Consider the following 57671-nt stretch of genomic DNA (forward strand, 5'->3'; position numbering starts at 1 on the left):
GTTTATTGAGCGCGGACCCCTTGGCCACCGCCCACACCACCGGCAGCTCGCGTTCCGCGCGCACCCCACTCACCTGTTGGGCATTGAGCGCCAAATCATCGCCCAACACGCCGGCGGTTTTTTTTGCTGCCATTTTGGTCATCAGTGCGACATCGTCGAGCACCGCGGCAATGTCGTCGATTAGCACCAATAAATTTGCACTGGGCATGGGCGTTCCTTGTCTGTCAGTGAATTACAGCTGCGCCTGCAGCTCCGCCACCCGCGCCTTTTCGCGCTGGTGATCTTTTGCCACCAGCACGTACACCGAGGGCAGTACGTAGAGCGTCAGCATGGTGCCGATAGCCATGCCGAAGACTAACACCAAGCCGATGGCTATGCGCGCGCCGGCACCGGGGCCATCGGCAAAAATTAATGGCATGTGGCCCGCCACGGTGGCGATACTGGTCATCAGCACCGGGCGCAAACGCACCGAGGCAGCTTCGCGCACAGCGTCCAACTTAGACAGGCCCTCTTCCTGCAGCCGGTTAGCAAACTCCACGACCAAGATGCCGTTGCGGGCAATCAATCCCATTAGCGTTACAAGCCCCACCTGCGAATAGATATTCAAGGTGGTGGAAAAACCGTCGGTAAAAAACGGCAGCGGCATGGGCATTTTAATGAAGGTAAAAATTAACGCCCCAAATACTGCCAGCGGTACCGAGCCGGCCAGAATAACCACCGGATCGCGGAAGCTGTTGTACTGGGCTGCCAACACCAAAAAAATCATGGTTAACGCCAATAAAAAGGCCGGGAGAAAGGTATTGCCCTCGCGCTTTAACTGGCGCGACTCGCCGGTGTAGTCCACCGAATACCCCTGCGGCAATAGTTTGGCGGCCTCTTGCTCTAAAAACGCCAGCGCCTCGCCCAGGGGCAGGTGGGTATCGCCGCTCAATTTAACGGCATTGCGCTGTTGCATGCGGTGTATCGTGCGCGGCGCGGTCGAGTGCGTGAGGCTCGCGATTTGATCGAGGCGAATCAGCTGGCCCTGGGGGCCGGTGATATAAAGCGCCGACAAATCCTCTGGCGTGAGGCGCGCCTCGCGTTTTACCTGGGGTATCACCTTGTAACTTTGACCGGCCATATTAAATCGATTGACGTATCCCCCGCCCAACAGCGTGCCCAAATCCTGCGTCACTGTTTGCAAATCCAGCCCCAGATCTGCCACTTTTTCGCGGTCGATATTGAGCAGGTAATCGGGCTGGTCCACCTTCATGTCCAACATGGTGAAATTGAATTTACCACTGTTGTTAGCCACTTCCTGCAGAGCCAAGGCGTAGTCGTATATTTCCTTTGCACTGGCCGTGCCCGCCACCACAAATTCAACGGGGAAGTTGCCCCCGCCAGGCAGCGACGGCGGTGTCACCGGAAAAATGCGCACACCGGGAATCGCACCTAACTGCTGCTGCAGCTCGGGCTGGATTTCGAAAACGCTGCGCTCGCGCTCTTCCCAGGGTTTGGTGACCATGCCGGAAAAACCGCCGGTGGGAAAGGTGAGCTGAAAGGTAAAATCTGTTTCGGGCACGGCCATGAAGACTTCGTTGACAGACTTTGCGTAGAAAGACGCCTGCTCCAGTGTGGCGTTGGCGGGCGACTCCAAGATACCAAAAATAACGCCCTGATCCTCCAGTGGCGCCAGCTCTTTTGCCGATAGCAAATATAAAGGCAAACACAATAGAGCAATTCCCAGCCAAATCACGTACACCGCCGGCCGGTGGCGCAGGGTTTGCGCTAGAGTCTTGTTGTAGTACACCTGAAAGCGATCAAAAATTTTGCCCAAAGGCGCATTTAGGCTGCGATGGGGTTTGAGCATACGCGAGCCGAGCATGGGCGACAAAGTAATTGCCACAATGGCAGAGATAGTCACCGCGCCGGCTAGCGTAATGGCAAATTCGCGAAATAGAGTACCCGTTAAACCACCCTGTAAACCAATGGGTAAGTACACGGAAACCAATGTCACCGTCATAGCTAAAATAGGTCCCGCTAATTCGCGGGCCGCAATGATGGCGGCGGCAAAGGGTTTTTTGCCCTCTTGAATGTGGCGCTCGATGTTTTCAACCATGACGATGGCGTCATCCACCACCAGCCCTACGCTGAGCACAATGGACAAAAGCGTCAACAGGTTTAGCGAAAAGCCACACAACTGCATTATGAAGAGCGCGCCAATAAGCGATAGCGGGATGGCCACCACGGGGATAAACACCGAGCGACTGAAGCCCAAAAATAAGAAGATCACAACGATGATGATCAACAGGGTTTCGCTTAAGGTGGTGAGGACTTCGGTGATGGACGCGTCGATATATTTCGTGGCGTCGTAGGCCACAACGGCATTCAAGCCCGCGGGGAGCTCCGATTGTATGGCCTGCATCTCGGCATTCACATCTTTCATGACCGCCAGCGAGTTGGCGTTGGGCGCTACCCACACCCCCATAAATACGGCGGTATCACCGGAAAAGCGCACCTCCACATTGTAGTCTTCCGCGCCCAGCTCCACATCGGCCAGATCGCGCAGGCGCACTATGCCGTCGGCCGTGCGGCGCACCACAATGTTTTCAAAATCTTCAACGCTATTGAGGTCGGTATCTGCGCGCAGGTTAACCTGGGTATAACTGCCCAGTGTCTGGCCAATGGCGGCCTGCACGTTATTGCGCTGCAGCGCCTGGCGCACTTCCAGCGGCGTTACCCGCAACGCCGCCAAGCGATCGTGCTTAAGCCAGATGCGCATGGCAAAGACGCGCCCACCCAAGGTTTCGGCCTTTTGCACGCCGGCAATGGCTGTGAGCCTGGGCTGCACAGAGCGGGTTAAAAAGTCGGTAATTTGATTCTGATCCAGAATATCTGAGCTAAAGCTTAAATAGGCTGCGGCGAATTCGCTGTCGGCCGCCTCGATGGTAATGGTGGGCACCTCGGCTTCCGGCGGCAACTCGCCGCGCACCTGATTCACCTTGGCATTGATTTCCGTCATGGCCCGCAGTGGATCGTAATTCAATTGCAGGTGCGCGCGGATGGTGGAGCGATTCATGGCGCTTTCTGAATCGATATAATCGATGCCCTCGGCCGAGGCGATGGCGCGCTCAATGGGCGTGGTGATAAACCCGCGCACTAATTCGGCACTGGCGCCCACATAGACGGTATTGATGGTAATGCGTGCCACGTCGCTGCGTGGGAACTGCCGCACCGACAGCGAATTACCTGCCTGAAACCCCGCCAGTAGAATCAGCAGGCAAATCACCAGGGCAATCACCGGCCGCTGAATAAAAATATCGGTAAATTTCATAGTCTTTTTCGTTAGCGCATTAGGCCGCGTTTAGCGATCGGCCGGGGTCGGGTTTAAGCTCAAGGTGGGCGAAGGCTGATCGCTAACGGTTACCGCAGCACCGTTCATCAACTTAAATGCGCCGGCACTGACGATGGTTTGGCCGGCACTTAGGCCGCTGGTCACTGCCACAAAATCGCCGCGGGACTTGCCCAGCTTGACGAACTGCTGGCGCGCCACCGATTGTCCCTGCGCGTCGGTTTCGATTAAAAAGACAGTGTCGCCATAGGGCGCAAAGACCACCGCAGTACTGGGAATTGCCAACACTGGTTCCGGATCGGAGAGCAACACCCTCGCCTTGACCGCCATGCCCGGAATCAGCGCGCCGTCGCGATTATCGATGGACGATTGCACTGTGACATTGCGTGTCATTTCATCAATCTCTACGCCAATGGCGGTAATGATGCCGTTGAACTGCCGACCGGAACCGTCGCCGGCGGTGACTTCTACCGTCAAACCGCTGCTAAATTGCGACAACCAGAACTGTGGCACGGGAATATTGACCCGCACGCGCTGCGTGGCTTGCAGCGATACGATGGGCGTGCCCACCTGCAAATCCTGCCCTGGGTCCACCAACCGCAAGCCCAGCCGACCGGCGAAGGGCGCCCGCACTTGCTTTTTCGCCAGCGTTGCTTGCAGATTCTCTAACTCGCCCTGGGCCGACAGTAACTGCTGCTCGGCCGCGTCCAATTCACTTTGCGAGGCCGTCTTATTGGCGTGCAGTTTTTTCAGCCGATCAAAGGTGGACTGGGCCAAATTAAACCGCGCCTTGGCAGCGCTCAACTGCGCCTGTTCGTTGCTGGACTCTTGCACCAGCAGCAATTTTCCCGCCGCCACCCGCTCGCCGGATTCAAATCGAATCTGCTGCACCTTGCCTTGCACTTCGGCGGCGATAGTAATGCCTTCATCGGCCTCCACTGTGCCAATGGCTGCAAATTCATTGGGCCACTGCTGGGGGGCAACCACCGTGGCGCTAACGGATTCCGGTGGCATCGCAAAAAATTCTTCTGCCGAACCCATGGCGGCAAATTGCAATATTTTGGTGCCGCCAATCAGCAGCACAATAGCCAATAAACCGCCGAGGGCGAGGCCAATGGATTTTACTTTACTCATACAAAAGTTCGTTTTTTGGGTGAAATAGGCTTGCCCTGCCAGATCGCGGAATCTGACGCTGGGGAATGGCGATGGCCGCTGCACGATGCCACAGGGATGTTACACCTTTCGGTCGCATTTTTCGTCTACCGAGCGACATATCCCATAAATGACGCGTCAAAACGGCACAACCACAAAACGGGGGCCAGTGCCCCCGTCGACGAACCTCTCGGTAGCCCCCTTAAAGGCCTTTTGCCACCTTAGCCTTGCGCACAAGTTGCACAAACTCGGTGCGATAGCCGTAAGGGTCTGGACCTTTGTTGGCCTGTGCCAACGCCAGTGCATCGTCGTAAGACCAATTGCCGGTGTATTGACCACCTCGCAACAGCTGCGCAAAGCCCGCCACTGCGGTGGCAAATTGTGCGTCGCGCCGCAACCACTCGGGCAGTGATGCGTTTTCGGCACCGCTGTTGTGGGCGGGCACCGGTTGCGTTATCAACTTGGACACCTGTTCGCCCGGCAACTTATAGCGCAATTTCACAAAGGCGTATTCGCCCGCCTTATCGGTGCGCGGTACCGACGGCTTGTAGCGACTGTCGTCGATCAATGGCTGGGCGCCGAGGGGCGTAAATTCATAGATCGCGGTCACCGTGTGTCCCGCGCCTATGTCGCCGGCGTCCACCTTGTCGTTGTTGAAATCCTCGCGCGCAAGCGCTCGGGTTTCATAGCCAATGAGCCGATACTCCTGCACCTGTGCGGGGTTAAATTCCACCTGAATTTTCACATCTTGAGCGATGGGAAACAGGTTGCGCGTGGCCTCGGTTACCAGCACTTTCTGTGCCTCGCTCAGGGTGTCGATGTAGGCCGCCACACCGTTGCCATTTTGCGCCAGGGCTTGCATCAGTTGGTCCTGGTAGTTGCCCTGCCCAAAGCCCAACACCGACAGATAAATCCCTTTTTCGCGCTCGCGCTCCACAAAGCCCTTGAGCTCGTCGCGGTTGGTGATACCCACGTTAAAATCGCCGTCGGTCGCCAGCATGACGCGATTAACGGCGCCCTTTTCAAAATTTGCCGCGGCGAGTTCGTAGGCCAGTTTAATGCCCTGGCCCCCGGCGGTGGAGCCACCGGCGCGCAGTTGCTGTAGCGCATTGAGGATTTTTTGTTTGTCTTTTACGGCGGTCGGCTCCAGGACTGTGCCGGCTGCACCTGCATACACGGCAATGGCCACAGTGTCCTCTGGCGCCAGTTGCGACAGCAGCAATTCCATAGATTGCTTCACCAAGGGCAGTTTGTCCGGCGCGTCCATGGAGCCGGAGACGTCCAATAAAAACACCAGGTTAGTCTTGGGCTTTTCCGCAGGCGCCAGTTGGAAACCTTTGATGCCGATGTGCAACAGCTTGTTGCCCGCCGCCCAGGGCGAATCGCCGACGTATATGTGTGTACTAAAGGGCTGGCTAGCATCGGCGGGTAGCGGATAGTCGTAATCAAAGTAGTTGATCATTTCCTCTACGCGCACCGAGGCTTTTTGAGGCAGTAACCCTTGGTTCAGTTGCCGCCGCACAAAACTGTAAGAACTGGTATCGACGTCGATCGAAAAGGTAGACACCGGCTGCTCGCTGACGCGCTGCACGGGGTTGTCTTCAACCTGCTGGAAATCGTCGCGCCCCTGTACCTGATAGCCAGGCGGCGCCACTAGGTCGGCAGCCGGCAGGGTCTGCGGCGCGGCCATTGTCAGGCGTTTAACATCGGCCAGTTTGTGTGCTCGCCGCACCTCCGACTCGGCCACTGGCGCCGGCGCCGCCTGCAGTGCGTCGGCCGTGCTCTCTTTGGATGCGCTGCGCGCGGCAGTCACTACCACCTCTTCGCGCAGCGCTTCTGGGGCTGGACTGTCTTTGCCTTGGCGCGACGGTTGCGCCACCTTGAATTGCTCGACCTCGTCTGCCTCCTGCAATTCGGGTGTTATGACTGTATGGTCTAGCTGCTGCGTAACCATCAGGGTGAGTACCGCCACGCTTGCCGCCGCGACGCCGCTGTAAAGCCATTTGCGTTGAAAAAGTGCCATTGTTGTGTGTCCCAGGGTGGTGAATGTCCCCGTTAGACGCCAGCGCCGCCAAAATCCTTGGGGCGAGGGCAACTTTTCCTGTTGAATGCGATCAAATTCCACCAGCGCCGCTTGAATGGCGCGGGCTTTGGCGCCCTCGTCCACGGGCGCCTGCCGCGCTCCGGCGAGGGCCTCGGTTAAGGCCGCCTCTGAAGTCGTAGTTTTATCAGTCATGGGCTACTCCCGGAGTCCTGTTGCCACTGTGCGACGCGCTTGCGCACTTCGTGAATTCGCCAGGACACTGTGCTTTCTTTTACCTGCAATATCTCTGCGGCCTCTTTGTGGCTCAGGCCCTCGCCCAATACCAACAACACCGCCTCTTTAAACCCCTCGCCAAGCAGCGCGATCCACGCCAATACCGACTGCAAAAACAGCAGGCTTTCCGCGCGCCCACTCGTTGCCTGTTGGCCCAACGGCGACTCAGCATCCTCGCCCACCACGCGATCGCGCTGGTGGCGGCCCTGCGCTCGCTGCCAGTCCTTAGCGCAATTGATAACCAACCGATATAGCCAGGTGTGAAAGGACGATTCAAAGCGAAACTGAACCAGGCTTTGAGCGAGTTTGATGCAGGCGAGCTGGGCGATGTCCTCGGCGTCCTCGCGCACGCCGCACCAGCTCAGCGCAAAGCGGTAGATAACCGCGTACTCGCTGTCCACCAGGCGTGCGAAGGCCACCCGGTCGCCGGCCTGGGCAGCTGTGATCACTGGGTGCAAACTGTCTGTCACGCCATTTTTTCCAAGCGGTTTCCCTATTTAGACGGGGGTCGAGTCCATTTCCTTGGCGCGCGGTATTGCCAAGTAGTATTGGCGGCGAGCGGCGGGCAATTTTTCGATAGCATAGCGCAGGAGCGTGCGCGGCAGCACCGGTGTGTGGGCCGCGAGAAAATTCTCCAGAACCTGCGGCTCGCGCTTACCCGCTTCGCGCAGCATCCAACCCACGGCTTTGTGCATTAAATCTTCCGGATCTGCCAACAATTGCTGGGCCAGGCGCACTATGTCGTCCGTTTCACCGGCACGGATAAAGGCGAGACAGGCCAGCACCGCAATGCGCCTGTCCCATAAACTGGTAGAGGCCGCCAGTTCATCCAATATGCGGCGATCGCCCGCCAGTAAGTAAGTGCCCACCAGGTCTGGCGCCGACACATCCACCAGGTCCCAGTTGTTAATCCCGCGCCGATGCGCCAGGTAAAACCGGTAGAGTGCAGCCCGGTCGCAACCGCGACGCCGAGCCTGCTGCACTAAATTCACCAGCGCGAACATGCGCACTTCGTGCCAGGGGCTTTCAATCAAGTGCGTGGCCACCGCAAGCGACAGCGACCCCGCTTGCTTCGATGCAGCGCGCAGCACGGGCATGGGAATGCCAAGAAACTGGTCTCCCTCACCGTATTGCCCTGGCCCTGTTTTGAAAAACCGCTGCGCCTTGACCGCCTGTGCCGCGTCCGCCTGAGCCAATAAAGCGGCTTGCAGGCGCTCGGCGTCGAGGCGAGCGCTAGCCCCCAAAGGCAGCCTGCATGCGCTCGGCAATCTGCTCGGGGGTTAAGTCTTCCTTGTGGGTGCCCACTGTCCACACGTGGCCAAAGGGGTCTTTTAATGTACCCGACCGGTCGCCGTAGAACTGGTCTTCCAAAGGTCGCAATTGCGTGGCGCCAGCGGCCAGGGCCTGCGCAAACAGGGCGTCGCAATCGTCGGTGTACAGCATCAGGCTGACGCCTGCACCGCCCAGCGTCACCGGGCCAAGCGCGCCCTGCTCCGGCATTTCATCGGCGATCATCAGGTGCGAATTGCCTACTTTCATTTCTGCGTGGGCCACTTTGCCATCGGGCAAGGGCAATCGGAAAAGTTCCTCAGCATTAAAGGCTTGCGTGTAAAAGGCCAGTGCGTCGGCGGCGCCGTTAACCACTAGGTAGGGGGTCAGGCTGTGGTAGCCCTCGGGGATGGCGGGTACGGTCATCGTGCTCTCCTTGACAAAAAACGCCCAGCGGCCAGTCCGCCCAGCGCGGGCGCCGCGCTGGATGCGAGTGCACCAAGCCACTACAATGGCCGGCCCACGAGGCGCCCTAGAGACGATAACTGTAGCACCATGGCAAACCACCTGACGCTTCGCAATATCACACTGATCACCTTTCTGTTATTGGCCTGTGGCCTCATAGCCATCTGGTGGCTCGCCGACCTCAGCTGGGCGCGGCTGGCGCAGTTTTTTCCCGTGCTGTTTGTGGGCATCGGTGGCGCCACCATCGCCAACGCCAGCGGTGTGGGCGGCGGCGTCGTCTTTGTGCCGGTGTTTGACTACATCAACAGCGCGGATATTTTGTCGGTGAGCGCCACGCAAATCGTCGCCACCAGTTTTCTCATTCAATGCTACGGCATGACCACCGGTTCGCTCACCTGGCTCAACAAAATGCAGCGCCAAACGGCGCAGCCGGCCACCGGTATTCCACCGGCGCAATTCTGGGGTTTGATTGTCTGGGTGTTGGCGGGCTGCCTGCCGGCACTGCTGGCCACCCAGTACATTTTCGCCTTTGCGCCCGCCGATGTATTGTTTTGGTTTAAAAGCTTATCCATCTGCCTGGGTAGCGCGCTGCTACTAAGCGTGTGGCGCGACGACCCAAAGATAACACCCCGCGCGCAGCTCGCACGGCCGGATCTCTACGTGTTAGTGGGCCTTGGCGTGGTCGGCGGTTTTGCCACCGCGCTCTTCTCCGTGGGCGTAGGCGAGCTGGTGGCGCTGTATTTGTTTATTCGCAACTACCCATTGGTGACCTGCGCCGCCACCGCGGTAATTATTACCGCCGTTACCGTATTAAGCGGCATGGTGTTTCATTTGCTACACACCGATATTCCTTGGCTGCTGGCAGCATTTGCGGTGCCCGGCGCGGTAATCGGCGGCTATATTGCCCGCGGCTTTGCCTATTTTTTAGGGCCGCATCGGCTGAAGATATTGGCGGGTGTGTGGATTGTGGGCTCGAGCATCTATCTGCTCGCGGTGCATTAAGTTGAGGTCAGCGGCGCCATAACGATGCCAATTGGCGCCCCCACCCTGGCGCAGGCGGGGGCTTGTACCAACCTATGAATCGCTAGAAATTCCAGCGGCCATCTTGCACATCCAGTTCTTGAATCGCGCCGCCGTCTTTTTCAATCACGCACTTTACTTTGCGCGATACGGTGTCGCCCGCCATCACCGCGCGGTAGTTGTACATAAAGGTGAACACACCCCGGCGGTAATCGCTCATGGCGTTGCGGCGGAATTGAAAATCCGTCTGATCGGTTTGGCTGGCCGACACTTTTGCGTCGCACAGGGCGCGCGCATCCGATTGACTCAATCCGGCGGCAAAGGTGGGGGCGGCAACAAGGGCCAGAGCTGCAATGAATAAACGAGTGACCATGGGTATCTCCTGGTTCAAAATCGATGAGGTTGTTTGGGCAACTGCCAACCGTGGCATATAAGTCTTTTAACACAACGGTTGCATAACAAAACCTAAGATAGTTGCTTAAGTTGTTTTTTGCAACTAATATTCACATGCATTCAGAGGCAGAACTCAATGGTCAAAAACAACTTCTCCCACCTGTGTTGCCCGGTTGCCCGCTCCATGGATGTGGTGGGGGAAGCCTGGTCCATGTTGGTGTTGCGCAACCTGATGCTGGCCGGCGGCACCGGGCGCTTTGATCAAATGGTGGAGGAGCTGGGCATTTCCCGGAATATTCTCACCGAGCGTCTAAAGCGACTTGAACACGAGGCCATTCTGACCAAGCAACCGGTACAGGAAGGCGGGCGGCGTATGGAGTACAAGCTGACGCCCAAAGGCTGGGAGCTAATGCCTATCATGATTGGATTTGCTCAGTGGTTTGACCGCTGGCGGCCCGATCCCGAGCGCTCGCCGCTGACCTTTTTGGACCGCCGCGACCACCAGCCCATTCAACCGCTGCGAGTGCTATCGCACGATGGCCGTCCGCTTGGGCCGGCGGATATCTTACCGGTGTCCGAGGACTGACCGAGCTCGTCCAGCCAAGCCGCTGGCAGGGGCTTGCCAGCGTTAGCGCGCGCGAATCAATTCGGTAGGCTGGTGTAGTGGCTTTTTTCCAACCAGGCGCTCGAGCGGTAATCGGTGGTGTAGGCTGTCCCCACGTTGGTCCAGAATGAAGTGCGATTGAATTGAAACTGAGGCCGGTACAAGGGTAGTGCGCTGGCCAAGGGGTAACGCCGCAAACCCGACAGGCCATTTTTCTGGGTGGCCTCTAGAATGTATTCCCGATTGTCTTTTATCAGCACCACCCACGCGTGACCGCCGCCGTCGTAGGTGCCTAAAGCTACCCGCGCATCTTCACCCATATCGATTAACCAGTCGGCCAGCGCGATGGCGTGATCTTCGCAATCGCCACGGGTGTACAGGTAGGCCTGTCGGCTGGTCTGCCAGATTTCTTCGCCGCCGTGATTGAGTTTATCCAGCATGTAGCGCTTTTTACGGGCCAACACCGACAAGGGCACAAACACATTTGTAGTGACAAAGGGGCTAAATCCCTCTAGGTAGCCGTTCACAAAGTGGTGGCGCCTGTCCAAGCCCATGGCCGACCCGGTCGCCTGCTCAACGCCGTAGAACTTATAGGTAAAAAACGCCGACTTGTTTGCATCGGGCCCCAACAACTTATGCAACTGATCTTCATCGATGGTTTTCTGCGTATGCAGCAGGGTCACCCGACCGGGCTTGGGGCCATGGTGGGTTTGGCTGGTCTTTAATCGGGCCATGCCCGCCTGATAGGCCTGCTCCTCCAACTGGCGCGCGGCGTCCTGCTGTGCCTGCTCAGCGCCCTGCTCTTTGAGCTGCGATAAAAAATGCAGCGCCAGCAACAGCACCAGAGCCCAGTTGAAAAGCCGCCCCACTAACCCTTAAATCCAAAGGTCACAATAAGTGCGACAAAAATCAAAATTGACGATGCAAAGATGGCTACCGCCACATTGCCGTTCTTTAACTCCTCTTCGAAACTCACTGTTTTCATGAGCTTGTCGTCAATCAATAACAAGGCTTTTACACCCACAAATAATGCCACCAGGGTATACAGCAAGTTGACACCCAGGTTCATCAAGGTTGCCAGTAAAAAGTCCCACTCCATGCGTCATTCCTTCAAGCGATTTGAATAATTGATGTGCAGCTATCGCCGACGGGCAGGTCGGCTACAGCCGCGCAGTGTAGCCATTATCGTGGGCGCGACAACAGCAAAATTTTATGCGGCTCCGCGCGCGTGAATACACAACTGACGCCTTGACACTAGCCCGCCAGCGCCGGCATAGGCTGCAAATAGGCAAGCATCACCAGAGCAAACATTTCGGTCAGCTCCACAGCGGCGCCCACGGTATCGCCAGTGACACCGCCCAAACGCACGAGCATTAAGCGCCGTAGTAACAGCAACTGCACAGCTAAAACACCCCACAGCCACAGGCTATTGAGACCCACTAACGCCAACAGGCCGACACCCGCGGCCACTAAACACGTCGCAGCCCAGCCGCGCTGGAACCGCCCGTTGGCCGCCACCACCATCGGGCTCGCCAGCCCCTCGGCCCGAGCATAGGGGGTGGTGAAAAACAACAGCGCAGGCACGCAGCGCCCAATAACGGGCACCAACAGCAAGCTGGCCAACAACACGGCGCTCGAACTCCACAACCACAGGTGCGCTAGAGCCGTCACTTTTACCAACAACACGCAAGCCACGGTCATAACCGCCGCAGAGCCGGCCCTGGGATCTTTCATAATGGCTAGGCTGCGAGCCCGATCGCCCAGACCGCCCAACCAGGCGTCGGCGGCGTCTGCCAAGCCGTCAATATGCAAGCCGCCAGTGAGGAAAACCCAAAGCGTTATCAGCAGCGCAGCATTCAGCGCCACCGGCCCCGGCGGTAGCAACCAGGCCAGCGCGCTCAACACGCCGCCCAGCAACAAGCCAACCAGCGGGAAAAAGTACATGACCCGCCGCTGGTGTACATCGCTAACCTCTGCCAACCGAGGCGCCGGCACGCGGGTTAAAAACATGACCGCCAACCAAAAGCTAGTTTTCATCGGTCGCCCGCCCATTGTGAAAAATCAGCTGCGGCCAATCGGGTTGATCGGGCGCGTGAAAGTAGCGCACCAGCGACAGGCAACCGTGCGGTACGTGCAGGTGCGACAGCGGCCGCAGGGGCATGCCCAATAGCTCTGCTAACAGTCTGCGCAGCACGCCGCCGTGAGTCACCAACACCAACGTTTGGCCGCGATAGGCGCCCAATAGCGACTGCCAGCCCGCCCTGACCCGCGCCTGAAAATCGGGCAGGGTTTCCGCTCCTGGCGGTGGGTGTGCCACAGGGTCTCGCCAGAAGGCGCTAATTGCCGCCGGTGCCGCCTGCTCGATGTCCTTTACGGCCCGCCCCTCCCAATCGCCAAAGTCTATTTCGGCAAAGGCCGGTTGCTCGACACAGGGCAGGGATCGCGCCGCTGCAAAGGCCCGAGCCGCGGCGCTACAGCGTTGCAGAGGCGAGGTGGCCACCGCCGCCAGAGGCGGCAAACTCGCCAGGCGATCGAGCAATTGTCGATGGCCGGCTGGCGTACAGGCCGAATCGGTGCGGCCGCGAAAAATCTGGCCGCCTTCGCAGGCGCCGTGGCGAAGCAAATAGATGCTGGTGGGCGTCATTCGCCTTCGGCCACACCGGCCTCGGCAAAGGTGGCCATGTTGTTGTGCAGGTCGCAGGCCATGCGCAACAAGGGCACCGCCAGTGCGGCGCCGCTGGCTTCGCCCAGACACAGCCCCAAATCCAGTAGCGGCGCGAGCGACAGCGCATCCAGTACCGCGCTGTGGCCCGGTTCCGCCGAGCGATGAGCAGCGAGTAGCCAGGGCCGCACGCTCGGGTTAATGCGCACGGCGGTCAGCGCCGCCACGCCACAGATGTAACCATCCACTAGCACGGGGAGGCGGGCCTGAGCGCAGGCAATGTAGCAGCCCACCAGCGCGGCAATATCAAAGCCACCCAGGCAGCGCAACACTTCCAGGGGCGCTGTGACCGCGCCGTGATATGCCAGAGCCTGCTTGATCACCGCCACTTTGTGGGCCAGTCGGCTATCGTTGAGCCCAGTGCCCGGCCCTGTGAGCTGCTCCGCCGGTTGCGCCACCAATCGAGCCAACATAGCCGTGGCGGCGGTGGTATTGCCTATGCCCATTTCACCAGCTACGAACAACTCGCAACCGTCTTCCACCGCGCGCGCTACCGCTTGGCGCCCAGTTTCCAGCGCCCGTTCCAGTTGGCCGCGGCTCATGGCATCGGCACAGCGAATATTGCCCGACTGCGGCGCGATCACCTGACACTGCACCCCGCGCGATTCGTGTACCGGTGCCACAGTCCCCAGATTCACCACCTCAAAAGCGGCCCCGAGCGACTTGGCCAACACCGTGATCGCCGCGCCGCCATTGATGAAGTTATCCACCATCTGGGCAGTGACCGCCTGCGGGAAGGCGGAAACCTGCTCGGCGCAGACGCCATGGTCTGCGGCAAATACGCAGATATTTACGTGTTTCAATTCGGGGTGCTTGCGATGTTGCAGGGCGGCCAGGTGGGCAGCCAGGGTTTCTAAGCGCCCGAGCGAGCCTGCGGGCTTCGTCAGCTGGCGCTGCCAGGCGAGCGCCTTGGTGCGGTGCTTTTCGCTAGGCACCTGACCGGGGTGCAAATACCACTCTTGCATGTGCGCATCCTTTGGTTACGACATCCGTTAATTGAATACCACGACGCGGGCTAGGCCGTTGCGTCCTTCATTACCAGTGGTAAGCCGGCGGCACAAAACACCACTCGGTCACAGTGCTCCGCCAATGTTTGATGCAAAAAGCCGCTTTCATCCACAAAGCGGCGACTGAGTTCGCCCAGGGGCACAACCCCCAGACCCACTTCGTTGCCGACCAGCGTGATAGGGCCGGCATGCGCCTTGAAAGCCTCGATAAACAGCGCCCGCTCGCGCGGCCAGCATTCAGCCAGTAAACAGTTGCTCAACCACAGTGTGAGGCAATCTATCAAAACCGGCGCCCCATTTGAACGCCATTGACCAATCAGAGCCGACAAATGCAAGGGTTCTTCAAAACATTGCCAAATGCTGTCGCGATCTGCTTGGTGGCGCTGGATGCGCGCTCGCATTTCTTCGTCGGATGCCGCGAGGCTGGCTGTTGCCACATAGTGTGGCGATGCGCCCACCTGCCTCGCTTGCGCCAGCACCTGCTGCTCGGCGTAGCGACTCTTGCCCGAGCGGGCCCCTCCCAATATCAACTGCTTCACTGCGCGTTCCTGCCAGTTGGTGAAATGCCGCCATTGTACAGGTGTGGGGCGGCTCATACAGGCGCCGCCAATTCTGCACGGACTGCTAGACTTACGGAGCCGTTAGCGCAATGATTCACGCCTTTTCCGCGGCCAGCCTGCACCGGCCCTATGTCGCCCAGCACGAGTAACCTAAGGACTTTTATGACCGATTCCAGTTCACCGCTTGTACCGCTGCCCTGTGTGGGTTGGCGCGAGTGGGTTGCCCTGCCCGAATTGGGCATCAAAAACATTAAAGTGAAAGTGGATACAGGCGCGCGCACCTCGGCACTGCACACCTTTGCCATGGAATTTTTTGAACGCGATAACCAAGAGTGGGTGCGCATTGGTGTGCACCCCATTCAAAAGAGTGACCGCGAGTGGTTTACCGAAGCGCGCGTCATCGACAAACGCATCGTTCGCGACTCTGGCGGTCACGAAGAATTACGCCCCGTCATTGAAACGGCGATTTATCTGGGGCAACACCAATTCCGAGCAGAGCTCACCCTGACCAGCCGCGACAACATGAAATTTCGCATGCTGTTAGGCCGCAAAGCCCTGGAGAATCGCTTTCTAGTGGATTCACAGGGCTCTTACTTACAATCAGTCCGGCCCACGCCCGACGCCCTTTGAGGTGTAGTCATGAAAATTGCAATACTCTCGCGCAACCCCAATCTCTACTCTACGCGCCGCCTGAAAGAGGCCGCCGAAGAGCGCGGTCACGAGGTGGAAATTATCGATGCGCTGCGCTGCTACATGGCCATCAATCCCTCCGACCTGGATATGCACTACAAGGGCCGCGAGCTGCTTGGCTTTGACGCGGTCATTCCGCGTATCGGCGCCTCTGTCACTTTTTACGGCACCGCCGTACTGCGGCAATTTGAAATGATGGGCGTGTATCCGCTGAACGAATCGGTGGCTATTTCGCGCTCGCGCGACAAACTGCGCTCCATGCAACTGTTGGCGCGCAAAAATATTGGTCTGCCCACCACCGGCTTTGCCAACCAAACGCGCTACATCCCCGATCTGATCGACATGGTGGGCGGCGCGCCGCTCGTGATCAAATTGCTGGAGGGCACCCAGGGTATTGGCGTGGTACTGGCGGAAAATCGCAAGGCCGCCGAAAGTATTCTGGAGGCCTTTATGGGCCTGGGCGCCAATATCATGGTGCAGAAATTTGTGAAAGAAGCGGGTGGTGCCGATATTCGCTGCTTTGTGGTGGGCGACAAAGTGGTGGGCGCCATGAAGCGCCAGGGCAAAGAGGGCGAATTCCGCTCTAACTTGCACCGCGGCGGCACCGCATCGCTGGCCAAAATCACTCCGCAGGAACGCGAAACCGCCGTGCGAGCGGCGCGCACCATGGGCCTAAACGTCGCCGGTGTTGACCTGTTGCGCTCTTCCGCCGGACCGGTAGTAATGGAGGTCAATTCGTCGCCCGGTCTGGAGGGTGTCGAAGCCGCTACGGGTAAAGATATTGCCGGCGAAATTATCAAGTGGATGGAAAAAAACGCCAAGGTCAACGCCTCTAAAACCAAGGGTAAAGGCTGACCCTATGAGCAGCACCAAAAAATCGGCGCGCGCGCCCTTTGAACTGCTGGATGCCACTGTGGCCGCTGGCGAGCGCGCCATGCTACAAATGGATATCGGCAAACTCTACACCAACACGCCGCTGTCAATCGGTGTGGAGGTCATGCACGGAAAATACGATGGCCCTGTGTTGCTGGTCACCGCCGCCATTCACGGCGACGAGTTAAACGGCATCGAGGTATGTCGCCGCCTGTCGAAGTTACCGGCGCTCAATCGTCTGCACGGCACCCTGATTTTAGTGCCCATCGTCAACGCTTTTGGATTTATCCAACAAATTCGCTATCTGCCCGATCGACGCGATTTAAACCGCTGCTTCCCCGGCAGCGAAAAGGGCTCACTCGGCTCGCGCATCGCCTACTTGATTCGCACCAAGCTGTTGGAAAAATGCAGCCACGTGGTGGATTTACACACGGGCGCCATTCATCGTTCCAACTTGCCGCAAATTCGCGCCAACCTAGAAAGCGATGCCAACCTGGCCATGGCGCAGGCCTTTGGCGCCCCGGTGGTCATGCACTCAGGCGTACTCGACGGATCATTTCGCGACGCGGCCGACAAACTCAACAAGCCCTTCATTCTCTACGAGGCGGGCCAGGCTCTGCGTTTTGACGAAGCGTCGATCAACGGTGGCGTCAAAGGCGTGCTGGGGGTAATGAACCACTTAGGTATGTTAAAAGGTCGACGGTCGACCAAAACTGCTTTGGCACCCATTGTGGCGCGCTCCAGCCAGTGGGTGCGCGCTGCACACGACGGCATGATGGTAGCCAACATTGAGCTCGGCGAGCGCGTAAAGAAAGACGATATTTTAGCCCTAATTGTCGATCCCTATGGCGAGATGGAGCTAGAAGTGCGCGCTCCGGTCAATGGCATCATTATCGGCCGGAATAACATCCCGGTCGTAAACGAGGGCGAAGCGCTATTTCATGTAGCAAAGTTCGACACGGTCAAAGACGCAGAAAAAACCGTTGAAAAATTTCACGAGCAAATGGAAGACTTGAACGATCCGGATCTGCGCTATACAGATCCGTGGGGAGAGCGCTATGACAATTAAAGCCCTGTTGTTTAATAGTAAAGGGGAACTCGAAAAACAAGGCGGCGAAGAGCTATTACCCCTCTACCACAACAGCGACTACTTTCTCTGGCTGGATATTTGCGGGGCCGAAAGCGAGCGCGAAATGCGCGCCCTGGCAGACTTCGATATAAACCCGCTGGCGCACCGGGACGCGCAGCGACACCGGCACCCGCCAAAATACGAGGCCTTTGACGACCACGTATTTTTATTGATGCACGAACTGATGCACGCCGGCAGCCACGAAAATATGGCGCGCCACCAGCTGGCGCTGTTTGCCAATAATTCCCACTTAATCACTCGCCACGATAAGCCCAGCGCCGCGGTGGACAAACTGTGGCAACAGCTGTGCGACGAGCGGCGCCTTACAGCGGGTGGCATGGGCCAACTCTGCTATCTGATATTGCGCGGCATTGTGGACCGGTTTCTGCCCATCATGTTCGAAGTGGAACAGCGCCTGGGCGAAATTGAGGATGAAATATTTGAAACCAATACCGACGACCTTTTGGGCGAGTTGATTAACTACGGCTCTCAGTTAAAAAAGGCCAGGCGCTCCTTTGTCTACCAAAAGGAGTTGATCGACGAAATCATCAGCGGTCACAGGCACCAGCTGCTTGCCTTCGACGAACACGAATTGATTGACTTGTTTGAGCATTTCGAGCGGCTCGGCAGTCTCGCCAATTTGTATCAGGAACTGACAACCGATCTAATCAACGGCTTCATCTCCATCAGTGCCCACCGGGCCAATAATATCATGAAATTGCTAACCATTGTCACCGCAATATTTTTGCCGTTAACACTGGTAGCCGGCATTTATGGCATGAATTTTCAACACATGCCCGAACTTAGCTGGCACTACAGTTATTTCTTTGTGCTGGGCTTTATGGTGGCGTTTGTGATCTTTGGGGTAACGTTTGTGCGCCGGAAGGGGTGGCTTTAATCCATGCAAGACATACTCACCTTTGCCCTGATTGACTTTGAGGGCTATACGCTGACGGTCTTTGGCTTGATCAAAATGCTGGCCGTACTTATTGCAGGTATTATTTTATCCGCCATCGCCCAGCGTTCCATCATGCGCATTGCACAAATGAAACGCACTTTCGATGCACGCGCAGCCTACTCCTTTGGGCGTATATTGCACTACGCCATCATGACACTGGCGATCATTTTATCGTTGTCGGTGGCGGGATTTGATTTCACCAAATTGGCAATCGTCGCTGGTGCTCTGTCTGTGGGCATCGGCTTTGGTTTGCAGGGCATTGCCAACAACTTTATCTCCGGCATCATCATGTTGTTTGAACGCAACATCAATGCCGGCGATGTGGTAGAGCTGCAATCGGGCACTTTTGGCACCATTAAAGAAATCAACGTGCGCTCAACGCTCATAAATACTCCCGACAATATGGACGTATTGGTACCCAATTCCGAGTTTCTGTCGGGGCAAGTGACCAATTGGACCTTGCGCGAAGGTGTGGTGCGCTTTCGCATTCCCTTTGGCGTGGCCTATGGCACCGACAAAGATAAAATGCGCGATGTTGTGTTGAATGCCGCCAACGCCCTGCCTATGACGGTCAACGAAGAACCTAAATATGGCACCCGCGTATTTATGACCGGCTTCGGTGATTCCAGCCTGGATTTCGTCCTAGCCGTCTGGGTGTCCGACGACGCCGCCAAGCGTCCCACCACCACCAAATCAGAATATCTCTGGACCCTGGAAAGCGCCCTCAAGCGCAACGGCTTTGAGATCCCCTTCCCACAGCGAGATCTGCATGTTCGGTCGGATTTTCGCGCCGGTAAAAACGATGACCCTCAACTCACAACTTAGTGACTGTATAACACCAAGTACAGGCCAGCACCCAAGGCCAACTGCAACAACGCAGGCCAGGCGTAAGACTGAGCGAGAAATGCAATGTGGGGATACTTCGGGTGGTAGAATACCCGTACTTTTTCACCTTCAATTAAGCCGCTAATGCGGTTGCGCATTAACGGCCAAGCGGGCGAGGCATGCAGCCGATTGGCGATGTACTTAAATCCCTCGAGCGCATAGACGTAGCACAACACCGGCTGCTCGGTATGTATTTCACCCGCCTCGGCGCGCCTCCGGCCTAAAACAGTCTGGTAAAACCAATCCCTCACTGTGGCGGGCGCCGTGGGCACCGCCTGCGCAATTACACCCACAGTGCTCGGCCAACGCCGGCGGGTAAGCGTTTGGTAAAGTGCAGTCAGTCCGTTAAGCACAAGCAATAGCGCAGCCACCACGATGACAATCTCGATAGCCTGCACGTTATTGCGCCCCTCGTCCATGCACACAAACTCTCGTCATGACTCGCATCCGGATACTACTCCAGGCTAATGTGAATCGGACTGTTTTGGCGTTTCAGTGCAGGGAACCGGTGTGTCGCGTAGTGTGCGTGGCAACTGCTGCAAGCCTCCATCATTTTCATGTAGTAAAAGCCCACCAGCTCTGTATGGTTATCCTCGGCCACGTGCTTCAACTTGGCGGCAGTGTTGTGCAGTGTTCGATCGCGTTGCTTAAAATCCTCCGGCAAAGCGCGCTGCAGCTCCTGTCGTTGGGCGCCAGTCAGCTGTTTTCGCATGATGTAGCCGTCTTTCAATTGGCCCGCCAACTCCGCAGCGCGCGCCATATCGCCGGCAATGTGGGCCGACAATAACTGGTGCATACCCTGCTCGAGGGCGCGCATCTCCTGACCGAGCAAGGCTCGCGTCGCCGGGCTGAGCTGCTCTACGGGCGAGTCTGCTCGCACACTGCCGATCGCCAAAAAAATCAGGCCCAGTGCCGCCACAAAACAGCGGGCGTTGTACCAATATGCCGTGTATCTCATAAATTAAGTACCTCGCGTGTGTGATTTATATGCCCTGCGCGGTTTTGCAAACGTACACCGAATTGCTGGCTTCTGCCTGCTGAAAGGGATTGTAGAAAGTGACTTGATGGGTTGCCACATTCGCGAACACCGATTCAAGCAGGGAAACAAAAATAGGATCGGGCAGATTTTGCGACCACATGGCAAAAACGCCGCCGGGCACCAATTGCTGGGCCATGGCTGTCAAATTATCGCGCCTGTAGAAAGCGGCATTTTCGGAATTGAGAAACTCGCTGGGCGAGTGATCAATATCCAATAAGATGGCGTTAAACAGCCGGCCGGGCTGAGCAGCGTCAAAGCCGCGTTGCGCATCAACTGCCATGTCAAAAAAACTGCCCAGTACATAGTGACAGCGTTGATCGGCATTGAGCACTGTACCCAGCGGCACCAGCTCCCGACGGTGCCATTGAATCACCGTGTCCAATGCATCGACCACTAACAAATCATCGACGCGCTCATCCTGCAGCGCGGCGACGGCGGTATATCCCAGCCCCAGACCACCTACCACCACAGCGAGCGATTCGCCGTCAACGGCGGCCAGGCCAAGGTGCGCAAGCTGTTCTTCGGCCTCAACAAACATACTCGACATCAAGTAGTCGTCGCCCAGTTTGACTTCGTAAATGGGGTTGGGGCCAAGCACCGGTATGACTCGCTTGCGTAGGGAGATTTCGCCCAGCGCCGAGGGCTGGCTGTCGATTTCTTCGAAAAGTGAGGCCATGGGAAAGTTAACCTGATGTAGGTGAGACACCGGAAATCGGCGCGATACCGCAAGACTAACAGGCTTGGTCGCCGCTGCAAAATCGCACAGTCTGTAGATAGGGAGCCAGGCAAGTTCAACGAGGCGTGCGAATCCTGCCCATGTATTGAATCGGTGGCACTTAAGTGCAAGTTGCTATTGGCTATCACAAGGCGCATAAAAAAGGCGGCTCCTAAGGAGCCGCCTTTTTTGAATCAGTCGCCAGGATTAGATCGCGACAATATTCTCAGCCTGCGGGCCTTTTTGGCCGGCGGTCACATTGAATTCTACCATCTGACCTTCGGCCAGGGTTTTAAATCCGGAACTGGCAATGGCGCTGAAGTGCGCGAACACATCGGGACCTGAGGACTGCTCAATAAAACCAAAACCTTTCGCTTCATTGAACCACTTAACGGTGCCTTTAACTTTAGACATAATACGTACCTGAATTTCAACTATAGGGGTGCCTTCAAGAGGCTTGAATCGCAAAAAAATAGACTGGAACTTAGAAACTTCAGGACGAGGAATTACGAATAAGTCAGCGCAATGCAGATTTTAAATTAGAGACTTCTTTCTAGCTGGCATTCATCCTATAGAGGTTTCCTACAGATAGCCAGCGTTATTCCCAGCTATGTGCAATAGCCGCAGGTCGTCGCCCTATGCGCGCAATAGAACTGCGGCTCGCTTGACAGTTCAAATTAAGCGCCGAGTAACTTTCAAACTACGCACTTAAGCGATAGTACTACTAAGCGCTAGTGTAATGACCCTTTGGCTCAAGGTGCCATTGATAAAGCCATGCATTAATACAATCACCCACTAGTGGAACCACGCCCGAATGAAACGGCCTATTGAGTTGCGTCTATTTGGCGCTCGCCTTGCTAGAAAAGCGAAGTATTAAAAAGCCGACAACCGCACTCAGCCCCGACCCCAATAAAATTCCAAGTCGATCAATACGTGCATAGCCCGCACCGCCTTCGGCAAATGCGAGACCACCCACGAACAAACTCATGGTGAAGCCGATGCCGCACAACACCGAAACGCCCAAGAGCTGTAGCCAACTCACATCCTTCGGCAGACGAGCAAAACCCAGCAGTACCACGGCACCCACACACAGCAAGACACCGATGGGTTTGCCCAGAAACAAACCGGCGGCAATACCAAAGGGCACGGGATTTAACAGATGCTCAAGATTCAACCCCTCAAACGAGATGCCGGCATTTACCAGTGCGAATACAGGCAGTATTAAAAACGCAACCCAGGGGTGCAGCACCTCAACAATGGATTTCGTGGGCGAAAGAGCGCCGCCGTCTGCTACTCGGGTGGAGATAAAAAAAGCCGTCACAACACCCGCCAGAGTGGCGTGCACGCCCGATTTCAACACACACACCCATAGCACCATACCCAAAACCACAAACGGGAAGGGCCGCCGCAATCCCAAGTACTTGAACAACGCCATGAGCAGAATGACCACTGCAGCGGCCATCAGCGAAGTAATCGACAGGCCCGATGTATAAAACAGCGCGATAATGACAATCGCCATCAGGTCGTCCAATATCGCCAGCGTCATCAGAAATACTTTTAAGGCCACAGGTATGCGAGAGCCCACTGCCGCCAGCACACCCAGCGCGAAAGCGATGTCTGTAGCCGTGGGTACCGCCCAGCCTTTTACGGCAAAGGGATCTGCCATATTGAACATTAGATAAATGAGGGCCGGCACCGCGACACCACCGATCGCACCCGCCAGAGGAAGAATTAATTGCGAGCGATCGGATAGGTGCCCATGCAACAACTCGTGTTTTATCTCTAAGCCAACCACAAAGAAAAACACCGCCATCCAGCCGTCATTCACCCACAGGAACAAGGGTTTTTCGACACGCAGATTGCCAAACTGAACGGACCCCGTAATATTGAGGGCGTCGATATAGAGCTGCGACAGCGCGGAGTTTTTCACCAGCATCGCCACGATTGTGGCAATAATCAACATGACGCCCGCAGCGCTTTCCAAATGAATAAAGCGCTGGATACCCTTGCTAAAACGATCTAAAGGATTTGCGTCGACACTCATGATGCCCTCCCGAATAACCTGGGCGCACAAACCAATCTGTTTCACATAAACAACTGCGGGATAGCCCTAATCGCTTGTGAGTCAACGCCCTTGTCTCGAGCGAATTGTCACCTGAAATGGAACCGCCCTACAGCCTTGCGCAAACGCGCAGAGCCTCCGCCAGCCGTCGTTTTCAGCATAGCGGAACGCCTTCATAAATTGCAGCTATTTCGGACAATCGGGTGCGCCGAGCTGTGGGCGACAAGCTGGGACTAGACCAACTTGAATGGGGCAATATCGGGTCAATGGTTCACCGCACACCGGTGCCCGACCTGACGGCCGGATACGGCCAGACGGATTAGGGGGAGAGTTCGATCCACTGCCCCACTCCGATAGCATTCATCACCAATTCAACGGAGAGTGCAGACAGGATCATACCCATAACCTTGGTCAGGATTGCGGCGCCTGCAGTACCGATAACATTTAAAATGCGATCGGAGAAGATCAGCAGTAACCAGGTGACAAAAAGCACCGCCAGGGTGATCAGGCCAGTGCCCACCTGCACGGGTATGGAGTGTATGTGATTATCGGTCAGCAGGATTACCGCCAGAATGGCGCCGGGTGTAGCCGTACCGGGAATGGCCAAGGGAAATACCGCCACATCGTGCTCTGGCTCTTGTTTTAGCTTTTGGTAGGGCGCGCCAAAGATCATCTGCAGGCCAAACAAAAACAGAATGATCCCGCCACCGAGTTGTAGGGAAATCAATCGGATACCCATGGCCGTTAGTAACACCTGGCCGATAATAATGGCGCCAATCAATACTATGCCGGCGTAAACTACTGTGCGGCGCGCCGCCTGCCGCCGCTCGCTGGCCGACAAACCGGCAGTAATCGACACAAAGATTGCCATGGTGCCTACGGGGTCAATGGTGGCCCAGATGATCAGCGCATCTTGTAGAAATTTTTCGACCATACGCATCCACCCGCGAGTTCTACCCGCATTGTCAGTTTGACCGACACCCCTTTATGTTTCGCCACGCCTTAAGCATGTCGGCCAGCTGCCCGCTCCAGCGGCCATGCCTTGCGCAGGAAAACGCGCGCTGGCCCCAACAGTGATCGACGCGAGCGCCATTGCTATCAGCCTAGCCCACATTGGCAGCGACAGCTTAGCCCGGAGGCTGTCTGTTAACCTGCGCTGCTGCGCGCCCTGGCCGCGCCTAATTCGCCACCGCTGCCCTTCGCATCCACCCCCAGCTGATGGGCTAATTGATTGAGCCAGCCCGCCGCCAAACTCGGTTTATACACCAGCTCAATCTGCTCTCGGTCGACAAAGGGGTTATCCGTGATCCGAATTACCCGCAATCCCGCCTGCTGCGCAATAAAATCAGGTACATACGCCAATGCTCGGCCAGACACTACCAGCGACATCAACACACTGACATCGTTGCAGCGGTAGGCTATGCGGCGAGGTAACTTGTCATCGCGCCAACCGTCCGAGCCGATACCCCGCGCTGTCCCGCAAAAAGGTGACACACTTGGGCAGGCAAAGCCGTAGGAAGACAATTGTTCGACCTGTAGTTCAGCACCTGGAAATGACTCGAACACCCGGTGCTGTGCGCTCGCCACCACCTCGAAGCGCGTCGAGCCAAATGCTATGCGCTGAAAGTCGGCCTGCAACGTTAGGCTATTGGTTGCCACCTGAGTCACCAAGGCTATGTGACACTGGCCCGTGGCGACGCGATTAATGGCTTGCCCCTCCCAGGCCACTTCCAGATTAACGTCAAAGCGAACCTCATCGAGCCGCCTCAGTACTGCCGGCAAGAAATACGTCATCAGCACGGAGGGCCCCGCAATACGCGCCGTGGTTCTATGGGCGGCACCGTTGAATTCACTGAGCGCCTGATCGGCCTCGTGCACTAGGTGTAAAGCGTACTGCCGAAATTTGCGCCCCTGTTGATTCAACTGAATGTTCCTGCCAATCCGGTCGAATAAAGGGGCGCCCAACTGATCTTCCAATCGTCTAACGGCCTTTGACAGCGCACTCGGCGTGACACCCAGCTCCCGGGCAGCGGTCTGCAGGTTATTTAGCTGCGCCACCAGCACATACTTGCGCAAATCATTGATATCCATTTTTAATTCCAATCGGGAAACAGATGTGTAGATAAAAGAGCTTATAACGAATTAAAGAGCTTGCCACACTGGGGCACTGACATGACCAGTATCGAGCCACTATGCAGTACAGACCAACAAGGGCAGCGGGGAGCTCGCCTCGCGATTCGCGGGATGGCAATAGTCGACCGTTTGCCGCGCCACCAGTCGCCGACACCGGCTGGATCCGCTGGCTATTCCTGACCTATCTGGTCGCTTTCACATGGGCGCTCGCAAGCCCTTCAGCCGACAACCCGGTAGATTCCCGCGACGCCCACCCGATGCACAGCCGCATGGGCCAGCACGGCATGGTGTTGTTTACCGACGGCGCGCATCTGTACGCCAGCCACCTGCCGCTTTACCAGCGGCCCCACGACGCCCAAATCATTTATCGCATACACAGCGAGCACCAGCGCGTACTGATTCAGCAGTTAACCGCCCACACTGCGCAACACAATTCGGGGCGGGCGCCCACACTGCTGACACTTTTGCCCGACCGGTTTAATTTGGATCGCCTGATCGCGGGCGAAACTTTTCACCTGCCTGCGCAAATTTATAGCGGCCACTTCGAGCGGGGCGGAACCCTATGGCTGGCTGAACAGCGGCTGCATTTCGTACAACAGATATACCTAAGAAGCCTGTCTAAGCCGGTGCAGCCGCTCAGTCAATTGGTCCGCTGGGACGCGTTGTCGCTTGCTCGCGGGCACTCAACGCTTTTTGTACACCGAATCCAATCGCCGCCCTCCTTTGATGCGATACTTCTCAATCGCAGCTGCCCCAAAACACTAGGGGATGATCAACGCCCACTACCCGCCGTACCAACCCAGGCACATTTGGCAAAATTGTTTGAGGCCTGCGAATCGAGCCAGCTGATTTACATGGAAGCCCAGGATTTTGCACTATGACATTTTCAAACCGGCTCGCAGTTGCCGCATTGCTCACTGTAAGCGCCGTGGCATCCAGCCAACCGCTTACCGCCAACAATGCACCACTAGAGGCACTTGCCAAACACCGCTGGCAGCACGGCGCGCGCCTTTGCTGGTTAAATAACGAACCCGCCATTGAGGTGTATCGCTATACAGACGACACCTACATTTTGCGTCAGAATAAATGCCTGCATTACGAAGCGCCGTTTATATACGTGTTATTTGGCGATCGACAGGTGCTTGTTCAAGACACGGGCGCGACGGCAGACGCCGAGCAATTTCCGCTGTACCAGACCGTCATGCAATTGGTTGTCGCAGTGGCGAGTGAACGCAAGCGCGACCCTCAATCTTATCAACTGCTGATCACCCACTCCCATAGCCACAGCGACCACACAGCCGCAGACGCCCAATTTGCCAACAAACCTAATGCACTGCTCGTGGAACCCACGCTCGAGGCGGTAAAAAACGCCTTTGGCTTTGACGATAATGCAGCCCAATGGCCGCACAGCGCCGTACAAATCGATTTGGGTAATCGCCCACTGACGATCATTCCCATCCCCGGCCACCAGTCTGAAGCCATCGCCATATACGACAGCCAAACACAATGGCTACTCACCGGCGACAGTGTGTATCCAGGCAGATTGTACGTGAGCGACTGGCTGCAATACCGATCCAGCATTCGTCGGCTCGCCGCATTTACAAGTGAAAATACAATCAGCGCCATCATGGGCACGCACATAGAAATGACCAACCAACCCGGTGTCGATTTTGCCATGGGTAAACACTACCAACCCGACGAGGCGCCGCTGCCCATGCCCGCACAGAACCTCAATCTTTTAAATGAACTATTGTCGGCACACGCGCAACCCACGCGTATCGTCACAGACAGGTTTATTGTCTACCCCGTAAACCCACCTTAGTAGCAAGGGAAAAGAGCCAGCTCTAAGGCGAGTTTTTTCACGGCAAGCTCAGTGGACGGGCGCACGGTAGATGCGCCGCTCGAAGACGTGCAACGCGAATGGCGTGAAGAAGGCGAAAGGTGTAAAGCGTGCGATCGATCGCACCCAGGCGGACGCAAGCGTTGGCGGCGCGCAACCCCGCTTCAGCAGGTACCCGCTTTACACCAAAAATAGCGAGCCCAGGCCCAGAAAGGCGAAGAAACCCACGACATCCGTAACGGTTGTCAGAATGACCGCGCCTGACAAGGCCGGGTCTATTTTGAATTTATCCAGAATCAGCGGGATAACAACACCGCTGACAGCGGCAAAGATCAAATTAACGAGAATGGCCGCACCAATCACGAAACCAATGGCCGGCTTGGCAAACCAGAGCCCCGCCATCAACCCGATCACCAAAGCCCAGATCACCCCGTTGAGCAAACCCACCATGATTTCTTTGCGGAAAATTATTTTGGCGTTGGACGAGGACAAATGCCCAAGAGCCAGACCGCGAATTGCCAGGGTTAAGGTCTGGCTGCCGGCAATACCGCCCATGCTGGCTACTATCGGCATCAGAATGGCCAGGGCGACAACCTGCTCGAGCGTGGCCTCAAATAATCCGATGGTCCATGAAGCCAGCAAGGCGGTGAAAAGATTGATACCCAACCAAACCGCGCGGCGTTTGGCCGAGCGCTTGACCGGGGCAAATAAATCCTCGTCTTCCGACAGACCGGCCTGGTTCAGCATCTGTGCTTCGGCGTCGTCCTGTACCCAGCCCAAAATATCTTGCGAAGTGATACGACCCAGCAGATGGCCGGCATCGTCGACCACCGGCGTCATGGCGTAGTGGTTTTGATAGCTGTGATCGGCCAGATCGCTCATGTGCATATCCGCACCCACGGCGGGATCTTCTTCCAGCTTCAGCTCGCTGATCGCCTGTTGCGGGTGAGCATTAAACAAATCGGTGAGCTGCACGCTGCCCGCATAGAGCCCATCTTCACTCACCAAGCACAATAAATCGGTATTGGAGGGAATTTGCCACTGGCGCAGCAGGCGCATGACTTGCTGCGCCGTCAGCGTTTCACTGATACTGATAAAATCGGAATCAATGTTGCGGCCCACTTGATCGTCGTCAAAGCGCATCGCCGTGTTAACGGCGGTTTGCTCTTTGATGCTCATCAATTTTAGGCGGCGCGAGTAGAGCTTAGGGGGAATTAACTCGTTGAGCTCAACCAATTCCTGGGGCGACAGGCGTGCGGCCATGGTGCGCAGGTCGGCCTCGTCCATCTCGTTAATCAAGTGCCGGCGCGCGTCGTCGTGCATTTCAAACAGCACATCGCCGCGCTCATCTGCACTGATCAATGCCCACACAGTGAGACGGGAGTTAACCGGTAAAGACTCGAGCAGCGCCGCCACTGCTTCGCTGGGAAGTTCAAGAATCGCCGCGCGCGTTGCTTCGGTGAGTTCGCCGCTTTCGCCGGCCAGCTCACTGAGGATGGGATCTACCAGGGGTTCGTGCGTGGCAACTTCTGAAATTTCCAAATGGCAATCCCCGATGCGAAAAGTGAAGAAAGGGTTGTGCCGTTTATGTGCACAACCCGGTCGAACTGATTAGCCTTTTAAGCGCTTGTATTTCATGCGTTGCGGGGTGGCATTGGCGCCTTTGCGCTTCACAAAGTCTTCGTGGTATTCAGTGTAGTTGCCCTCAAAGAAGACCACATCAGAATCGCCCTCGTAGGCTAGAATATGCGTGGCGATGCGGTCCAGGAACCAGCGATCGTGCGAGATCACCAACACGCAGCCGGGAAATGCCAGCACCGCTTCTTCCAAGGCGCGCAGGGTTTCCACGTCCAAATCGTTGGACGGCTCATCGAGCAGCAGTACGTTTGCGCCCTGCTTAAGAGTATTAGCCAGGTGTAAACGGCCTCGCTCACCGCCCGATAGATCGCCCACGCGTTTTTGCTGATCGGTGCCCTTGAAGTTAAAGCGGCCGACGTAGGAGCGCGAACTCACTTCGTAGCTGCCAATCTTTAGCACATCTGCGCCACCGGAAATGGCCTGCCACACGGTATCTTCATCTTTCAGGTTTTGCCGACTTTGCTCGACAAAGGCCAATTTAACGGTTTCACCGATGGTGATTTTGCCGCTATCGGGTTGCTCGTCGCCGGCAATCATCCGAAACAGCGTCGACTTACCGGCACCGTTACCACCGATAATTCCCACCACGGCCCCTTTGGGTACGTTAAAGCTCAAGTTGTCGATTAACACCCGATCGCCGTAGGCTTTGGTCACGCCGTCAAATTCGATGACCTTGTCGCCCAGCCGCTCACCCGGTGGAATGTAAATTTCGTTGGTCTCGTTGCGCTTTTGGAATTCTTGGCTTTGCATTTCTTCAAAGCGTGCCACCCGCGCCTTGCTCTTGGCCTGACGGCCCTTGGGGTTCTGGCGCACCCACTCCAGCTCCGATTTCATAGCCTTGGTGTGGGCCGCTTCCTGGCGTTGCTCTTGCGCGATGCGCGCCTCTTTCTGCTCTAGCCAGGAAGAGTAGTTGCCCTCGTAGGGAATACCGTGGCCGCGGTCCAATTCCAAAATCCAGCCGGCGGCGTTATCCAGAAAGTAGCGGTCGTGAGTAATCGCCACCACTGTGCCTTCAAACTCGCACAAAAAGCGCTCCAGCCAGTGAACTGATTCGGCATCCAAGTGGTTAGTGGGTTCGTCCAGTAGCAGCATATCGGGGCGCGACAGCAACAGGCGGCACAGTGCCACTCGGCGCTTTTCACCCCCAGACAGCTTGCTGACATCGGCGTCCCACGCCGGCAGACGCAGGGCGTCGGCGGCCACTTCCAAAGTGTGGTCCAGGTTGTGAGCGTCCCAGGCTTGAATGATGTCCTCGCAGCGCGCCTGCTTCTTGGCCAGCTCGTCGAAATCCGCGTCTGGCTCGGCATAGGCGGCGTAGATGGCGTCCAGCTCTTTCAGTGCGTCCACGGCTTCGCGCATGCCGTCCTCTACGTTGCCGCGCACGTCTTTGCTCTCGTCCAACTGGGGCTCTTGTTCCAGATAGCCCACCTTGATACCCGGCATGGGCCGGGCTTCGCCATTAAAGTCCTGATCCACACCCGCCATAATGCGCAATAAGGTGGATTTACCGGAGCCGTTCAAGCCCAACACACCAATTTTGGCGCCAGGGAAAAATGACAGGGAGATATCTTTCAAAATCTCGCGCTTGGGCGGCACAATTTTGCCCAAACGGTTCATTGTAAACACGTATTGCGCCATGACGGAGCTTCCTCGCGGTAGGGGTTAATGGCGCGCACGTTACCCCAAAGCCTTACGGCATTTCAATGCCAACGGCCCTCAGTAGCGGCGCTTTGCGCCTATACTTGCATTTCATAGCCAGGGGAGATACACAGTGCAGCTGCTGGAAGCCGCTTTTTACCAATCGCACCAGCCACAATGTTTGCTCGACAGCCACGATCAGCTGCTGCAGGCCAACCACGCCTACCTCGCGCTCACTGGACAAAATAGCGTTAACACCGGCCAGCTGTGCCCGTTTTTTGACCCGGCGCTGCAGGGCGCCCCCATGGTGAAATCCATTAAAGACGCCTTGAGTCGCAAAGGCTGGTGGGAAGGTGAACTGCCCTTTCGCCACGGCGCGCGCAATTTTCAGGCCTGGGTGAGTCTCAAGCGCCTGCAAACCCAAAGCGGCATCAATTTGCTGGCCAGTTTTACCGATATCAGCGAGCGAAAGATGGCCGAGGTAAAACTGCACCGGCTGGCCTATTTTGATGCCCTCACCCAACTGCCCAATCTCAGTTTGCTGTTGGATCGTCTCAACCAGGCCCAAATGCGCGCCAAGCGCAGCAACCAGCTGGTCGCCCTGCTGATCTTTGAGCCAGACCACACCGAGAAACTGCGCGAGCAGATTGGCAGTGCGGCATTCGACCAAACGGTGGTCGGTATGGCCAGCCGCGCACGCGACATACTGCGCGAACAGGATACCCTGGCGGCCCTTGGTCAGGGCCGCTTTGCCCTGCTCATGCCCGATCTGGCCGATAAGCGCGCGGCACTCAACGCCTTTACCCAGGTGGCCGAAAAGATACAGCTTGCCATGCGCAGCGCCCTGCCCAATTTGCAGCAGGGGGTTAGTTTAGCCCTAGGGGCATCGCTGTTTCCCCTGGACGCCGTCACGCCCCACACCCATTTAAAGCAAACAGAAACTGCGCTTATGCAGGCCAAGCGTCGGGGCCACGGCCAAACGCTCCTGTTTACACCGGCACTGCAACAAATGGCCAGCGCCCGCCAACAACTGGCAAAAGAGCTACAGGCCGGGGTGGAGAAAAATCAGTTCTTGCTGCACTACCAGCCAGTGCTGGATGCCGACACCGGCGAGGTGCAAGGGCTAGAGGCGTTGCTGCGTTGGAACCATAGCAGTCGCGGGCTATTGCTGCCGGAAGCCTTTCTCGAGGCGGCGGAAGCTACCGGCGCACTCAAGCCCTTGGGCAGCTGGATACTGCGCGTGGCGGCGCGGCAATTTTTAAGCTGGCGCAACCAGGGAGTGCGGCTGCAAACCATCAGCGTCAACTTATCGCCGGGTCAATTTCAGGCACACCAAATGGTGGCTCAGGTTAAGGACCTGCTGACCGATACCGGGCTAGACCCGGCCTGCCTCATCTTAGAGATCACCGAGGCGGCGCTGCAAACTGAATTGGCCGAAACGCGGATGCAACAATTGCACAATCTGGGTGTTCGCCTGGCGTTGGACGATTTTGGCGCGGGCTACTCTTGCTTGCAAAAACTGCAAAACATGCCCTTCGAACAGATCAAACTAAACCGGCAATTTACCAAAGTATTGCCAAACCCCAAGGCCGAAAAACAATTGCAGGCACTTGCCAGCTATCTCCGCAACCTGGGTTTTCAAGTGGTGATGACCGGCATTGAAACCCCCGCTCAGCTGGAGATTGCCCAGCACCTGGACTGCCAGAGTGTGCAAGGTTACCTGTTGCGCGAACCCGCCAGCGCCGAAGACCTGAATTTACATTCGGGCCGTGACGACCATTGATTATCAGGCGCCTGGGCGCCGCTTTGCACTCGCTGTGGGAGTAGGCAAATGACACCAGATATAACAGACCCAACCGGACGACGACGGCGCCTGGCTCTACGCGCGCTGCAAACGGCAGCGGCTTGTTGCGCGCTCTTGTTTTTACGTGTTCAGGCCGAACCGGCAACACCCACCCTGGTCTTTACCATCGACAGTTTCTACGCACAACCGCTCTACCGCGAACACCCGGCGCGCGACCTCATGCGCGATGCCTTGGCCAATTTGGGCTATCAATACGAACTGCGCTATATCAAGGGCCCGCGCGCCCTCAGCCTGGCCAACAATGGCGAAGTCGACGGCGAATTTGCCCGCAACCGCGACTACAGCGGCGATTTTCCCAATTTAGTGCGCGTCCCAGAGCCCGTGAATGAAGTGAATTCCGTCATCGTTACTCGCCAATCTCTGGTGGGCGACCAACGGGATTGGCACCATTTGCGAGCCCGCAGCCGGGTTGTGATTTCTGGGTCGCGCGTGGGGCGTCAAATTCCCGAACAATTCGCTGAACTGGCAACCGTGAAGGCAAGCGATTATGATCAAGCGCTGAAATTGGTCGCGCGCGGCCGTGCAGATTTTGTGATCATCCCGGTCAATTTTAACTACCTGACCCAACGCGACGAATACGGCGATGAGCAGTTGGTCGTGTTACATCCCCCGCTAGCAGAAGAAGCAGCCTATATGCACCTTCACAAACGTCACCGTCACCTAGTGAATCCCTTGGCTGCAGAACTGAAGAAATTAAAACGCCACCGCCAACACACTCAATGACTCAGCGCTACCGAAAGGGCCTGGCTGCGGCGGGCCTGACACTGGCTGCACTCTTGCTATGGCTGGGGCTACCCTCGCCCCGTCCTGAACCGCCCGCGACACCATCGCCACCGGCCGCCTATCTGCCTCAACGCCCGCTGCTGACCCTGAGCGCTACCAATTATCTGGGCAACCAGACCTACACCAATCACCCCATTACTCGGCGCGTCCGGCTAGCGCTCGACGCATTGGGTTACGATCTGCAAATCATGCACAACCCCGGCCTGCGCAGCCTGGCAATGGCCAACAGCGGTGTGGTGGATGGCGAGCTGATCCGCGTTCGCTCGGCGGAAGCCGAATATCCCAATCTGATTCAAGTTCCCGTGCCCCTGGTGCAAGCGGATGTGGGACTGTATACCCACCGTCAGCAGGCTGCGCCCGGCGACAGCTGGCACACATTCCAAGCGCGCCGACTGGCCAGCGTCAAAGGCATGATGCTGCTGGAAAAACTGCCCGCCCAGTTTGGTAATATTCCCACCATAAGCGCCCAGAACTACCAACAGGCCGTGCATCAAGTCATTGCCGGGCGCGCCGACCTGACGCTACTGCCGGTCGGCTTCGTCAACTCACTGCTAGCGCCAGAAGACGCCGAACAGCTAGTGCTCTTACAACCGCTTTTGCCGCCCGCCAAAGGCTTTTTACACTTGCACAAACGCCACGAAAACTTGGTACAACCCTTGGCTGAGCAGCTGACCTTGCAAAAACCGGAGGACACAGGCCCCAAACAAGCTGCCGACTAACGGGCGTCTACTCGGCGATAACCCCATTGTTTCGAGATGCCCACCGGGCTGCCTGGGTGAATACCTAGTTGAAATGGATAGTTGTGGAATATCCGAGCTGCGGGCGCACTAAACGCTCACAGGGTTCAAGCGCTCACTGCGTATTATCAGTTGTCTGAGTCGCTATGCTCACTGCGGGCCTGCTCGCTTATGCGCGACGCCTGTTCATCGGCCAACTCTTTGCGAGCCACTCTGGCAGCCGACTGAATAGCCACCCGGAAATGTTTGATATAGCGACGGCAGTGAACGCACATCATCAAGTGAAGTTTGTAATTGACCACCTGCCAACGGCTGAGATCACCCTCCAGGTAATCGCTAGAGCGCGCGACAATTTCTTTGCACCTTAACATTGACCTGTTTCCTGGTAGTGATCAATAACCGAGAGCAGGCTCACCCGCGCGCGGTGTAACAGAACGCGAGCATTAGAGTTGGTTATGCTAAGCATGTTACAAATCGTCTCCAGCGATTCCTGTTCCACATCGCGCAATAAAAATACCGCGCGCTGGGCGTCGGGCAGCAGGTTCAGGTTTTTCTCTATGCACTGGCTGAGCTGGGTTTCCTCCAGAATTCGGTCGGGCGATTCCATGTGCCAGCTGGCGGGTCCACTGGACCAGTGGCCGTCGGATTTAAAGCGCTCCTCCGATAAGTAGTCGCCCAACACTCGGTCGCTATCTTCCATGGTGATTTCGCGACTCTCTTTGCGCAGCTTGCCCTTGGCGGCATTGCTGACGATGGTGTACATCCAGGTTTTTATCGTGGATCGTCCTTCAAATTTAGGCAGCGCCCGAAAAATTGACACCCAGGCCTCTTGCACCACCTCTTCCGCCTGCGCCGGTCGCACGATCGCGCGGGCAACTACCAGCAGCTGCTCGTGATATTGCTGTACCAATTGCGTAAAGGCGCCGTGATCCTGCGCACGCAAGCGGTCCAGATCCACGGTGTCGGCCTGTTCGATTGTCATAAATTTTCCTGTTGCCTGCGCCCGGCGGGCTGGCTGCATTAAACCATAATGCGCGATGGCTGTAACAGCGTGCCCGCACCGCCCTCTAACGTTTCAGTGATATGCCTTAAGACCAGATTACTAGGGTCTCGATTGCAAAAGGTTCACATTTTTATCAATTCCGATGCCATAGGAGCCTCTTTTGATTGCCTATTTTTCACACGCTTACCGCTGCGCGAGCACGTTGCTTGCCCCTTTAGACGGCCTGCCCGCACTGCTGCTGCGCTTATATCTGGTTCCCGTTTTCTGGATGGCCGGCACCAATAAATTCAATAATTTTGATAGCACAGTGGCCTGGATGGGCAATCCCGATTGGGGCCTGGGCCTGCCACTGCCTGGCTTAATGGCTGCCCTGGCGACCGGCACTGAACTTTTGGGGGCGGTACTGCTACTGCTCGGCCTCGGCACCCGCCTGATCAGCGTGCCGCTCGCCATTACCATGTTGGTGGCGGCGTTCACCGTGCACTGGCAAAACGGCTGGCAGGCCATTGCCGACGCCAGCGCCCCCTTCGCCAACGAGGCGGTATTGGCAGCGCCCGAAAAGCTGGAACGCGCACGCGCCATTTTGCAGGAATACGGTAATTACGACTGGCTCACCAGCAGTGGCAATTTCGTAATTCTCAACAACGGAATTGAATTTGCCGCCACCTACTTTGTCATGTGCCTGGCGTTGGTGGTACTCGGCGGTGGGCGCTTTGTGAGTCTGGACTACTTTATCGGTCGCAGACTGTTACCCAGCGAGTAGTCGACAGCGCTGGGCTTTTTGCTAGTCGCTCACACATTGTGCAGCCCGGCTCGGTAGCGCGCCGGGCTCACACCCATGACCTTCTTAAACAACCGGGAGAAATAGTAAGCGTCCTCATAGCCTAAGTTCAGTGCCACTTGTTTTATGGATTGGCGGCTGGTATCGAGCAGGTAGCAGGCCTGCTGCATTTTTAGTTCGATAAAGTAGTGAATGGGCGACTGGCCCGTTTGCTGTTTAAACAGCTTGGCAAAGTGGTATTTCGACAAGGCGGCCTCGTTGGCCAATGCGGTTAAATCAATCTGGTCGTGAATGTGTGCCATCATCAAGCCCTTGATTCGGGCAATATCTAATCGGCCGGCAGAATCGGCGGCCTGCCCCAGCATTTGTGCAATGTGGCTCAATAAGAATTGCAATTGGTGGCAGGCGTGCAGCGCCGCATCCCAATTAGACCCCTGATCGCGCAAACTAAACTGGGCATCAAACAGCGCCAACAGCCGAGCATTTAAACCCAGGCGCTGCACCGGGCCGCCCTTCGCCGCCAGCCAGTCGCCCATGCGCTCACTGAGTAGGCCGGCAAAGTGCACCCAGTAAACGGTCCAGGGGCGCTGGTGATCGGAGGTATAGGCGTGGGCAATGCCGGGGGGCAGGATCACCACGTCGCCCGCTCCGACACGGTAGCGCTCGCCATTAAAATCCAACTCGCCCGCGCCAGCCGTACAATAGAGTAGCAGATAGTCATCGTGCAGATCGCGAACCATGCGGTGCCCGCGCGCCACGGGGTAAAAACCCAGCGCGCGCGGGTACAGGTGTTGGGTTAGCGGCTCATCGGCCAGCCGATCCAATAGCGCTTTTGGTAATAAAAACCGTTTTCCGTCAGGGGGTAACGGCCAGTCGGACGGCTGAGACACAGATAACCCTTTGTTTAATAACGTTAATTTATAAAATCAGATGAAAGTATGACCCACCAGACTATAACAAGATAGTCCATCAAGCTGCCAATATCGTCAATCCCGCCGGCGCTCGGGCTGTGGTTTGATGGGTGTCCAGTGAACTTTCTGCGTGATTCGCTCCCAGCGGGTCGGCGCAATCAATCCTCAGCCCAACCAAAGGCCGGTACTATGAGCAAGCATTTTTCCAACGGACTGCCCAAGCGCGTCCCCCTGTTCCTCGAAGGCGAGTGGACCCAGAGTGAAACCAACCAGTGGATTCCGGTAACCAACCCCGCCACGCAGGAAGTGATCACTGAGGCGCCCTGCGCCACCGAAGCGGAAGTTGAGCGCGCTGTCGCCAATGCCAAGCAGGCGTTTGAGAGTTGGAAAGATGTGGCTGTGCCCGTTCGTGCGCGCATCATGTTGCAATACCAGCACCTGCTGAAAGAACACCACGATGAAATCGCCACCATCCTGGCCCAGGAAACCGGCAAAACCTTTGACGATGCCAAGGGCGACGTCTGGCGCGGTATCGAAGTGGTAGAGCACGCCTGCAATATCGCCACCCTGATGATGGGCGAAACCGTCGAAAACGTGGCGCGCACCATCGACTGCTACTCCTACACCCAGCCGCTCGGCGTGTGCATGGGCATCACGCCCTTTAACTTCCCGGCCATGATTCCCCTGTGGATGTTTCCGCTGGCCATCGCCGCCGGCAACACCTTTATTCTGAAGCCCTCTGAACAAGACCCGCTCACCCCTACTCGCCTGGTGGAGCTGTTTGAACAAGCCGGTGCCCCCAAAGGCGTACTGCAGGTCATTCACGGTGGCAAAGAGCAAGTTAACCAACTGCTGAATCACCCAGAAGTCAAAGCCGTCAGCTTTGTGGGCTCTGTACCCGTGGGCGAGCACGTGTACCGCACCGCCACCCAAAACCTGAAACGCGCCCAGTGCTTTGCCGGTGCCAAAAACCACATGGTGGTCATGCCCGATGCCAACAAGCAGCAGGTGATTAACAACTTGGTCGGTGCGGGCTTCGGCGCCGCAGGCCAGCGTTGCATGGCCATTTCGGTGGCGGTGATGGTGGGCGAATCCAAAGAGTGGATCGACGATCTGAAAGCCGCCGCCAGCGGTATCCGCCCCGGCGCCTGGGACGACAAAGACGCCGCCTACGGCCCACAAATTTCACCGCAAGCGCGCGACAAAGTGTTGGCATTTATCGAGAAAGGTAAGCAGGAAGGCGCCAATTGCATTTTGGACGGCAGTAACTGTGTGGTTGAAGGCTTCCCAGATGGCAATTGGGTGGGGCCCACCATTTTTACCGACGTCACGCCCGAGATGGAAATTTACCAGAAAGAAATTTTTGGCCCAGTGTTGTGCATCATGACCGTCGATACGCTCGAAGAAGCCATCGCGTTAATCAACAACTGCCCCTTCGGCAACGGCACCTCCATATTCACCGCCAGCGGTGCCTGTGCGCGCAAATACCAGCACGAAATTCTGGTGGGTCAGGTGGGCATCAACGTTCCAGTGCCGGTGCCATTGCCTTTCTTCAGCTTTACTGGCTGGCGCGGGTCTTTCTTCGGTGATCAACACGCCTACGGCAAGCAGGCGGTGCGCTTCTACACCGAGACCAAAACCGTGACCGCGCGCTGGTTCGACGAAGATATTCCCGGTGGACCAAACATGACCATTACCTTGAAGTAAAACATTGCTCGACGCTGATTGGTTAACGGTCGGCAGGTAAGCGCCATAGGGGCCGCGTAAATACATCCATGTAGCTCGATCGCCGGTTCCCTCCGGCGACGCCCCTAAGGCGCTTACCAGCCACCCACTTCCAGCACATTTTTCACAAAACATTCGCGATGTCTTAAAAAATAAAACGAGAGCGCAATGAATTTTGATCTAACCGAAGAACAACTCGCCTTCCAACAAGCCGCACGGGATTTCGCCGCCGGCGAAATGAAACCGCACGCCGCCGAGTGGGACGAGCAACAAATTTTCCCCGTAGACCTGTTCGCAAAAGCCGGCCCCATGGGTTTTATGGGCATCTACTCGCCCGAAGATTGCGGCGGCATGAATTTGTCGCGCGCCGACACCATGGTCATCGTGGAAGAACTCGCACGCGCATGCCCGAGCACTGCCGCGTTCATCACCATTCACAACATGGCTACCTGGATGTTGTGCAATTGGGGCGCCGACGCCCTCAAAGCCGAGTGGGCCGAACAGCTCACCAGCGGCACCAAGCTCGCCTCCTACTGCCTCACCGAACCGGGAGCCGGTAGTGACGCCGCCAGCCTGCGCACCAAAGCCATCCTCGACGGCGATCACTATGTGATTAACGGCAGCAAGGCTTTTATTTCTGGCGCAGGCAGCACCGATTTATTGATTGCCATGGTGCGCACAGGCCAACAGGAAGACGGCGCCAAGGGCATCAGCTGTATCGCCATTCCGGCCGACTTGCCAGGCATCAGCTACGGCAAAAAAGAAGTGAAGATGGGCTGGAACAGCCAGCCCACACGCACCATTACTTTCGAAGACGTGCGCGTGCCAGTGGCCAACCGCCTGGGCGCTGAAGGCGAAGGTTTTGCCATCGCCATGAAGGGCTTGGACGGCGGCCGCATCAATATCGCCACCTGTTCACTGGGCGCTGCCCAAGAAGCACTTACCGTCGCGCATGCTTATCTGCACGAGCGCAAGCAGTTTGGCAAGCCACTGGCGGCATTTCAGGCACTGCAATTTAAATTGGCCGACATGACTACACGCTTAGTGGCGGCGCGCAACATGGTGGCATTGGCGGCCTTTAAACTTGATCAAGACCACCCCGATAAATCCACCTACTGTGCCATGGCTAAACAGTTTGCCACCGATCACTGCTTTGATGTGGTCAACGACGCCCTGCAATTGCACGGCGGCTACGGTTACATACGCGAATACCCGCTCGAGCGCTTGCTGCGCGATTGCCGAGTACACCAAATTCTGGAAGGCACCAACGAAATCATGCGCGTGATTGTGTCGCGCAAAATGTTAGCCGAACACGCAACGGAGACGATTCGATGAGTACTTGCGACCTGTTAAAATTTGAAACCCGCGGTCACACCGCCATCATCACCATGAACAATCCACCGGCCAACACCTGGACGCCGGAGAGCCTGAACTACCTGAAAGACCTGGTTGCGCAATTAAACGCCGACAAAAACAATTACGCATTAATTTTGGCCAGCGACAGCGAAAAGTTTTTTTCCGCCGGCGCCGACCTCAATCGCTTTAACCACAACGACAAAGATCAGGCATTCAGCTTTTGCGCCGCCTTTGGCGAAGCCTTTGAAGCGCTGACCAACTACAACGGCGTGTCTATCGCCGCCATTACCGGCTTTGCCATGGGCGGCGGTTTGGAGGCGGCGCTGTGCTGCGACATCCGCATCTGTGAAACCCAGTCGCAAATGGCACTGCCCGAGGCCACCGTGGGCCTGCTGCCCTGCGGCATCGGCACCCAACACCTGCCGTGGTTAGTGGGCGAGGGCTGGGCCAAGCGCATGATCCTGTTGGGCGAACGAATTAAAGCGCCCAAGGCCGAACAGATCGGCCTAGTACAAGAAGTGGTCGACACCGGCAAGGTACTCGAGCGCGCCCTCGAACTGGCGGAAAAAGTTGCCGGTCAATCGCCCACCTCGGTCACCCGCTGTAAGCAATTGATCATGGGCGCGCGCAACGCCACGCTCAACTCACAGTTAGCCTTAGAGCGCGAACAATTTGTGAAACTGTGGGACACCCAAGATCAAAAAGAGGGCGTGGCCGCGTTTTTGGAAAAGCGCAAACCCGCGTGGAAAAACGCCTGAGGCGAGGAGCTGTTGTGAGCGATCAACCCGTAATCTTTGAGTACCTGCCCACCGCCGATGGCAAGCGTATCGGCGTCGCGCGATTGAATGCTGAAAAGTCCCTCAACGCTCTTAACCTGGCGATGATCGACGCCCTGCACGCGCAGCTGCAGCGCTGGGAAAAAGACGGCACCGTGGTGGCCGTATGGCTCGAAGGCGCCGGCGAAAAAGCCTTTTGTGCCGGCGGCGACGTAGTGGCCCTGCACGCGGGTTCGGCCGCCTATGGCGAAGACCTGCCAAATCAGAGCGCGCAGACGTTTTTCGAGCGCGAATACCGCCTCGACCACTACCTGCACGTCTACCCCAAACCGCTCATTGTCTGGGGCAGTGGTATCGTGATGGGCGGGGGCATGGGCCTGCTGTGCGGCGCACCGGTGCGTATTGTCACGGAAACCACTCGCATGGCCATGCCCGAAATTACCATCGGCCTGTTTCCCGATGTGGGTGGCAGCTATTTCTTAAGCCGCACGCCGGGCCGCGCAGGTTTGTTTTTGGGACTAACCGGCGCCCAGTTTAACGGTACCGATGCACTTTATTTAGGATTCGCCGACGGCTTTGTGCCACAGACCGAAAAATTCGCCCTGCTACAACACCTGTGCGACGCCAAAGACTGGCACAAGGATGCCGTGTTCCAACATCTACTGGGCTTCTGCAATACATTTAGCGCCGAGCAACCCGCCGCCAACATAGAGCCGCACCAACAACATATCGATCAAGTCTGTACCGGCGAAGACCTGCTAACCATCATCGAGACCATCACCAGTTACGCCGGCGACGATGAATGGCTGCAGCGGGCCGCTAAAACGCTCGCGCGCGGCTGCCCGGTGACGCCATTTTTAGTGCAACAACAATTGACCAAAGCGCGGAATCTTTCGCTAGCCGACGTCTTCCGCATGGAGCTGACTATGGCCGTTAACAGCGCGCGCTTTGGTCACTTTAAAGAGGGTGTGCGGGCGCTGTTGATCGACAAAGATCGCAAACCCAGTTGGCTACCCGCCACCTTTGCCGAAGTCGAAGCCGAGCACATCCAGGCGTTTTTTGACGCGCCCTTTAGCGAACACCCATTGGCCGACCTCTAAGGTCACTACGGAAGGGAAAACCCTATGAGCACCACTGTAAAAACCATCGCCTTTATTGGTTTGGGCAACATGGGCGGCGGTATGGCGGCCAACCTGGCCAAGCAAGGCTTTACCGTCAACGCCTTTGACCTGATGCCCGAACACTTAGACAAAGCCCACGCCGACGGCTGCAATACCTTCGACAGTGCCGCCGCCGCCGTGGCTACCTGTGACGCCGTGGTGTCCATGCTGCCCAATGGCAACATCGTCGAAAGTGTGTACATCGACAAGGACGCCCTGCTCGAGGCCATGCCGAAAGGCACCCTGGTCATCGACTGCTCCACTGTGGCACCGGAAAACTCCCGGCGCCTAGCCCGCGCGGGCACCGAAAAAGGCATGCGCGTTATCGATGCGCCCGTGTCCGGCGGCGTCGCGGCAGCTGCGGCTGGCACCTTGGCCTTTATGTGCGGGGGGCCCGAGGCCGATGTGGACGCCGCGCGACCCGTGCTCGCTGCCATGGGCGCTAATATCTTCCGCGCTGGCGATCACGGCGCCGGTCAAGTGGCGAAGATTTGCAACAACATGCTGCTGGCGATTCACATGGCGGGCACTGCCGAGGCACTGCAGCTGGGCGTCAACAATGGCCTGGACCCGAAAGTGTTGAGCGAGATCATGCTTAAAAGCTCGGGCTGCAACTGGAGCCTGGAAAAGTACAACCCCTATCCGGGCGTGCAGGAAAACTCTGCAGCTTCGCGCGGCTACACGGGTGGCTTTATGGTAGACCTAATGCTCAAAGATCTGGGCCTGGCCCTGCAATCGGCGCAGGCCAGCCAATCCTCGGTGCCCATGGGTGCCAATGCCCGCAACCTGTTTAACCTGCACAAAAAGAGCGGCGGAGAAGACAAGGGCACATTGGACTTTTCCAGCATTCAGCAATTCTACCGTTAGTCCCAGCAAAAAACCGTGGACGGTGCCCCTAAGCTACGCCCACAGTTAAAGCGCGCGCTGCATAATGACGTCGCAGCGCGCATAGTCTGGATGACAGGCTTGGGGCACACGCTCAAAGCCGTATTTGCCATACACATGCAGCGCCGCCTCGAGCTTTGAGCTGGTCAGCAGCTCCAGCCGCGTAGCGCCCTCTTCCCGCGCCAGGGCCACGGCCCTGAAACGCTGGGTCCACAGCCATTTTAGCCAACTCAAACTGGCCCGCACCCTGGGGCAAGAGCGCACAGCAACCCACCGCACTGTCGTTGATGTGCAACGTCAAGACGTGGCCGCCCGTCGTTAGAATCCGCTCTGGCTGAGCAAGCAGCTGGCGGTCTGCCTCCTCAACCGTAAAAAACGCCTCAATCCAAGCCAGGTTTAGCCGTGAAAAGGCCGCCAAATCTGCCTGTGCATCCCTTCGAATCTGTGCTGGTGCCATCATCAACCTCACCTTGATATAACCAAAGTTTCTAGAATCCCGCCTTTTTTCATACTACCGCTATATTGTTCACCGCAGAAGCAGCTTGCCAGCCATGACCTATACTCAAGAGAAACTCAACACGATTTGCTCATGACGCTACCTACCGCCAGCGACACGCTCCCCTCCGCCGCACAGCGTATCGCTGAATTAGAGGCGCAACTGCAAGAGCGCGAGAATGCCGTGCGCATTCAGAAGGCCCTGTTGGATATTGCCGACTTGGCGTTCAATGCAGGCAGCATGGCACACCTGTTTGCCAGCAGTCATGCAGTGATTCATCAATTCATGTATGCCAAAAACTTTTACATTGCGCTGGAACACCACGAGCGCGGCACCATTAGTTTCCCCTACTATGTCGACACGGTCGATCACTCCACCAGCGCCGATATTGGCGAAATCCCGATCGCCGATATGGCACAAAGCCTCACCGCACACCTTATGCACAACGACACCACCGTGTTCTTGCGCAGCGAAGCGGAATTTGATCAGTTATTAGCGCGCCATAACCTGGCGCTGGTGGGCGCCAAACCCAAGTGCCTCATTGGCGTTCCCCTGCGCCGGACGGGCGGTCAATGCGGCGCGATTGTTGTGCAGAGCTATGTAGACAGCGTGCGTTTTACCCAGGGTGACAAAGACATACTGTCGTTCCTGGCCGCCCACATTGCCACGGCCTTCGATCGCTTTGAACAACGTGAGCAATTAGAGCGCGAAGTGGCGCAGCGCACGCGCAGCCTGCAGGAGAAAAATCTAGAGCTGGAAAAAAATCTGCGCGAGCGGGAGGCCGATAAAAAATTGCAAGCCGCGCTCTACAGCGTGGCGCAAATTGCCCACGTGGAAGATGACGTAGACGCCATTTACCCTAAGCTTCACCGAATTCTTGGCAGCCTTTTTTACGCCAAAAACTTCTATGTAGCACTCCTCAGTGACGACGGCGAAACGATTCACTTTCCCTACTTTGCCGACCATAAAGACATTGCCACAAAGTCTCGAAAGATCGGTCACGGTGCAACAGAATATATTCTACACCAGCGCACACCGCAGCTAATCCAGCGCGACCAGTTGGATAGACTGATTCAAATGGGCGAACTAGACCCACCGGGCACCTTGGCCGAAAGCTGGATTGGCGCTCCCATCTTAGTGGGCACTACCGCCTACGGCGTCATCGCCTCGCAAAGCTATGATCCGGCGCATATCTTTACAGAAAAAGATTTGGAACTGCTAAGCTTTGCCGCAGATCAGCTGGCTGAATCGATTAAACGACAACAGGATTCCGACGCCCTGCTGCTCGCCAACATTACTTTGGAGGCACGTGTAGAGCAGCGAACCTGGGAACTGTCGCAAATTAATGCACAAATGGAAACCGAAATTGAAGAGCGAAAGCGCGCTGAAGAGCTGCAAAAAACGCTGTTCACCATAGATGAAATCACCCATAAGACCGACGACATGGGCCTATTCTACGAAGAGGTTCACCGCCTGGTTGGCAAGTTCATTCACGCCGAACACTTTTTTATCGCCGAGTACGACCAGGCCAACGGCAAGCTCTACTTCCCTTACTACGTAGATGAAACGCAAGACCTCAAGGATTTCACAGAATCCACGCCGGATGATCCAATTCCGCACATGCCCTTTGACTTGATCAAACAAACCATGACGGCCTATGTGATCCGAACGGGCAAATCCTTGCTCGCCACCTCCGAAGTGCGGGAGCAATTGCAAGCCGATGGCGAAATTGGCCTGGTGGGCATCGACCCCGTCGACTGGCTGGGCGTACCCTTGATGCAGGACGACCGGGTGGCGGGCGTTATCGTAGTGCAAACCTACGACGAAGCTCACCGCTTTGGGCAAATGGAACACGAACTGCTGCAATTTGTCTCGTCGCACATTACCACCGCAATGGAGCGGAAAAATTACCGCGAATCACTGGAGCGCAGGGTAGAAGAACGGACCCTGGAAATCGAACAAACCAACAAGAAACTACAACAGGAGATTGCGGTTCGAGAACGAGCAGAGAATCTGCAAAATGCGCTTTTTCGCATCGCCGACATGACCAACAGCGCCACCGATATGAACACCTTTTATCGGCAGATTCACAATATTATTTCAAAGTTAATGTACGCCAAATATTTTTTTATTGCGCTCACCGAGCCAGATCAAAATAACACGCTGACATTTCCCTATTACATCGACATATCCCATGAAAACCCCAAGCCACGCGCAATGGGCAATCATTTAACAGAGCATGTAATCCGCACAGGCAAGCCCATGTTGCTGACCCCGAACAACAGCAACCAAATTCAACAGAGCATTCAGATTCAGGGTCGTATACCCGTATCCTGGCTGGGTGTTCCCCTGATTCTCGACGATGAAGTATTAGGGGCTTTAGTAGTTCAAACCTACGATACGGCGTTTATCCTAGGTAAGGACGAAGAAGAGGTGCTGACCTACGTCTCGCATCACGTGGCCACAGCACTGGATCGAAAGCGTGCGCGGGCGCAACTGGAACAGCGAGTGGAACAGCGCACCCTGGAATTGCGCGAAGCCAATCTATCGCTAGAGCGTCAGATTGAAAAACGGCGACAAATCGAGAAGCAGCTAGAGCACGATGCCTTTCACGATGCACTCACACAGCTGCCCAACCGTATGTTATTTATGGATCGGTTAAATCAGCTAATCGCCAAGGGCGCTCGCGATCCGCGTTTTCGCTACGCAGTGCTGTTTCTAGACCTCGACCGATTTAAGGTTATCAACGACAGTCTGGGCCATTTGGCCGGCGATAAACTACTGCAGGAAGTCGCCAAGCGCCTGCAAAATTTGATTCGCCCGCAAGATACCGTTGCACGTTTAGGTGGCGATGAGTTCTGCGTATTACTGGACGATATTCAAGGCTTAACCTTTGCAGAAATGGTAGCCAAGCGGGTTTGCGATGACCTAACCCGATCATTTGTCATTCACGGCAACGAAGTCTTTACCTCCACCAGTATTGGCATTGCCTACAGTGCCCTGAAGTACGCCAATCCCGAAGACATGTTGCGCGATGCAGACGCCGCCATGTACCAGGCCAAGATGCTGGGCAAGCGTCAATATTCGGTGTTCGATCAAAGTATGCACGCCAAGGCAATGAACACGCTAAAGCTCGAAACCGAGTTGCGCAATGCCATACGTGGCGGGGAAATCGATGTCTACTACCAACCCATTATTCGGCTGGAAGATGGCGGGCTAGACGGCTTTGAGGCGCTAGCGCGCTGGCAACACCCCAATCAAGGTCTGATTCACCCAGGGGATTTTATTCCCCTGGCCGAAGAGAGCGGTCTAATAACCGAGCTGGACTTGGCCATGTGTAAAAAAGCTTGTTTGCAGCTGGCACAATGGTCTGTTTCCGGCGCGCCGCTCACGCTGAGTATCAACCTGTCCAGCAAACATTTTTCCCGCAACGACTTGGTGACCCGCATTACCGACATCATTGAACTGTCCGGCATCGAACCCGCACAGCTCAAGTTGGAAATCACAGAAAGTGCGTTAATGGAGAATGTCATCACCGCCCAAAAGATCCTGGCATCACTCAAGCAATTGGGCGTCAGCTTGGCCATGGATGACTTTGGCACCGGTTATTCGTCACTTAGTTATTTACACCGATTTCCCTTAGACATTCTCAAGGTAGATCGCTGCTTTGTGGATGAGATAGACACCAAGAAAGAAAACCGGGCGATTGTCGGCACAATCATTACCTTGGCGAAAACACTCGGTATGATTTCGGTGGCAGAAGGCATAGAAACAGCGTCACAACTCGACACGGTAAAAGCACTTGGCTGTGATCTGGGTCAGGGGTACCTGTTTTCAAAACCGCTGACTTACCAAGACGCCGAGCGCTATATTAAAAAAAATGGACAAGACTAGCACTGCGATAGCTGTGACAACGGACTAACGGACAGGAAGCCTCGCCAATATGCCCCCCAGCACACCTCGCCTTTCCAACCACGCAACACTGCAGGATATCTGCCAGTTATGGGTTAGTGGCGAGTTGCCCTGCACCTGCCATTATCGGGGCCAGGCCATTGAAATCACATCGCAGTTGCTGGGCCACTGGCTAGCACAATCGACAGATCCCAGTACACCTGTATCCCAGCTGTTAAATGCCGCCGCGAACACCTGCAATACAGCGCAACAGTTACAACAATGCCTACCCCATTCATTGCTCTGGTTCATTCGCGATCAGCGCGGCGTCCACCTGGCTGCCAGTGAAAGTTACGCCACCTTGCTTGGCCTACCATTGAGTTCGGTCATTGGCGCCGACAGCCGAGAACTCTTTACACCACTGCAGGCAGACTGGTTTACGCGCGCAGATCAGCGCGCTCTGGGACAACAGCATCCGCACACGGATTTCGTGGATATTGCAAGTCAAGCGGGCTTGCAAAAGTATGCATTGACCCTGGTAGCCCTAGGGCTAGCTGAGGCCAGATGTGTCTACGGCACACTGCTCGCCATGCCCGAAGACGGCGACCGAATCACTGTAGAAAACGAACTGGAGACAATCTTCCAATCGCTACCCGATCTATTTTTCCGTCTTGCCAAAGACGGCACAATCCTGGACTACCGCGCACAAAGTAACGCAGAGCTGTACGTAGAACCCGAGGCATTTTTAGGCAAAAGAATGCAAGACGTGCTGCCGCCAGATTTAGGGAAATTGTTTATTGAAAAATCGGCGCAGCAGCGGAAAACCGGCGAGCTGATTCGATACGAGTACGACTTAACTCTGGCCTCCGGCACGGCACGCTTCGAAGGCCGGTTACGCGACCTGCCCGGCACGGATCAGCAAATTGTGCTGGTCCGAAACATTACCCAACAACATCAGGAACACCAGGCTAGATTGCGTGTCGAGCAACAGTTGGCCATGGCACTGGAGGCCGCACAGGAGGGCGTCTGGGATTGGGATATACGCGCGGGCCTCTGGACCGCCAATGCGCGTTTTTTCGAAATGCTGGGGTATTCCCAGCAGTCAGAGCCACAGGCCATAGAACACTGGAATACCAAAATTCATCCCGAAGATGCCGAGCGTAGGGCGCAAGCCTACCAAGCACTACTAAAGGGTGAGACCGAGAGCTTAAATGTCGAGTTTAGAAGTCGCAACGCGCAGGGTGAATACCAGTGGATTCGCGCTAGAGGCAAAATTGTCGACCACGACGAACACGGGCATCCCTGCCGCGCGGTGGGTACGCACGAGGAAATTACCGAACGCAAAGCCATCGACGAACGGCTCAAATTGGCTGCGACAGTATTCGAAAGCACTGCGGAAGGCGTCATCATAGCCAACCCCAAAGGCTATATCATTGAGGTGAATCAGGGGTTTGTTGAAGTCACCGGATTTAGTCGAGAGGATGTGCTGAACCGCCACGTGCGCATGCTGAATTCCGGTCGTCAGGCACCCAGCTTTTATCGCACCATCTGGCGCGCACTCCTTGCAGACGGCAGCTGGAAAGGCGAAATCTGGAACCGCCGAAAAGATGGCCAAATTATTCCCGAGTGGCTAAATATCAGTGCCGTATACGACGACAACAAAAATATCAGCCATTTTGTCGCAGTCTTTTCAGATATTTCTGTGTTAAAACGCTCAGAAGAGAAGCTCGACTATATGGCGCACCACGATGCGCTGACAGGATTGCCCAATCGGCTGATGCTCCAGGCGAGGCTCGGTAGAGCAATGGTACACGCTCACCGCAATCGGTGTGCGCTGGCGCTACTCTTTTTAGACGTAGATCGTTTTAAAAATATCAACGACAGTCTCGGCCACAGCGCAGGCGACGAAGTTTTAAAGCAAGTTGCCAAACGGCTCAAAGCCTCGGTCCGCGCAGAAGACACAGTGGCGCGCCTGGGTGGCGACGAGTTTGTGGTACTTTTAGAAAGCCTCACTAGCGCAGACGCGGCGGCGCACATAGCCAGTAAAATATTGGCCGCCATAAGCCAACCCTTTAAGGTAATGAATAAAGAATTTTTTACCTCAACCAGTATTGGTATTAGTCTCTATCCAGACGACGGCAACTCGCCCGCTGCATTGATGCGCAACGCCGACTCCGCCATGTATCAAGTTAAACAAGAGGGACGAAACAGCTACCGCTTTTATACCGAGCAACTGACAACCATTGCTCGAAAGAAAGCTGAAATGGAATCCGAGCTGCACAAAGCCATCACCAACAATGAATTGATACTGCACTATCAACCGCAACTCAATCTCGAAACCGAAGCACTTGTTGGGCTAGAGGCGTTGTTGCGCTGGCAGCACCCGGTGAAAGGCATGATTGCCCCCGATCTATTCATTCCACTTGCTGAAGAAAGCGGCCTGATCCAAAAGATTGGTGAGTGGGTGTATCATACCGCCTGCGCTCAATTGCGCACTTGGCTTGATAGTGGTTTGAATCCACCGCGCCTGGCCGTGAATGTCTCAGGCGCCGAATTATTGCAGGCGGACCTGCTAGGTACCATTAAACGCGCAATGCGCACGCATAACATTCCGGGTGCTCGACTAGAGGTGGAAATCACCGAAAACCTGATGATGCAAAACCTCGAAAAGGGCATCGCCTTGATCAACAGCTTGCGCGATCTCGGCATCGCCATCGCAATTGACGATTTCGGTACCGGCTACTCATCGCTGGCGTATCTCAAAAAACTGCCCATCCATCGCCTGAAAATCGATAGAGCTTTTGTGCGCGACCTACCCGACAACGCCAACGACAAAGCCATCGCCAAAGCCATCATCGCCATGGGCGAAAGCCTGGGTATGGAAATACTGGCCGAAGGTGTTGAAACCCGCGAGCAACAAAACTTTTTGCGCGCGCAGGGCTGCACCTTCGGGCAGGGCTATCTGTTTTCCCGTCCACTGCCCGCACAAGCAGTGACACAATGGTTTGCGCCTTGAGCCCTCGCAAACAACATCGCTACTGACCCTTTGCCGGCAACAGCCAAAGTTGCGAATTGGCCAGAGGGGTTTGCGGCGGCAAGTTGGGGTTCTCTAGGTAGAATATCCGGCGCTCTGCAAGCTGGGTGCGCGCGAGCACCGCTTGGATAACCGGGTGGTTGCGAAAGTATTGCTCAAAAGAACCATCGTCCAACATTGCCCTAAAGCCCGACTCAATGCGCGCGGCCAGTGCCGTGTTTTCCTGCGCCACAAAAAAGTACATGGGCGCCGGATAGGCCAGCAGCAACCGGCGCTCAACCGCAAGCCCCGAGCCCGCATGATGGTCGTATTCAGACCAGATCTCATTGAGCCCGCGAGGAAAATAATCGAAACGGCGCGCCATTAGCATGGGAAACAGGAGTTCATAGTTGGTGCTGGTCACCACTGGCAGACCTGCATGACGCAGAATGGCCGTATCCGGCCACTGGCCGCCCTGACCGGCAGTCAAGTCCGCCAACATAGCGAGCGACTGCACACGATCAAAATGGACTTGATCCGCGGCGCGAATTAAAAAAGCCCGATAACCCAACAGGCCTTTGAAAATGGGTATACGGATGGGCAGCAGCTGCGCTTCGCGATCGCGGGTAGTCATGGTCCACAACACCTCCAACGAGCGCCCGTGCATCAACTCATAGACGTTGCGTTTTTGGCTGTAGTACACGGGGTTGCGTACGAGCGTGACCGTCTCGCCAGGCGCCGCAGAACGCTCGAGAACCTGTTGAAGCAGATCTCGCACATAGGCATCGTGCAGGCTGTTAGAGTCCCGTACCGCGGGAATCCTGACTGTAATACCCCAGCAGTCACTGCCGATCAGCCACAGCATCACTAAAAGCACTCGCATTGCGGATTGCACTCCCTTAGATTCATGGCCTTAGCTTAGACTTTAGTACCATAAAAGCCCAACATCCCCAAAAAGTTCCAACAGGAAACAAAAGTTTCCTATTGGAAACAAATGCTGCTAACTTTAGCCCGAATCCAGCGTCGCAGACTGTGCAAATAAGGTACAATGCGCGCCTTCAAAATTTCACCTCGTCAGGCTATAGCAGGGCTACTCCATGTTTGATAAATCGCAAACCATTGCAACCTTTGACCCGGAACTCTGGGCGTCTATTCAGTCAGAAGAAGTTCGCCAGGAAGAACACATTGAGCTGATCGCCTCCGAAAACTACACCAGCCCCATGGTCATGGTGGCGCAGGGCACCAAGCTCACCAACAAGTATGCCGAAGGCTATCCGGGCAAGCGCTACTACGGCGGTTGCGAGTACGTAGACACTGCAGAAAGCCTGGCCATCGAGCGCGCCAAAGCCCTGTTCGGCGCCGACTATGCCAACGTACAGCCCCACTCCGGCTCGCAGGCCAACGGCGCCGTCTATGCAGCTTTGTGCGAGCCGGGCGACACCGTACTGGGCATGAGCCTGGCCCACGGCGGCCACCTGACCCACGGCGCCTCGGTGAGCTTTTCCGGCAAGGTGTACAACGCGGTTCAGTATGGCATCGACACCGAAACCGGCCTGATCGACTACGATGAAGTTGAGCGCTTAGCCGTTGAGCACAAACCCAAGATGATTGTGGCGGGCTTCTCGGCCTACTCGCAAATCGTGGACTGGCAGCGTTTCCGCGCTATCGCCGACAAGGTAGGCGCCTACCTGTTTGTAGACATGGCCCACGTAGCAGGCCTGGTGGCCGCCGGCGTATACCCCAACCCAGTGCAGATTGCCGACGTCACCACCACCACCACCCACAAAACCCTGCGTGGCCCGCGCGGTGGCCTGATACTGGCGCGCAAGAACGAAGCCATCGAGAAGAAGCTCAACTCCGCGGTATTCCCCGGCGGCCAGGGCGGCCCCTTGATGCACGTGATTGCGGCAAAAGCCGTGAGCTTCAAAGAAGCCATGAGCGACGATTACAAAGCCTACCAACAGCAAGTGGTCAAGAATGCCAAGGCCATGGCGGCCACCTTCATCGAGCGCGGCATTAAGATCGTGTCTGGCGGCACCGAAAATCATCTGATGTTGGTGGATCTAATCGGCAAGGAATACACCGGGAAAGACGCCGACGCCGCCCTGGGCGCTGCCAACATCACCGTCAACAAAAACGCGGTACCCAATGACCCCCGCTCGCCTTTCGTAACCTCCGGCCTGCGCGTAGGCACGCCCGCCATCACCACCCGCGGTTTTAAAGAGGCCGAAACGATCGAGCTGACCCACTGGATGTGCGATGTCTTAGAAGCCCTTGAAGCCGGCAACGCCGAGGCCAAGATCGAGGAAGTGAAGGCCAAAGTACTGGCTGTGTGCAAGCGCTTCCCCGTCTACGCCGACTAAGCAGTAAGACCTGCCAGACACAAAGCCCGCGCCCGCGGGCTTTGTTATTTATACCCCTAACCTTATGCCATTCAAACCTGCCCAACGCCCCCAGGGCGCCTACACTGTGTCTGACCCTACAGCGGTGTTAGTTACGAGATTGCGCGAGGCAAATCCACGCTCCGGCACTTCGGTTCCAATTCAATAGGTAAATTGGCGGTTACGCATTCGTATGCATAGCTTCCCCGCCCTATGAATACGTATGTAATGCCTTGTTCCCAAGTGGCCTGCCTCATTAGCATGAATTTCTCATGACCATAATAACTAGGTAATCTGAGGGATACCCTATGAGCAGCTGTAACAACCCAAACACAAGAGCGCGTTTTACACGCAATTTGCTCTCTGCCGCCATTTTAGCCGGGTCGTCTTCTGTCGCCTTGGCCCAAGTCAGCGCCGACGAGCAAGAAGCCATTGATTCCCTGGAAGAAATCCAGGTTTATGGCATCCGAACTTCAATCCTTGACTCTGTCAGCGCCAAGCGCGATGCCGACACCATTGCAGACGTGGTGGATGCCGGTGCACTGTCTTCACTGCCCGACCAGTCCATCGCCGATGCCCTGGGCCGCGTGCCCGGTGTAACCACCGTGCGCAGCAATGGCCAGTCGTCTCAGCTGAATATCCGCGGGATGAATGGCGATTTCATTCAAACCACCCTGAACGGCCGCGAGCAGGCCTCTACCTCAGGCTACACCGAAAGCACCCGCTGGATGGCCTTCGACCAGTACCCAGCCGAACTGATTACCCAGGCTGCGGTGTACAAATCGCCCAAAGCCTCTCACATTGAAGGTGGCGTGGCCGGTATTGTTGACCTGAAAACCGTCAACCCGCTAGATGCCGAAAAAGAGCACAGCGTTAACGCCACTTTCCGCGCCTCTTACAACGATGCCGCAGAATCTGTGGGCGCCGATGAATACGGCAACCGCATTAGCCTGTCTTACCAGGGCAAGTTTGCCGACGACACCATCGGCGTGGCATTGGGCTACTCACACCTTGATCAGCCCAACAGTTTCACTGGTGCACGCGCCGGTGCAGACGGGCAAATCGGTTACAACCAAGGCGCTGAGATGCGCAACCGTGCGTTCCAGTGGCAAGCCGGCAATGGCACCGATGAGCGCGATGGCTATTTGGCCACCTTGGTATTCCAGCCTACCGATAACCTGAAAGCGCAACTGGATTACTTCAAGTCCACTTTCGACCGCACCGACACCCGTCATGGCATCACCGTTGGCGGCCTGCAAGACGACTCCACCTTTGCACTCAGCAACACCACCGTGAGCAATGGGGTGGTAACTGGTGCCACAGTTGCGATTACCGACCCTAAAACTACCAACGATTCCAGCCCATGGTTTGAGTCGCGTACAGAAGATCAGTCTACCAAAGCAGATAGCGACAGCATTGGGCTGAACCTTGAGTGGAACATCGACGATCGCCAGAGCCTGGAATTCGATTACTCCACCAGCGAAGGCACCAAAACCCGCAAAGACCGCTTGGCCTCTATGCACGCCTACGATCTGACCTTCGATGGCAGCGGCAACCTGACCGACTGGGAAGAAGCAGCAGGCCAGTCTTTAACCTATAGCCACAATGGCGATGGTATTCCCACGGCAAACTTTGCTGGAGTAGACTTCACCGACCTCAGCACCATGCGCCTGTCGCGCTATGAAGAGTACCCGCACGAGTACACCGACAAAGTAGACAGTCTGAAACTCGATTACAAAATTGACCTGGAATGGGGCGCCCTCGCTTCTGTAGAAGCAGGTGTACGTTTCTCGAACCGCGAGTTCGACGCCGAGCGCGGCACCTTCCTTTACGGTTCACGCGACGGCCAGTTCAACGGCTACTGCGCAGACAATCTGTCTCAGCCTGCGATCGACTGTACGCCGCAATCACTCGACGGTTTTGTAAGCGTTGAATCGGTTGAAGGTGCACCGGATCATCTGGTCATTAACAATCTGGACGCCTTGGCAACCAGCATTTTTGGCGCCGGCAACTATGAAGGCAAGAAGGTATTCAGCCGCGACTGGACCTTCGTAGAATCTGGCTTGCTGGAAGAAAAAGTCGATGCGTTCTACCTCATGGCTAACCTTGCATCAGAAGTGGGCGGCATTGAAGTAACCGGTAATGTTGGCGTTCGCTACATAAAAACCGACGTTAAAGCAAGCGGCGTACAAAATGTGGGCACCGGTAACGGCACTCCTATTACCGATGATCTGGGCGTAACCCAAGACAATTACGACTATGTGAAGTACGGCCCGGAATTTACTGACACCCTGCCATCGCTCAACCTGAACTTCCACCTCACTGAAAACGACATTTTGCGTTTTGCTGCAGCAAAAGTCATGGGCCGTCCTCCTGTGGGCCAGCTCAAAGGCGGTGCAGGTTCATGGAACAGCGGCAATGAATACAACGTGTGGACCAAAGGTTCTCCTTACCTGGATCCGTTCCGTGCCAATCAGTTTGACCTGTCTTACGAGCACTACTTCGAAGACGGCGGCGCAGTAACCGCAGCGGTTTTCTGGAAAGATATCGAAAGCTTGGTAGAAAAGCAGTACATCTACCTGGATACCGCCGCCGAACGTGAAGCCCTGTTCGCTGAACTGAACATTGACATCCCCGCAGGCCTGGACGCCGGTGCCTTCGAAACCTACGTCAACAATGACAACGGCGGCTACATTCGCGGCTTTGAACTGGCAGGAACTAAGACCTTTGATAAGCTCCCCGGCGTATTCTCAGGCTTGGGGATGACTGCAAGCTACTCCTATACTGAATCAGAAACGGAAATCAGCGGCGGCAATCTATACGGTCAGAACCTGCCACTACCCGGCCTTTCTAAAAATGTTTGGAGCGTGACCGGCTTCTGGGATATCGGCAATTTCAGTTCACACGTGAACGTTCGCTACCGCGATGAGTTTATTCTGAACATGCCAATCCCAGGCAGCTCAACGCCTGTTACTGCGCAGCCCTACACAACTGTAGATGCGCAGGCATCTTACTCCTTTGAAAACGGCATTGATGTTGTGTTTTCCGTCAACAACCTTACCGACGAGCCCGATGTGGTGGAGTATGGTGCTGACGGTGCCTTTGGCGAATACAAAGAGTTCGGCCGCCAGTACTACTTGGGCGTGAACTACTCTTACTAAGCCCGAGCTACTAAATAGGCAGGTCACCGTTAGGGTGGCCTTCGAGACAACCGCCCGCCGAGCTCCGCTTGCCGGGCGGTTTTTTTTGAGCTGATGTGTTACAACAAGGTATTTGATTACCAAGCCACGCAACCAAAGAGAATCACAATACAATGAATGCATCGAAAACGAGGGTTGTTATATTGGGCGGCGGCACTGCCGGTTGGATTGCAGCCAACCTCATGGCTACTCACTGGCCCAAATCACAGTTTGATATCACCTTAGTGGAATCGCCAAATATCGGCACAATTGGTGTGGGCGAGGGCTCAACACCACCACTGCGCGGATTCATGAATGCCATTGGCGTTAAAGAGTCCGACTGGATGAGTCAATGTAACGCCACTTACAAAGTAGGCATTACCTTCAAAGATTGGTCAGTAAAGCCCGGATTCCCAGAATATTTTCATCCATTCTTGTGCCAAACCGATGAATTCACTGCGCCCGCATTTTTTCACAATAGCTTTCTTATTCGCCAGGGCGTAGATTTAGAAGGCCACCCAGATCACTTTTTTATTGCCACACGCCTTGCTGAAAAAAAGCTCGCCCCGGTAACACCGGAAAATTTTCCCTTTGAAATTAATTACGGCTACCACTTTGATTCGGGCTTGCTTGGCCAGTTTCTAGCTAAATGGGCCGCAGGAAAAGGCGTAAAGTATGAGCAGGCCACCATTTCCGACGTCAAGCTCAACGAGCGTGGCGACATAGAAAGCCTGCACACAGACGACGGCCAGACCATTGCCGGCGATTTATTTGTCGATTGCTCGGGCTTTCGCAGCCAACTCATGCAGCAGGCGCTCCAGGTACCCTTTGAAAGCGCCGCAGAAAGCCTGTTTAACGATTCAGCCGTTGTATTTGCCACAGAACAAGAAGCAGAACCCGAATGCAAAACCACAGCGACCGCCATGAAGCACGGCTGGGCTTGGAAAATTCCACTCACCCATCGCAACGGCAACGGTTACGTATACAGCTCACGCTTTGTGGATGACGATCAAGCCGAATCCGAATTCCGAGCACACTTGGGGCTGTTAGATGCCGATGTTGAAGCGCGCAAGTTGAAATTCAAAGTGGGCCGGGTATCACACCACTGGTTCAAAAACTGTTTGGCTGTGGGCCTCTCACAAGGGTTTGTGGAGCCGCTCGAGGCCACTGCACTGGATATGGTGCAAGAAACCGTGGTGCGTTTTATCGAATACTACAACCAAGGCCAATACACCGAGCAATCGCGCGCGGATTTTAACCGCTACATTAATGCGCGCTTCGATGCCATACGCGATTACATCGTGTGTCATTTTCGCATCAGCTCGCGCACAGATACCGAATACTGGCGCGCCTGTGGGAGCAACGAGAACCTATCACCCTCGCTGCGCTCTATTTTGCAAACCTGGATGAGTGGAAAAAATATAACCGATGAATTAGAGCGCCAAAAACTGGACGCCTACTTCCCCAACGTATCCTGGAACTGCCTGCTGGCCGGCAAGGGGATCTACCCCAGTAAAGAGCAACTGCGACCCGGAAACGCAATGGCGAACAAGTACAAGCTATCCGATCTGCGCCGTTTTATTGATGGTTGTGCGCTGAATTTTCCACCCCACAGCGAGCAGTTGGCCAAGCTAAAAATGCCCGCTTAACACCGCCTCTCGGGAAACCATCTGCATGAATACGTATGCAGATGGTTTTACCTGGGACTGGGGTTTCATAGCATGAGGGAGGCCCACACAACCAATAATCAGCCACGCAGCTTAAGGAACTTCCATGCGCATTCCCATGGCGCCCGCCACGGCTCTTCGTAGCCTCGTCGCCTGCACCCTACTGCTGACTTCCGCCAGCGATTTGCACGCCAAAACCCTGCAGCTCCAGAGTCCAAACGGCGAGCTGATTTTTACCCTGAGCGACGAGGGCGCCGGCCCCAGCTACCGCATTGACGCCGGCCAGGCACCGGTCATCGATGGTTCACGCCTAGGCCTGACAATGTTAAAAGATGGGGAGTTAGGTGCGGGCTTTACCCTTGCTAAGGCCGAGCGAACCACAGCCAACACTCGCTGGGAACAGCCCTGGGGCGAGCGCCAGTGGATAACGGACCACCACAACGAATTGCTAGCAACCTTCAAGCACCCCGACAAAGGCCAGTTTTTCCTGCGCGTGCGCGCCTTTAACGACGGCATCGGCTTTCGCTACGAGGTCCCCGCCCAGCGGGCACATCAGCAGCGTCAGATCACCGACGAGCTGACGGAATTTGCGGTGGCCGATGCGGCGCACACCGAAGCCCTGT

At 56.0% G+C, this 57671-nt stretch carries 52 protein-coding genes and 1 pseudogene (1 of these 53 running past the window's edge); 24 read left to right on the forward strand and 29 right to left on the reverse strand.

The window, feature by feature from the left end; genetic code table 11:
* From ACW8F6_RS00030 to ACW8F6_RS00060, 7 genes are all read right to left on the reverse strand, one after another.
* Nucleotides 1-208: DUF808 family protein (locus ACW8F6_RS00030; protein WP_491573780.1), on the reverse strand; the 208-nt coding region annotated here is incomplete at its 3' end.
* Between the two features lie 24 nt (nt 209-232).
* Nucleotides 233-3313 (reverse strand): efflux RND transporter permease subunit, encoded by a 3081-nt coding sequence (locus ACW8F6_RS00035; protein WP_491573781.1) that lies wholly within the window; start codon nt 3311-3313, stop codon nt 233-235.
* 30 nt (nt 3314-3343) lie between these two features.
* Entirely contained in the window at nt 3344-4465 is a 1122-nt protein-coding gene (locus tag ACW8F6_RS00040; RefSeq protein ID WP_491573782.1) for an efflux RND transporter periplasmic adaptor subunit, read from the reverse strand.
* Nucleotides 4466-4685: 220 nt separating this feature from the next.
* Nucleotides 4686-6719, reverse strand: coding sequence for a vWA domain-containing protein (locus tag ACW8F6_RS00045; RefSeq protein WP_491573783.1), 2034 nt, complete (start codon nt 6717-6719; stop codon nt 4686-4688).
* Nucleotides 6716-7270, reverse strand: coding sequence for an RNA polymerase sigma factor (locus ACW8F6_RS00050; RefSeq protein ID WP_491573784.1), 555 nt, complete (start codon nt 7268-7270; stop codon nt 6716-6718). Before ACW8F6_RS00050 ends, ACW8F6_RS00045 begins: the two co-directional genes overlap by 4 nt.
* Nucleotides 7271-7297: 27 nt before the next feature.
* Complete coding sequence (locus tag ACW8F6_RS00055; protein WP_491573785.1) at nt 7298-8044, reverse strand: DNA alkylation repair protein; 747 nt, start codon at nt 8042-8044, stop codon at nt 7298-7300.
* The gene (locus ACW8F6_RS00060; RefSeq protein ID WP_491573786.1) at nt 8034-8495 is read right to left on the reverse strand and encodes a VOC family protein; all 462 of its coding nucleotides are present in this window, start codon (nt 8493-8495) and stop codon (nt 8034-8036) included. Before ACW8F6_RS00060 ends, ACW8F6_RS00055 begins: the two co-directional genes overlap by 11 nt.
* A 129-nt stretch (nt 8496-8624) precedes the next feature.
* On the opposite strand from ACW8F6_RS00060, the gene ACW8F6_RS00065 reads away from it, so the two are divergent.
* Entirely contained in the window at nt 8625-9536 is a 912-nt protein-coding gene (locus ACW8F6_RS00065) for a sulfite exporter TauE/SafE family protein (protein ID WP_491573787.1), read from the forward strand.
* Between the two features lie 82 nt (nt 9537-9618).
* On the opposite strand, the gene ACW8F6_RS00070 is transcribed toward ACW8F6_RS00065, so the two are convergent.
* On the reverse strand, nt 9619-9927 hold the full coding sequence (locus ACW8F6_RS00070) for a hypothetical protein (RefSeq protein ID WP_491573788.1): 309 nt from the start codon (nt 9925-9927) through the stop codon (nt 9619-9621).
* Nucleotides 9928-10083: 156 nt separating this feature from the next.
* Here ACW8F6_RS00070 and ACW8F6_RS00075 point away from each other — a divergent pair, with 156 nt between their 5' ends.
* A complete protein-coding gene (locus tag ACW8F6_RS00075; RefSeq protein WP_491573789.1) occupies nt 10084-10533 on the forward strand; it encodes a winged helix-turn-helix transcriptional regulator in 450 nt (149 codons plus the stop codon).
* Between the two features lie 56 nt (nt 10534-10589).
* Here ACW8F6_RS00075 and ACW8F6_RS00080 read toward each other — a convergent pair whose 3' ends face one another.
* From ACW8F6_RS00080 to cobU, 6 genes are all read right to left on the reverse strand, one after another.
* A complete protein-coding gene (locus ACW8F6_RS00080) occupies nt 10590-11420 on the reverse strand; it encodes a transglutaminase domain-containing protein (protein ID WP_491573790.1) in 831 nt (276 codons plus the stop codon).
* Nucleotides 11420-11650, reverse strand: a complete 231-nt coding sequence (locus tag ACW8F6_RS00085; RefSeq protein WP_491573791.1) for a DUF350 domain-containing protein — start codon at nt 11648-11650, stop codon at nt 11420-11422. Before ACW8F6_RS00085 ends, ACW8F6_RS00080 begins: the two co-directional genes overlap by 1 nt.
* Before the next feature lie 155 nt (nt 11651-11805).
* Nucleotides 11806-12588: an adenosylcobinamide-GDP ribazoletransferase gene (gene cobS / locus ACW8F6_RS00090; protein ID WP_491573792.1), complete on the reverse strand. Its 783-nt coding sequence runs from the start codon at nt 12586-12588 to the stop codon at nt 11806-11808.
* A complete protein-coding gene (locus tag ACW8F6_RS00095; protein ID WP_491573793.1) occupies nt 12578-13195 on the reverse strand; it encodes a histidine phosphatase family protein in 618 nt (205 codons plus the stop codon). Before ACW8F6_RS00095 ends, cobS begins: the two co-directional genes overlap by 11 nt.
* Nucleotides 13192-14238 carry a nicotinate-nucleotide--dimethylbenzimidazole phosphoribosyltransferase gene (gene cobT / locus ACW8F6_RS00100; protein ID WP_491573794.1) on the reverse strand — a complete coding sequence of 349 codons (1047 nt, stop codon included), beginning with the start codon at nt 14236-14238 and terminating at the stop codon, nt 13192-13194. Before cobT ends, ACW8F6_RS00095 begins: the two co-directional genes overlap by 4 nt.
* Before the next feature lie 50 nt (nt 14239-14288).
* Nucleotides 14289-14819 (reverse strand): bifunctional adenosylcobinamide kinase/adenosylcobinamide-phosphate guanylyltransferase, encoded by a 531-nt coding sequence (cobU, locus tag ACW8F6_RS00105; protein WP_491573795.1) that lies wholly within the window; start codon nt 14817-14819, stop codon nt 14289-14291.
* A 183-nt stretch (nt 14820-15002) separates the two neighbouring features.
* On the opposite strand from cobU, the gene ACW8F6_RS00110 reads away from it, so the two are divergent.
* The 5 genes from ACW8F6_RS00110 to ACW8F6_RS00130 are packed head-to-tail and all read left to right on the forward strand — an operon-like array spanning nt 15003 to nt 19315.
* The gene (locus ACW8F6_RS00110; protein ID WP_491573796.1) at nt 15003-15470 is read left to right on the forward strand and encodes an ATP-dependent zinc protease family protein; all 468 of its coding nucleotides are present in this window, start codon (nt 15003-15005) and stop codon (nt 15468-15470) included.
* Between the two features lie 9 nt (nt 15471-15479).
* Complete coding sequence (gene rimK / locus ACW8F6_RS00115) at nt 15480-16385, forward strand: 30S ribosomal protein S6--L-glutamate ligase (RefSeq protein ID WP_491573797.1); 906 nt, start codon at nt 15480-15482, stop codon at nt 16383-16385.
* Between the two features lie 4 nt (nt 16386-16389).
* On the forward strand, nt 16390-17472 hold the full coding sequence (locus ACW8F6_RS00120) for a succinylglutamate desuccinylase/aspartoacylase family protein (RefSeq protein ID WP_491573798.1): 1083 nt from the start codon (nt 16390-16392) through the stop codon (nt 17470-17472).
* Nucleotides 17462-18430, forward strand: coding sequence for a magnesium/cobalt transporter CorA (corA, locus tag ACW8F6_RS00125; protein WP_491573799.1), 969 nt, complete (start codon nt 17462-17464; stop codon nt 18428-18430). The genes ACW8F6_RS00120 and corA overlap by 11 nt, the downstream gene beginning before the upstream one ends.
* Before the next feature lie 3 nt (nt 18431-18433).
* A complete protein-coding gene (locus ACW8F6_RS00130; RefSeq protein ID WP_491573800.1) occupies nt 18434-19315 on the forward strand; it encodes a mechanosensitive ion channel family protein in 882 nt (293 codons plus the stop codon).
* Here ACW8F6_RS00130 and ACW8F6_RS00135 read toward each other — a convergent pair.
* The 7 genes from ACW8F6_RS00135 to ACW8F6_RS00165 all read right to left on the reverse strand — a co-directional run bounded on the left by ACW8F6_RS00135 (nt 19312) and on the right by ACW8F6_RS00165 (nt 25282).
* The gene (locus ACW8F6_RS00135; protein ID WP_491573801.1) at nt 19312-19794 is read right to left on the reverse strand and encodes a hypothetical protein; all 483 of its coding nucleotides are present in this window, start codon (nt 19792-19794) and stop codon (nt 19312-19314) included. The genes ACW8F6_RS00130 and ACW8F6_RS00135 overlap by 4 nt on opposite strands.
* A 35-nt stretch (nt 19795-19829) precedes the next feature.
* Nucleotides 19830-20333, reverse strand: a complete 504-nt coding sequence (locus ACW8F6_RS00140) for a hypothetical protein (RefSeq protein ID WP_491573802.1) — start codon at nt 20331-20333, stop codon at nt 19830-19832.
* 25 nt (nt 20334-20358) lie between these two features.
* The gene (locus ACW8F6_RS00145; protein ID WP_491573803.1) at nt 20359-21090 is read right to left on the reverse strand and encodes a spermidine synthase; all 732 of its coding nucleotides are present in this window, start codon (nt 21088-21090) and stop codon (nt 20359-20361) included.
* Nucleotides 21091-21336: 246 nt separating this feature from the next.
* Nucleotides 21337-21543 carry a cold-shock protein gene (locus ACW8F6_RS00150; RefSeq protein ID WP_491573804.1) on the reverse strand — a complete coding sequence of 69 codons (207 nt, stop codon included), beginning with the start codon at nt 21541-21543 and terminating at the stop codon, nt 21337-21339.
* 424 nt (nt 21544-21967) lie between these two features.
* Nucleotides 21968-23173, reverse strand: coding sequence for a Na+/H+ antiporter NhaA (gene nhaA, locus ACW8F6_RS00155; protein ID WP_491573805.1), 1206 nt, complete (start codon nt 23171-23173; stop codon nt 21968-21970).
* 337 nt (nt 23174-23510) lie between these two features.
* Complete coding sequence (locus ACW8F6_RS00160) at nt 23511-24125, reverse strand: MarC family protein (RefSeq protein ID WP_491573806.1); 615 nt, start codon at nt 24123-24125, stop codon at nt 23511-23513.
* Between the two features lie 212 nt (nt 24126-24337).
* Complete coding sequence (locus ACW8F6_RS00165) at nt 24338-25282, reverse strand: LysR family transcriptional regulator (RefSeq protein ID WP_491573807.1); 945 nt, start codon at nt 25280-25282, stop codon at nt 24338-24340.
* A 101-nt stretch (nt 25283-25383) separates the two neighbouring features.
* On the opposite strand from ACW8F6_RS00165, the gene ACW8F6_RS00170 reads away from it, so the two are divergent.
* Together ACW8F6_RS00170 and ACW8F6_RS00175 are read left to right on the forward strand one after the other, a co-directional pair.
* On the forward strand, nt 25384-26205 hold the full coding sequence (locus ACW8F6_RS00170; RefSeq protein WP_491573808.1) for a hypothetical protein: 822 nt from the start codon (nt 25384-25386) through the stop codon (nt 26203-26205).
* Entirely contained in the window at nt 26202-27146 is a 945-nt protein-coding gene (locus ACW8F6_RS00175) for an MBL fold metallo-hydrolase (RefSeq protein WP_491573809.1), read from the forward strand. The genes ACW8F6_RS00170 and ACW8F6_RS00175 overlap by 4 nt, the downstream gene beginning before the upstream one ends.
* A gap of 198 nt (nt 27147-27344) precedes the next feature.
* Here ACW8F6_RS00175 and ACW8F6_RS00180 read toward each other — a convergent pair whose 3' ends face one another.
* Both ACW8F6_RS00180 and ettA read right to left on the reverse strand, forming a co-directional pair.
* Nucleotides 27345-28706, reverse strand: a complete 1362-nt coding sequence (locus ACW8F6_RS00180; protein WP_491573810.1) for a magnesium transporter — start codon at nt 28704-28706, stop codon at nt 27345-27347.
* A gap of 69 nt (nt 28707-28775) precedes the next feature.
* On the reverse strand, nt 28776-30440 hold the full coding sequence (ettA, locus tag ACW8F6_RS00185) for an energy-dependent translational throttle protein EttA (RefSeq protein WP_491573811.1): 1665 nt from the start codon (nt 30438-30440) through the stop codon (nt 28776-28778).
* 133 nt (nt 30441-30573) lie between these two features.
* On the opposite strand from ettA, the gene ACW8F6_RS00190 reads away from it, so the two are divergent.
* Genes ACW8F6_RS00190 through ACW8F6_RS00200 form a run of 3 tightly spaced genes read left to right on the forward strand, consistent with a single transcriptional unit; the run spans nt 30574 to nt 33806 of the window.
* The gene (locus tag ACW8F6_RS00190) at nt 30574-32223 is read left to right on the forward strand and encodes a sensor domain-containing protein (RefSeq protein ID WP_491573812.1); all 1650 of its coding nucleotides are present in this window, start codon (nt 30574-30576) and stop codon (nt 32221-32223) included.
* Between the two features lie 48 nt (nt 32224-32271).
* Nucleotides 32272-33027, forward strand: a complete 756-nt coding sequence (locus tag ACW8F6_RS00195; RefSeq protein ID WP_491573813.1) for a substrate-binding periplasmic protein — start codon at nt 32272-32274, stop codon at nt 33025-33027.
* Nucleotides 33024-33806, forward strand: coding sequence for a hypothetical protein (locus ACW8F6_RS00200; protein ID WP_491573814.1), 783 nt, complete (start codon nt 33024-33026; stop codon nt 33804-33806). The genes ACW8F6_RS00195 and ACW8F6_RS00200 overlap by 4 nt, the downstream gene beginning before the upstream one ends.
* A gap of 146 nt (nt 33807-33952) precedes the next feature.
* On the opposite strand, the gene ACW8F6_RS00205 is transcribed toward ACW8F6_RS00200, so the two are convergent.
* The gene (locus ACW8F6_RS00205) at nt 33953-34195 is read right to left on the reverse strand and encodes a zf-HC2 domain-containing protein (RefSeq protein ID WP_491573815.1); all 243 of its coding nucleotides are present in this window, start codon (nt 34193-34195) and stop codon (nt 33953-33955) included.
* The gene (locus ACW8F6_RS00210) at nt 34189-34806 is read right to left on the reverse strand and encodes an RNA polymerase sigma factor (protein ID WP_491573816.1); all 618 of its coding nucleotides are present in this window, start codon (nt 34804-34806) and stop codon (nt 34189-34191) included. The genes ACW8F6_RS00205 and ACW8F6_RS00210 overlap by 7 nt, the downstream gene beginning before the upstream one ends.
* Nucleotides 34807-34987: 181 nt before the next feature.
* Here ACW8F6_RS00210 and ACW8F6_RS00215 point away from each other — a divergent pair, with 181 nt between their 5' ends.
* Nucleotides 34988-35590, forward strand: a complete 603-nt coding sequence (locus ACW8F6_RS00215) for an HvfX family Cu-binding RiPP maturation protein (protein ID WP_491573817.1) — start codon at nt 34988-34990, stop codon at nt 35588-35590.
* 29 nt (nt 35591-35619) lie between these two features.
* Here the strand turns inward: ACW8F6_RS00215 and ACW8F6_RS00220 are convergent, their stop codons facing one another.
* Nucleotides 35620-36498 carry an AraC family transcriptional regulator gene (locus ACW8F6_RS00220; RefSeq protein WP_491573818.1) on the reverse strand — a complete coding sequence of 293 codons (879 nt, stop codon included), beginning with the start codon at nt 36496-36498 and terminating at the stop codon, nt 35620-35622.
* A gap of 210 nt (nt 36499-36708) precedes the next feature.
* On the opposite strand from ACW8F6_RS00220, the gene ACW8F6_RS00225 reads away from it, so the two are divergent.
* The 5 genes from ACW8F6_RS00225 to mmsB all read left to right on the forward strand — a co-directional run bounded on the left by ACW8F6_RS00225 (nt 36709) and on the right by mmsB (nt 42403).
* Entirely contained in the window at nt 36709-38226 is a 1518-nt protein-coding gene (locus ACW8F6_RS00225) for a CoA-acylating methylmalonate-semialdehyde dehydrogenase (protein ID WP_491573819.1), read from the forward strand.
* A 186-nt stretch (nt 38227-38412) separates the two neighbouring features.
* Nucleotides 38413-39579, forward strand: coding sequence for an acyl-CoA dehydrogenase family protein (locus ACW8F6_RS00230; protein WP_491573820.1), 1167 nt, complete (start codon nt 38413-38415; stop codon nt 39577-39579).
* Nucleotides 39576-40358: an enoyl-CoA hydratase gene (locus ACW8F6_RS00235; protein ID WP_491573821.1), complete on the forward strand. Its 783-nt coding sequence runs from the start codon at nt 39576-39578 to the stop codon at nt 40356-40358. Before ACW8F6_RS00230 ends, ACW8F6_RS00235 begins: the two co-directional genes overlap by 4 nt.
* Before the next feature lie 14 nt (nt 40359-40372).
* Nucleotides 40373-41476 (forward strand): enoyl-CoA hydratase/isomerase family protein, encoded by a 1104-nt coding sequence (locus ACW8F6_RS00240; RefSeq protein ID WP_491573822.1) that lies wholly within the window; start codon nt 40373-40375, stop codon nt 41474-41476.
* A gap of 24 nt (nt 41477-41500) precedes the next feature.
* Nucleotides 41501-42403 carry a 3-hydroxyisobutyrate dehydrogenase gene (gene mmsB, locus ACW8F6_RS00245; RefSeq protein WP_491573823.1) on the forward strand — a complete coding sequence of 301 codons (903 nt, stop codon included), beginning with the start codon at nt 41501-41503 and terminating at the stop codon, nt 42401-42403.
* A 45-nt stretch (nt 42404-42448) separates the two neighbouring features.
* Here mmsB and ACW8F6_RS00250 read toward each other — a convergent pair whose 3' ends face one another.
* Entirely contained in the window at nt 42449-42655 is a 207-nt protein-coding gene (locus tag ACW8F6_RS00250; protein WP_491573844.1) for a GNAT family N-acetyltransferase, read from the reverse strand.
* Between the two features lie 7 nt (nt 42656-42662).
* A pseudogene (locus ACW8F6_RS00255) lies at nt 42663-42881 on the reverse strand (hypothetical protein); the annotation flags it as partial.
* Nucleotides 42882-43010: 129 nt separating this feature from the next.
* Between ACW8F6_RS00255 and ACW8F6_RS00260 the strand changes: the two are divergent.
* Nucleotides 43011-46811: a bifunctional diguanylate cyclase/phosphodiesterase gene (locus tag ACW8F6_RS00260; RefSeq protein ID WP_491573824.1), complete on the forward strand. Its 3801-nt coding sequence runs from the start codon at nt 43011-43013 to the stop codon at nt 46809-46811.
* A 49-nt stretch (nt 46812-46860) separates the two neighbouring features.
* Complete coding sequence (locus ACW8F6_RS00265) at nt 46861-49824, forward strand: EAL domain-containing protein (protein ID WP_491573825.1); 2964 nt, start codon at nt 46861-46863, stop codon at nt 49822-49824.
* A 19-nt stretch (nt 49825-49843) separates the two neighbouring features.
* Here ACW8F6_RS00265 and ACW8F6_RS00270 read toward each other — a convergent pair whose 3' ends face one another.
* Nucleotides 49844-50704, reverse strand: coding sequence for a diguanylate cyclase (locus tag ACW8F6_RS00270; protein WP_491573826.1), 861 nt, complete (start codon nt 50702-50704; stop codon nt 49844-49846).
* 214 nt (nt 50705-50918) lie between these two features.
* Between ACW8F6_RS00270 and glyA the strand changes: the two genes are divergently transcribed.
* From glyA to ACW8F6_RS00290, 4 genes are all read left to right on the forward strand, one after another.
* Entirely contained in the window at nt 50919-52184 is a 1266-nt protein-coding gene (gene glyA, locus ACW8F6_RS00275; protein WP_491573827.1) for a serine hydroxymethyltransferase, read from the forward strand.
* A 326-nt stretch (nt 52185-52510) separates the two neighbouring features.
* Nucleotides 52511-55363 carry a TonB-dependent receptor gene (locus ACW8F6_RS00280; protein ID WP_491573828.1) on the forward strand — a complete coding sequence of 951 codons (2853 nt, stop codon included), beginning with the start codon at nt 52511-52513 and terminating at the stop codon, nt 55361-55363.
* A 152-nt stretch (nt 55364-55515) separates the two neighbouring features.
* On the forward strand, nt 55516-57030 hold the full coding sequence (locus tag ACW8F6_RS00285; protein ID WP_491573829.1) for a tryptophan halogenase family protein: 1515 nt from the start codon (nt 55516-55518) through the stop codon (nt 57028-57030).
* 124 nt (nt 57031-57154) lie between these two features.
* Nucleotides 57155-57671, forward strand: partial view of a glycoside hydrolase family 97 protein gene (locus ACW8F6_RS00290; RefSeq protein ID WP_491573830.1) — the 5' portion only. The gene runs 1544 nt beyond the window's last position; the window shows 517 of its 2061 coding nt (coding positions 1-517); it begins with the start codon at nt 57155-57157; its stop codon lies beyond the right edge, outside the window.

Source organism: Simiduia sp. (assembly GCF_058345725.1).

Coding starts and splice junctions, on each gene's coding strand:
- ACW8F6_RS00035 (WP_491573781.1), bottom strand. CDS start 3,313: ATGAAATTTACCGATATTTTTATTCAGCGGCCGGTGATTGCCCTGGTG.
- ACW8F6_RS00040 (WP_491573782.1), bottom strand. CDS start 4,465: ATGAGTAAAGTAAAATCCATTGGCCTCGCCCTCGGCGGTTTATTGGCT.
- ACW8F6_RS00045 (WP_491573783.1), bottom strand. CDS start 6,719: ATGACTGATAAAACTACGACTTCAGAGGCGGCCTTAACCGAGGCCCTC.
- ACW8F6_RS00060 (WP_491573786.1), bottom strand. CDS start 8,495: ATGACCGTACCCGCCATCCCCGAGGGCTACCACAGCCTGACCCCCTAC.
- ACW8F6_RS00065 (WP_491573787.1), top strand. CDS start 8,625: ATGGCAAACCACCTGACGCTTCGCAATATCACACTGATCACCTTTCTG.
- ACW8F6_RS00070 (WP_491573788.1), bottom strand. CDS start 9,927: ATGGTCACTCGTTTATTCATTGCAGCTCTGGCCCTTGTTGCCGCCCCC.
- ACW8F6_RS00075 (WP_491573789.1), top strand. CDS start 10,084: ATGGTCAAAAACAACTTCTCCCACCTGTGTTGCCCGGTTGCCCGCTCC.
- ACW8F6_RS00085 (WP_491573791.1), bottom strand. CDS start 11,650: ATGGAGTGGGACTTTTTACTGGCAACCTTGATGAACCTGGGTGTCAAC.
- cobS (WP_491573792.1), bottom strand. CDS start 12,588: ATGAAAACTAGCTTTTGGTTGGCGGTCATGTTTTTAACCCGCGTGCCG.
- ACW8F6_RS00095 (WP_491573793.1), bottom strand. CDS start 13,195: ATGACGCCCACCAGCATCTATTTGCTTCGCCACGGCGCCTGCGAAGGC.
- cobT (WP_491573794.1), bottom strand. CDS start 14,238: ATGCAAGAGTGGTATTTGCACCCCGGTCAGGTGCCTAGCGAAAAGCAC.
- ACW8F6_RS00110 (WP_491573796.1), top strand. CDS start 15,003: ATGACCGATTCCAGTTCACCGCTTGTACCGCTGCCCTGTGTGGGTTGG.
- rimK (WP_491573797.1), top strand. CDS start 15,480: ATGAAAATTGCAATACTCTCGCGCAACCCCAATCTCTACTCTACGCGC.
- ACW8F6_RS00120 (WP_491573798.1), top strand. CDS start 16,390: ATGAGCAGCACCAAAAAATCGGCGCGCGCGCCCTTTGAACTGCTGGAT.
- corA (WP_491573799.1), top strand. CDS start 17,462: ATGACAATTAAAGCCCTGTTGTTTAATAGTAAAGGGGAACTCGAAAAA.
- ACW8F6_RS00130 (WP_491573800.1), top strand. CDS start 18,434: ATGCAAGACATACTCACCTTTGCCCTGATTGACTTTGAGGGCTATACG.
- ACW8F6_RS00135 (WP_491573801.1), bottom strand. CDS start 19,794: ATGGACGAGGGGCGCAATAACGTGCAGGCTATCGAGATTGTCATCGTG.
- ACW8F6_RS00140 (WP_491573802.1), bottom strand. CDS start 20,333: ATGAGATACACGGCATATTGGTACAACGCCCGCTGTTTTGTGGCGGCA.
- ACW8F6_RS00145 (WP_491573803.1), bottom strand. CDS start 21,090: ATGGCCTCACTTTTCGAAGAAATCGACAGCCAGCCCTCGGCGCTGGGC.
- ACW8F6_RS00150 (WP_491573804.1), bottom strand. CDS start 21,543: ATGTCTAAAGTTAAAGGCACCGTTAAGTGGTTCAATGAAGCGAAAGGT.
- nhaA (WP_491573805.1), bottom strand. CDS start 23,173: ATGAGTGTCGACGCAAATCCTTTAGATCGTTTTAGCAAGGGTATCCAG.
- ACW8F6_RS00160 (WP_491573806.1), bottom strand. CDS start 24,125: ATGGTCGAAAAATTTCTACAAGATGCGCTGATCATCTGGGCCACCATT.
- ACW8F6_RS00165 (WP_491573807.1), bottom strand. CDS start 25,282: ATGGATATCAATGATTTGCGCAAGTATGTGCTGGTGGCGCAGCTAAAT.
- ACW8F6_RS00170 (WP_491573808.1), top strand. CDS start 25,384: ATGCAGTACAGACCAACAAGGGCAGCGGGGAGCTCGCCTCGCGATTCG.
- ACW8F6_RS00175 (WP_491573809.1), top strand. CDS start 26,202: ATGACATTTTCAAACCGGCTCGCAGTTGCCGCATTGCTCACTGTAAGC.
- ettA (WP_491573811.1), bottom strand. CDS start 30,440: ATGGCGCAATACGTGTTTACAATGAACCGTTTGGGCAAAATTGTGCCG.
- ACW8F6_RS00195 (WP_491573813.1), top strand. CDS start 32,272: ATGACACCAGATATAACAGACCCAACCGGACGACGACGGCGCCTGGCT.
- ACW8F6_RS00200 (WP_491573814.1), top strand. CDS start 33,024: ATGACTCAGCGCTACCGAAAGGGCCTGGCTGCGGCGGGCCTGACACTG.
- ACW8F6_RS00205 (WP_491573815.1), bottom strand. CDS start 34,195: ATGTTAAGGTGCAAAGAAATTGTCGCGCGCTCTAGCGATTACCTGGAG.
- ACW8F6_RS00210 (WP_491573816.1), bottom strand. CDS start 34,806: ATGACAATCGAACAGGCCGACACCGTGGATCTGGACCGCTTGCGTGCG.
- ACW8F6_RS00225 (WP_491573819.1), top strand. CDS start 36,709: ATGAGCAAGCATTTTTCCAACGGACTGCCCAAGCGCGTCCCCCTGTTC.
- ACW8F6_RS00230 (WP_491573820.1), top strand. CDS start 38,413: ATGAATTTTGATCTAACCGAAGAACAACTCGCCTTCCAACAAGCCGCA.
- ACW8F6_RS00235 (WP_491573821.1), top strand. CDS start 39,576: ATGAGTACTTGCGACCTGTTAAAATTTGAAACCCGCGGTCACACCGCC.
- mmsB (WP_491573823.1), top strand. CDS start 41,501: ATGAGCACCACTGTAAAAACCATCGCCTTTATTGGTTTGGGCAACATG.
- ACW8F6_RS00260 (WP_491573824.1), top strand. CDS start 43,011: ATGACGCTACCTACCGCCAGCGACACGCTCCCCTCCGCCGCACAGCGT.
- ACW8F6_RS00265 (WP_491573825.1), top strand. CDS start 46,861: ATGCCCCCCAGCACACCTCGCCTTTCCAACCACGCAACACTGCAGGAT.
- ACW8F6_RS00270 (WP_491573826.1), bottom strand. CDS start 50,704: ATGCGAGTGCTTTTAGTGATGCTGTGGCTGATCGGCAGTGACTGCTGG.
- glyA (WP_491573827.1), top strand. CDS start 50,919: ATGTTTGATAAATCGCAAACCATTGCAACCTTTGACCCGGAACTCTGG.
- ACW8F6_RS00280 (WP_491573828.1), top strand. CDS start 52,511: ATGAGCAGCTGTAACAACCCAAACACAAGAGCGCGTTTTACACGCAAT.
- ACW8F6_RS00285 (WP_491573829.1), top strand. CDS start 55,516: ATGAATGCATCGAAAACGAGGGTTGTTATATTGGGCGGCGGCACTGCC.